Genomic DNA, 57,122 nt, shown 5'->3' on the forward strand with positions numbered 1-57,122 from the left:
TGCGCGGCCACCAGCGCCGCGCGCACCACCGGTCCTCCCTGGCGGCCCGCCTGCATTGCCATGCGGCGCCCATTGATGAGTCGAATACCCACCATGTTTGAAAAAATCCTAATCGCCAATCGTGGCGAAATCGCGCTGCGCATTCAGCGCGCGTGCCGCGAACTCGGCGTCAAGACGGTCGTCGTCTATTCGGAAGCCGACAAGGAAGCCAAGTACGTGAAGCTCGCCGATGAAGCCGTCTGTATCGGCCCGGCGCCTTCGAACCTGAGCTACCTGAACATGCCGGCGCTGATCAGCGCGGCGGAAGTGACGGACGCCGAGGCGATCCACCCCGGCTACGGCTTCCTGTCGGAAAACGCCGACTTCGCCGAGCGCGTCGAGCAATCGGGCTTCACCTTCATCGGTCCGCGTCCGGAAACCATCCGCATGATGGGCGACAAGGTCACGGCCAAGCAGACCATGATCAAGACCGGCGTGCCGTGCGTGCCGGGCTCGGAAGGCGCGCTGCCCGATGATCCGAAGGAAATCGTCAAGATCGCGCGCACGATCGGCTACCCGGTCATCATCAAGGCTTCGGGCGGCGGCGGCGGTCGCGGTATGCGCGTGGTGCACACGGAAGCGGCGCTCGTGAACGCGGTCAACATGACGCGTGAAGAAGCGGGCCGCGCCTTCGGCAACCCGCAGGTGTACATGGAGAAGTACCTGGAGAATCCGCGTCACATCGAGATTCAGGTGCTCTCCGATTCGTTCAAGAACGCCGTGTGGCTCGGCGAGCGTGACTGCTCGATGCAGCGCCGCCACCAGAAGGTGATCGAGGAAGCGCCGGCGCCGGGCATCGCGCGCCGCCTGCTCGACCGCATCGGCGACCGTTGCGCCGACGCCTGCAAGAAGATGGGCTATCTGGGCGCGGGCACGTTCGAATTCCTGTACGAAAACGGCGAGTTCTACTTCATCGAAATGAACACGCGCGTGCAGGTCGAGCACCCGGTCACCGAGCAGATCACCGGCATCGACATCGTGCAGGAACAGATCCGCATCGCCGCGGGCGAGAAGCTCGCGTTCCGCCAGCGCGATATCCAGCTGAAGGGCCACTCGATCGAGTGCCGTATCAACGCGGAAGATCCGTTCAAGTTCACGCCGTCGCCGGGCCGTCTGACCTCGTGGCACATGCCGGGCGGTCCTGGCGTGCGCGTCGACTCGCATGCCTACAATGGCTATTTCGTGCCGCCGAACTATGATTCGATGATCGGCAAGCTGATCACCTATGGCGCGACGCGCGAGCAGGCGATCCAGCGTATGCGCATCGCGCTGTCGGAAATGGTCGTGGAAGGCATTTCGACCAACATTCCGCTGCACCGCGAACTGATGCTCGATGCCAAGTTCGTCGAAGGCGGCACCAGCATTCACTACCTCGAAAGCCGTCTGGCCGAGCGTCAGGCTGTGAAGAAGGACGAAGCGTAATCCATGAGCTACCGGGAACTGATCGTCGAGCTTGAGCGCGACCGCGCGGAGGAACTCTCCGACGCGCTGCTTGAGCTTGGCGCCCTCTCGGTGTCGGTGGAAGACGCCGACGCCGACACGCCCGACGAGCAGCCGCTCTTCGGCGAGCCGGGCCTCACGCCCGAGCGCACCGCGTGGCAGCATTCGCGCGTGATCGCTCTGATCGGCGACGATCAGGATCCCGCCGTGCTGCTGGTGGCCGCGTGCAACGAGATGGGCCTGCCGGAAACGCCGAAGCACCAGCTTCGCGAAGTCGAGGAACAGGACTGGGTGCGTCTGACGCAGTCGCAGTTCGACCCGATTCCGATCGGCGAGCGCATCTGGGTCGTGCCCTCGTGGCATGACGCGCCGGACCCGAACGCGCTCGTGCTCGAACTCGATCCGGGCCTGGCCTTCGGCACGGGCAGCCATCCCACCACGCGTCTGTGCATGGAATGGCTGGAGCAGAACGTGCAGCCGGAAACGTCGCTGCTCGATTACGGCTGCGGCTCGGGCATCCTCGCGATTCTCGCGAAGAAGTGCGGCGCGAATCCGGTGATCGGCATCGACATCGACCCGCAGGCGGTCGAATCAGCGCGCCATAACAGCGAACGCAACCACGCGGACGTGACTTACGGCCTGCCGGACGATCTCCAGCCGGGCGAATTCGACATCGTCGTGGCCAACATTCTGTCGAATCCGCTCAAGCTGATGGCGTCGATGCTGTCGTCGCGCGTGAAGCCGGGTGGACGTATCGCGCTGTCGGGCATTCTGGCCCGTCAGGCCGACGAAGTGGCGCAGGTGTACGCGAAGTGGATCGATATCTCGGTCTGGCGCGAACACGAAGGCTGGGTCTGCCTGGCCGGTACGCGCCGCGCGTAACGCACCACGAAAGCCGCCCGCCCTACGGGGCGGCGGCTCAAGTCGTTAAGCGTCGTGGATTGCCATTAGAATGGCGGGTATCGCCAACCATCCGGGTCCACGGCACACATGCTCCTGGCCACGCGCTGCCCCTTCTGCGAAACCGTATTCCGAATCCAGCCGGCGCAGCTCGCCGCGCGCCGCGGCCTCGTGCGCTGCGGCCATTGCCAGGAAGCATTCGACGCAACGGGTAGCCTGTACGAGATGCCCGAAGGCGGCGATTTCGCGCTGGCTACGCCAGTTGCGGCCGATATCGCCGCAAGCCTGACGACGCCTGGCGCCGCTGCGGCGGCCACGCATGTAACGCACGCCGCACAGCCAATACACACCGAATCCGTTGTAGAGACGCTCAGCGAGACTGAGCCGGACGTGGCGCAGCAGCCGGATTCCGGGCCGACACCTGAGCAGGTGTCTGAGCACGAATCTGGGCACGCATCTGAGCCCGAACCCGGGCAGCAACCCGCCGCGCCCGGACACGCTTCGGAAGCCGCGCCGGAAAGCTTTGCGCAGATTCACGAAGCGGTTGTCGAGCCTGAATCTGCGCCTGAACCCGAGCCCGAGCCAGAACCGGCTCCCGCCCGCCCCGCTCCCCCGCCGAATTTCGCCGGAGCCGCCTGGGATCCGTGGGCTCCGTTGCCGGACAGCCACCTCGATCCGAGCCTGCAATACAACGCCGACCACCTGCCGCAGGCGAGCCTCGCTGCCGCCGCGACCAGCAAGCCGGCGCGCGACGCCGTCATGCGCGTGATTCACGACGACGAACCCACGTTCGCGTCCGAATCCGCCGTCGCGCAGGCCACGCCCGAAACACCCGCCGAACCCTTCCCGCCCGCCACGCGCTGGACGCGCGTCGAGCCCGAGCTGATCCCGCCCGAGCCGATCGCTCCGGGCAGCGCGCATCCGGGTCCCGCCGAGCCGACGCTTTCGTCGGGGGAAATCGCGCACAACGCGCCGCGCACACCCAGCGCCGATCCCGAACCGGCGCTGCGCCGTTCCACGGCCGTCACGGCGGCGCCGGCAGCCGGTGTGGCGGCAGTCGCCACACCGGCCACCACACCTGCCGCCACAGCGGCCCCCGCCTTCACCGCGCTCGACCCCAACGGCGGCGACGATCCCTTCGCGGTCACCCGTGAAACGCCCGCACGCGCGAAAGGCCATCCGGGCTGGCGCATTGTCGGCTCGCTGCTGGCGCTGGCGCTGGTCGTGCTGCTGGCATTGCAACTGGTCTGGTGGCAACGCGAAAGCGTGATGGTCTACTGGCCCGCTTCGCAGCCGATCTACCAGCAGGTCTGCGCGCAGCTTGGCTGCCACGTGAGCCCGCCGCGCGACATCGACGGCCTGCAGGTCCAGCCATCCGATCTGCGCCAGGTGGACGACCCGCATCATCTCGAACTGAAAGTGCCGCTGCGCAACCGCTTCCAGGTGGCGCTCGCCTACCCGGCGATCGAACTGACGCTGCTCGACCGCCAGAACAACGTGGTGCTGCGTCGCGTGCTCTGGCCGCAGGACTACGCGCCCCCCGGCACCCGCATCGACGCCGGTCTGCCCGCGCACACCACGCAGACGATGATCGTGCGCCTCGATACCGGCAACGTCATCGCATCGAATTTCCGCATCGAGATCTTCTATCCGTAGCGGCATTCGGTAACCGCGATCTGTAACCGCGCATCCCCGCGCGCGAGCGCGCCGCTCACACGATGCACGCTCGCGCGCCCCAGGCACCCGGCCACGCCGGGTGCGCCACTCACCACAACAGCTTTGAATCCGGAGAGCATCATGAGTCAAGTCACGCTAGGCGGTAACCCGATCGACGTCGCAGGCACCTTCCCGGCGCCGGGCCAGAAGGCCCCGTCGTTCTCGCTCGTCGGCAAGGATCTGAAGCCCGTCGCCCTCGCCGATTTCGCCGGCAAGCGCAAGGTCCTGAACATCGTGCCGAGCCTCGACACGCCGACCTGCGCCACCTCGACGCGCAAGTTCAACGAAGCCGCAGCGAACCTCGACAACACCGCTGTCGTCGTGATCTCGGGCGACCTGCCGTTCGCAGCCGGCCGCTTCTGCACGACCGAAGGCATCGAAAACGTCGTCACGGCGTCGACCTTCCGCGGCCATGAGTTCGCGCAAGCCTACGGCGTGGACATCACCAGCGGCCCGCTGACCGGCCTCACGGCGCGCGCCGTGGTCGTGATCGACGCTAACGACAACGTCGTGTACGCGGAACGCGTCGGCGAAATCAAGAACGAGCCGAACTACGACGCAGCACTCGCCGCGCTGAAGTAATCACGGACGGCGGCGCGCGCAGCGGCTTTGCAAAGACTCATCGAAACGACATCGCCCGCCGCGCCGCCCTCTTTCATCACACGCATCACAGGAATTCCCGCCTTGGCTACGCTCATTTGCGGCTCGCTCGCCTACGACAACATCATGACCTTCGAGGGTCGCTTCCGGGAGCACATCCTGCCCGAGCAGGTGCACATCCTGAACGTGAGCTTCCTCGTGCCGACGATGCGCCGCGAATTCGGCGGCTGCGCGGGCAATATCGGCTACTCGCTGCATCTGCTGGGCGGCGACGCGCGCATCATGGGCACGCTCGGCGCCAACGACGCGCAGCCCTACATGGACCGCTTCGCCTCGCTCGGCCTGAACACCGCGCACGTGGGCGTGCTGCCCGAAATGTGGTCGGCGCAGGCGATGATCACGACCGATCTCGAAAACAACCAGATCACCGCGTTCCACCCGGGCGCGATGATGCAATCGCACGTGAACAAGGCAGACGAAGCGCCCGGCATCAAGCTCGGCATCGTCGCGCCGGACGGCTTCGACGGCATGGTCCAGCACGTGGAGCAACTCGCAGCCGCAAAAATCCCGTTCGTCTTCGATCCGGGTCAAGGTTTGCCGCTGTTTGACGGTGCGTCGCTGCGTCGCGCGATTGAACTTGCGACCTATCTGACGGTCAACGATTACGAAGCCAATCTTGTCAGCCACCGCACCGGCTGGTCGATCGAAGAAATGGCCAGCAAGGTGGATGCGCTCATCATCACGCGCGGCGAGCAAGGCTCGCAGATCTACCACGACGGCCAGATCGAAGAGATTCCCGTTGTGCAGGCCGAACGCGTGCTCGACCCTACCGGTTGCGGCGACGCCTTCCGCGGCGGTCTGCTCTACGGCATCGAGAACAAGCTCGGCTGGGCAACCACCGGGCGTCTGGCCAGCCTGATGGGCGCGTTCAAGATCGAGCAACAAGGTCCGCAGAACTATGCGCCCACCAAGGCGCAGATCGAGGAACGATTCAAGGCGGCGTTCGGTTACGAACTGTCGCTCTAAACATGTAGCGCAGCGCCGCGGGAACGGCGTGCATTGAAGCGCATTGGAGTTACGGGAAATGAAAACAACAAATCGTCTGATTGTGGCCGTCATGATCGCGGGCTCGCTCGCCATGACGGGTTGTGCCTATAACAGCAGTTCCGCCGACGTGTATTCCGCCTCGCAGGCGCAGCGTGAAGCTACGGTGCGTATGGCCGTGGTCGAAAGCGTGCGTGCGGTGAAGATCAGCTCGAACAACGGCCAGCCTAGCGGTCTGGGCGCGGTCGGCGGCGGCGCGCTGGGCGCGGTGGCCGGCAGTGCGATCGGCGGCGGCCGCGGTTCGATCGTCACGGGCATCATCGGCGGCATTGCGGGCGCAGTGGCCGGCAATGCGGTCGAGAACGGCGTGGCGATGCACGACGGCCTCGAAATCACCGTGCGTCTGGATAACGGCGACTATCGCGCCATCACGCAGTCCGCCACTGGCGAAGTATTCCAGGCGGGCGACCGCGTGCGCCTGCTCTCGAGCGGCGGCGTGACGCGCGTGACGCACTAGGCTGTAGCTTGATTCACGCTGGCGTGTGCTCACCGCTCACGTCAGCAACCGATGACCGGTTTCCCCTGTACCGCAGCGCGGCGCTACGCGCCTAATCTGCGGAACCTCAGGCGCATGCTCTCCCCTGTGCATGCGCCTTTTTTCATGCCTGCGATTGGAGCCTGGCGCATGGGTCCATCGTTTGAGCAGCACGCGCCGATCAAAACACGCAGACGAAAAAAATCCCGTCGCGGATAACCCTGCGACGGGATTGCAGATCGAGCCTCGCGAGCAAGCCGCCAGGCCCGACCACCGAAGCACGCGTTGTTTAACTGACTCTCGCGTGCTTCGGCTTGTACTGCTTGTACAGCTCGAACGGCTTACGGGCGGCTGCCCGTCGGGAACGGCCATGCAGCAGCCGGGTTCAGAGCCGTCTTCACCGTTGCTGCGGGCGCAGCCGGTTGCGCAGCAGGAGCCGCAGGCGCAGCAGCGGCAGCCTTCTTCGCAGGCGCCTTGCGGGCAGCCTTCTTCGCAGCGGGCTTCTTGGCAGCAGGCGCGGCCTTCTTCGCAGGCGCAGCCTTCTTGGCAGCAGCCTTCTTCGCCGGTGCTGCCTTCTTGGCCGGTGCAGCCTTCTTCGCAGCAACCTTCTTCACTGCGACTTTCTTGGCTGCAACCTTCTTCACTGCGGCCTTCTTCGCCGGTGCTGCCTTCTTCGCGGCAACCTTCTTCACCGCGACTTTCTTGGCTGCAACCTTCTTCACTGCGGCCTTCTTCGCCGGTGCTGCCTTCTTCGCAGCAACCTTCTTCACGGCGACTTTCTTGGCTGCAACCTTCTTCGCTGCGACCTTCTTGGCCGGTGCTGCCTTCTTGGCCGGCGCTGCCTTCTTCGCAGCAACCTTCTTCGCCGGTGCTGCCTTCTTCGCAGCAACCTTCTTCACTGCTGCAACTTTCTTCACTGCGGCCTTCTTCGCCGGAGCAGCAGCAGCCTTCTTCACTGCAACCTTCTTCACTGCGGCTTTCTTGGCCGCCGGTTTCTTCTTGGCAAGTGCCATTTTTTTCTCCTTCAGGTTCAGATGAGAGTCAGTTCAAACTACACCCTTCGTCAAAACCCGCTTCCCGCAAACGCTTCTCAGGGCGCACGCTACAAAGCGGGCTATTCATCGGCGTACGCTGATCCCGCGCGCTTACGCTAATGAATGCGGTAAGGCGCGCCGTGTCCAATGACACGGCGCGCCAGGTCTTTCCGGCGTCGGCTACCGACACCGGGCAACGTTCGTTGAGGGCGCAAGCCACACGGCTCGCGCCTTTTTCCGGGGGGAAGTTTGCCCATCCCTCTGAAGGGTTCGCAAAGTGCCTTACACGTAGTTGAGCCGCCAGGGCTCCGGGCACGCTTTGCATCAGGCGTTCCTGCTCCTAATCGTCATGCCGGCGAAGGCGCTCGCGTAGCGCCTCGCGGCAACCCCAAATGACTGACTGCGCAGTGCGTCCGGGTCACTCCCAGGTCAGCGCACCGCCCGTCTGATACTCGATCACGCGCGTTTCGAAGAAGTTGCGTTCCTTCTTCAGGTCGATCATTTCGCTCATCCACGGGAACGGGTTTTCTTCGTTCGGGTACAGCGCGTCGAGGCCGATCTGCTGGCAGCGACGGTTGCAGATGAAGCGCAGATAGCTCTTGAACATCGACGCGTTCAGACCCAGCACGCCACGCGGCATGGTGTCTTCGGCGTAACGGTATTCGAGCTCGACCGCTTGCTTGAACAGTTCGGTGATTTCCGCGCGGAACGCCGGGGTCCACAGCTGCGGATTTTCGAGCTTGATCTGGTTGATCAGGTCGATGCCGAAATTGCAGTGCATCGACTCGTCGCGCAGGATGTACTGATACTGCTCAGCGGCGCCCGTCATCTTGTTCTGGCGGCCGAGTGCGAGGATCTGCGTGAAGCCCACATAGAAGAACAGGCCTTCCATGATGCAGGCGAACACGATCAGCGACTTGAGCAGCGTCTGGTCGGCTTCGAGCGTGCCGGTCTTGAACGAGGGGTCCGTGAGCGTCGTGATGAACGGGATCAGGAACTCGTCCTTGTCGCGGATCGACTTGACCTCGTGGTACGCGTTGAAGATCTCGCTTTCGTCCAGACCGAGCGATTCAACGATGTACTGGTACGCGTGCGTGTGGATCGCCTCTTCGAATGCCTGGCGCAGCAGGAACTGGCGGCATTCGGGCGCCGTGATGTGCCGGTAGGTACCGAGCACGATGTTATTGGCCGCGAGAGAGTCGGCGGTCACGAAGAAGCCGAGGTTGCGCTTCACGATGCGGCGCTCGTCCTCGGTCAGACCATTCGGGTCTTTCCACAGGGCGATGTCGCGCGACATGTTCACTTCCTGCGGCATCCAGTGATTCGCACAACCGGCCAGGTACTTTTCCCAGGCCCACTTGTACTTGAACGGGACCAACTGATTGACGTCGGTCTGACCGTTGATGATGCGCTTGTCGGCGACATTCACGCGGCCTTCGGTCGAGACCGGCGCCTGCGGCGGCGGAGCGACTGCGAAGTCGGCGGCGAAGATGTTTTGCGCCGAAGAGGACTGAGGAGCGGAGTGCATGCCCGGAGCAGAGACAGCCTGTCCCGCGAGGTTGCGCATTGCGTTTTGCTGCGCACCGCTCGACGGAGTTACGGCCGTGTTCTCGTCATCCCAGTTGAGCATAAATGTCACCATCAATTTAGAACGGTTTGTACCATCTTTTCGTGAGCGGTAAAAGGGTTCGCACACGAAAAAACCTGTTTTCGATTCGCGTTGCGACCTCGATACAACACTTTGTTATCGCATTGTCTCGATCGACTCGCGTGAACAGCGCGCAAGCTTCGCTTCTGCGTCGCTCGAGCGTCACTGTCATGACGCGTATCGTGGTCTTCGCGCAATCGTGAACGCAGATGAAAGAGGCTTCGTTTCGCGAGTGATTCACCTGGAGCTTCACTCACCGGCTGCGATCGTTTTACCGATCATGGCCTCGCTGTCTTTCGCTACGTTCGTCACGCGTCTGGCGTTGCTGCGAAATCCTGTCGATCGCGTTGTCTCGCTGCGCATTTCGCGTCGCATCTCGCATGTCCCGCGCGGCACATCCCGACTCTCATCACACACTGTAGTCACTCGCTCGCAAAAAACCCCAGGGATTCCTGAAGCCTCTTGTTCGCGGTGGTTCGCAATGCGCGTGCCGCGTCGCGTGTTGCACGTCGGCACTTCGTCGGGAGAGACAGGCGGCGCGCCTTGCGCGCACCGCCCTTCAAACGCTACGACTATCTACTATTGTTGACTACGGGTTACTGCTGTACTGCTCGCGGTCCTGCGTCATGCGCGCAGTGTTGCACTGCGCGCTGCCGCTTTGTGGCGAGCGGATCACCAGATTTACTGGCAAGCCTCGCACTCTTCGAAGCCGTCGTCGCCCGGACGCATCATGCACACCGGACCTTCCGCTTCCGGTGCGGCCTCGGCTGCCTGCTCGGGAGCCGAGTGCATCACCGTCGAACCACCGTTGCTCGCTGCGCCACCCGATGCGCCACCGAAAGCGCCACCTGCTGCGCCGCCGTTCGAGCCGCCCGTCGGCACCGCGTTGAGCGCGCCGTGAGCGACCGTCGATTTTTCGACGTGCGTTGCCGCCATCGTGCGCAGGTAGTACGTGGTCTTCAGGCCGCGCACCCATGCGAGCTTGTAGATCTCGTCGAGCTTCTTGCCCGATGCGCCCGCCATGAAGATGTTCAGCGACTGCGCCTGGTCGATCCACTTCTGACGGCGCGAGGCCGCTTCGACGAGCCACGTCGGATCGACTTCGAACGCCGTGGCGTACACCGCGCGCAGATCGGCCGGCACACGGTCGATGCGCGAGAGCATGCCGTCGAAGTACTTCAGGTCGGCGACCATGACTTCGTCCCACAGGCCGCGCGACTTCAGATCGCGAACGAGGTAGTCGTTCACCACCGTGAATTCGCCCGAGAGGTTCGACTTCACGTAGAGGTTCTGGAACGTCGGCTCGATACACGGCGACACGCCGATGATGTTCGAGATGGTCGCGGTCGGTGCGATCGCGATGCAGTTCGAGTTACGCATGCCGTGCGCGGCAATGCGCTCGCGCAGCGAGGTCCAGTCCATCGTCTCGCTCGTGTCGACTTCGACGTAACCGCCGCGAGCCTCTTCGAGCAGCTTGAGCGTGTCCTGCGGGAGGATGCCGCGATCCCACAGCGAGCCGCGGTAGGTCGAGTAACGGCCGCGCTCGGCTGCCAGTTCCGTCGACGCCCAGTAAGCGTAGTAGCAGACCGCTTCCATCGAACGATCGGCGAACTCAACCGCTTCTTGCGAAGCAAACGGCGTGCGCAGAACGTGCAGGCAGTCCTGGAAGCCCATGATGCCCATGCCGACCGGACGGTGCTTCAGGTTCGAGTTACGCGCCTTCGCCACTGCGTAGTAGTTGATGTCGATCACGTTGTCGAGCATGCGCATCGCCACGCCGATGGTGCGCTTGAGCTTCTCGTGGTCGAGTGCGAACGTGCCGTCGGCCTGTTCGATCATGTGCGCGACGAGGTTCACCGAACCCAGGTTACACACGGCGATTTCCGTGTCGCTGGTGTTCAGCGTGATTTCCGTGCACAGGTTCGACGAGTGGACGACGCCCACGTGCTGCTGCGGCGAGCGCACGTTGCACGGATCCTTGAACGTGATCCACGGGTGGCCCGTTTCGAACAGCATGCCCAGCATCTTGCGCCACAGTTGCGCGGCCGGCAGCTTCTTGAACAGCTTGATCTCGCCGCGCGCAGCCTTCTCTTCGTAAGCGACGTAAGCCTTTTCGAAATCGGCGCCGAACAGGTCGTGCAGATCCGGGCAGGTCGACGGCGAGAACAGCGTCCAGTCGCCGCCTTCCATCACGCGCTTCATGAACAGGTCGGGAATCCAGTTCGCCGTGTTCATGTCGTGCGTACGGCGACGGTCATCGCCCGTGTTCTTGCGCAGCTCGAGGAATTCTTCGATGTCCAGGTGCCACGTTTCCAGGTACGCGCAGACCGCGCCCTTGCGCTTGCCGCCCTGGTTGACCGCGACGGCCGTGTCGTTGACGACCTTCAGGAACGGCACCACGCCTTGCGACTTGCCGTTCGTGCCCTTGATGTGCGAACCGAGTGCACGCACGCGCGTCCAGTCGTTGCCCAGACCGCCAGCAAACTTCGACAGCAGTGCGTTGTCCTTCAGTGCTTCGTAGATGCCGTCGAGATCGTCGGCCACCGTCGTGAGGTAGCACGACGACAGCTGCGAGCGGTGCGTACCCGAGTTGAACAGCGTGGGCGTGGACGACATGAAGTCGAACGACGACAGCACGTTGTAGAACTCGATCGCGCGCGCTTCGCGGTCGATTTCGTTGAGCGACAGGCCCATCGCGACGCGCATGAAGAATGCCTGCGGCATTTCGATGCGCGTGCCGCCGACGTGCAGGAAGTAGCGGTCATACAGCGTCTGCAGGCCGAGGTAGCCAAACTGCAGGTCGCGGCCGGCGTCGAGCGCATTGCCCAGACGCTTGAGGTCGAACTGTTGCAGCTTGTCGTCGAGCAGGCCGGCTTCGACGCCGCGCTTGATGAACTGCGGGAAGTATTCAGCGTAGCGCCAGCCCATGTCGGCTTGCGTGACTTCTTCTTCCAGAATTTCGCGACGGATCGTGTGCAGCAGGATGCGCGACGTGACCTGGCTGTACGCCGGGTCCTTTTCGATCATCGTGCGTGCAGCCAGGATCGCCGAGTCATAGACCTGCGACATCGGCACGCCGTCGTACAGGTTCTTGACCGTTTCAGCGACGATCGGGTCGGCGCTCACGGCGTCGCCCAGACCTTCGGTTGCCGACACGATCAGCGCGTGCAGCGCGTTCATGTCGAGCGGGCGCGTGACGCCGTTGTCGGTCACGTTGATGCCAGGCGCTGCTGCCGCTTCGGGCGCATGCGTGCGTTCCTGGCTGCGCTTCTCGCGATACAGCACGTAGGCGCGCGCAACGTTGTGCTCGCCGCCGCGCATCAGCGCGAGTTCGACCTGATCCTGGATGTCTTCGATGTGGAACGTGCCGCCGTTCGGACGGCTGCGCACCAGTGCGCGCACGACGTTCTGCGTGAGTTGCTCGACGAGTTCGCGAACGCGCGCCGAAGCCGCACCCTGCCCGCCGTTGACGGCCAGGAATGCCTTGGTCATGGCGAGCGCGATCTTCGACGGCTCGAAGCCCACAACGCTGCCGTTACGGCGGATCACCTTATGGTCGGCGAACTGCGTCGCGCCGGTCTGGCCGTCCTGCGGCTGACCACCCAGCTGCGCGGCGGGCGCGCCTTCATACCGGGTCGAGACGTTATCGGTCGTTTGCATGTGCAAAGCTCCTGGTCCTGGAAATGTGCGAAGGGAATTCGCGAATTAATACGGATGCCGCGCCCCCGTGTGCGCGGACGATTGGGGGAGATGGGGGGTCAGCCTGGCGAGGCTGCCGGATGCGGCAAGGCAGATGAACCACGTAACGTTTCGGTTTGCATCGTGGATGCCGCGATCATGGCTGTACCCTTTTCTCTCGATATCAGCCGGTGCGCCGACCTTCTGGCCGACTGCACCGCACAATTTTTCCTATGCCGCTAATGCGCGCGGCGCCATGCTCGACCGAGCGGGGCGCCGCAGAACAACACAACATATGGTGTAAAGCCGTGCTTCGGGTACGAAGTATAGTGGAAGCGTCGAACAGTCAAAGAAGAAAATACGAAGAAAATTTAGGCCTGGAGTCTTGACAGGGCGTGAAGCCCAGACGGCGCGGGCATTTGCGCGCGATGCCCGTTTCCATGCGTCGAAAAAGCCCATACGCCCCGCTACGGTTAGTGCGGCAGAGGGCCTTCTGTTTAGTTGCGCTTCACTGCGTCAAGACGTCGCTGACGACGCTTCACGCACCATCGCGCGGATAAAGATAGGGAAAGAACACATCGCCCAATTGCGTCTCTTGCTGCAAACGCGCCCAGTCGAAGTGCGGCCCCGGATCGGTCTTGCGACCCGGCGCGATATCCGAGTGCCCCGCCAGCGAGTCGATCGGATAGTGCGCGCACAGCGCCCGCACGAGGGGCGCGAGTGTCGCATATTGCGCGGCTTCGAAGGGCTTCGTATCGCTGCCTTCGAGTTCGATGCCGATCGAAAAATCGTTGCAACGCTCGCGTCCGAAGAAGCTCGACAGCCCCGCGTGCCAGGCGCGCTCGTCGCAGGAGACGAACTGTTCGAGCGTACCGTCGCGGTGGATCACGAAATGCGCCGACACGCGCACGCCGCGCAGATGCGTATCGAAGTACGGATGCGCGTCGCAATCGAGGCGATTGAGGAACAGGTCGGCGATTTCCGGACCGCCGAAGGTATCGGGCGGCAAGCTGATGTTGTGCACGACGATGAGCGTCGGCACCGCGCCATCGGGACGTGCTTCGAAATTCGGTGACGGCAGACGCTGCGCGGGAGCAACCCACCCCTGCGCATCGACCGCGTACGCAGGCGTATCCGGTGCTACGGCATGACTCATCGCGCGGGACGATCCTGGGTGGTCTTGCGCGCATCGTAAGCGCGCGCGTGCGCGGCGCTACAGAAGTGCTGCGCGCCCACGCTCACCGATTCGCTGCGCGGCGCGTGCACTCCGCACTCGGCGCAACGCACCATCGGCTCGGCGAGTGCGTTGCCGCTCGTGCCAGCGTTCGCGTCATTCGCACCGCCATTCGCACCGCCATTCGCGCGCCACGCGCCCTGCCCCTGCTGACGCGGATCCGCGCCGGGACGCGCTTGCGGCTGCGCGCGGCGCAGCGTTTTGACGAACCACTGCCCGACGAAGAACAGCAGGATCAGGAGAAGAATCTGTCGCATGAGATTAAGCGGAAATCAGACGATGAAGGCGCGCATCAGACCACGGGACGATGCAGCAGCACTTCGAACACAAAGCGGCTGCCGACATACGCCAGCAGCAGCGCGACAAACGACGCGATCACCCAGCGCAGCGCCGAGCGGCCACGCCAGCCCGAAATCTTGCGCGCCGTGAGCAGCGTGCCGAACATCAGCCAAGAGAGGATCGCGAACACCGTCTTGTGATCGAGCGAAAGCGGACGATCGATCAACTGCTCGCTGAACACGATGCCCGTCACCAGCGTGGCGGTGAGCAGCACGAAGCCCGCGCCGATCAGACGGAACAGCAGCTTTTCCATCGTCAGCAGCGGTGGCAGCGTTTCGATCCAGTTCGACAGCCAGCCGCCGCCCTTGTTGCCGGCGTTGCGCTGGAAGCCCGCGCCCTTGAGCGCATGCAGACGGCGCTCGACGGCAAGCATCAGCACGGCGTGCAGCGCGGCGATGGCGAACAGACCATAGGCCACGTTGGCGATCACGAAGTGCAGCTTGAAGAGCGGCGCGGCCGCATACGGCAGCACGCGCACGCCGCCAAACACGAGCGGCAGAATCGACGCGATAGCCGCGAGCGGAAGCAGCAGCAGGCGCAGGCCGTCGAGCGAAAAGAAAAAGCTCTCGATCCAGTAGATCACCGCGCCAAGCCAGAACATCGCCGACAACGCGAAGGCGAAGCCGAAGATCATCTCGTTGGCGGGGAAGATCGTCATGTGCAGCAGCAGGCCGTGCGCCGCAAGCGCGACGAACAGCAGCGCACGCGAAAGCATGCCGAAGCTGCGCGCACGCGAGGCTTCGGCGCCCGCGCCAGCAGGGCCCGCGAGACCGACCGCCAGCGGCACCGGCGGCACGCTGCCAAAGAGCGGCTCGACGCTGGCGCGGCGCAATGCGCGCCAGTCGGCTGCGCACAGACCGCCGTACAAGAGTACGGTGAGGGCATACAGTACAATATCCATGTTCGAAGTTTACTATAGGCCCCCTGGCCGCGCGGGATCGCGACGAAACGCGCCGCTCTCCCGCTCCACGCACCGGGCCGCACTGCTCACCGCCTCCCCATGCTCGACAATCTCACTCAACGGATGGCGCGCGTCGTCAAGACGCTGCGCGGCGAAGCCCGGCTGACCGAAGCCAATACGCAGGAAATGCTGCGCGAGGTCCGTCTCGCGCTGCTCGAAGCGGACGTGGCGCTGCCCGTCGTGCGCGAATTCATCGCCAAGGTCAAGGAAAAGGCGCTGGGCGAAGAAGTCATCAGCAGCCTCTCGCCGGGCCAGGCGCTCGTCGGCGTGGTGCAACGCGAGCTGACCGCCGTGATCGGCGGCGACTACGAAGGCAAGGCCGTCGAGCTGAACCTCGCTGTCACGCCGCCCGCCGTCATCCTCATGGCCGGTCTGCAGGGCGCGGGTAAGACCACCACGGTCGGCAAGCTGGCCAAGCTCCTGCGCGAAAAGTACAAGAAGAAGGTCCTGACCGTTTCCTGTGACGTCTACCGCCCTGCCGCTATCGCGCAGTTGAAGACGGTGACGGAACAGGTCGGTGCCGACTTCTTCCCGTCGCAGCCCGACCAGAAGCCGGTCGATATCGCCGCCGCCGCCGTGGACTGGGCCAAGCGCCATTACCACGACGTGCTGCTCGTCGACACGGCCGGCCGCCTCGGTATCGACGAGGCGATGATGAACGAAATCACCGCGCTGCACGCCTCGCTCAAGCCGGCGGAAACGCTGTTCGTGGTCGACGCCATGCTCGGTCAGGACGCGGTCAACACGGCCAAGGCGTTCAACGACGCCCTGCCGCTCACCGGCGTCGTGCTCACCAAGCTCGACGGCGACTCCCGCGGCGGCGCGGCGCTCTCCGTGCGCCACATCACCGGCAAGCCGATCAAGTTCGTCGGCGTGGCGGAAAAGCTCGACGGTCTGGAAGTGTTCCACCCGGACCGCATGGCCAATCGTATTCTCGGCATGGGCGACATTCTCGCCCTCGTCGAAGAAGCGCAGCGCGGCGTGGACGTTCAAGCCGCCCAGAAGCTCGCCGACAAGGTCAAGAAAGGCGGCGACTTCGACCTCAACGATTTCCGCGCGCAGCTCACGCAGATGAAGAGCATGGGCGGCCTCTCGTCGCTCATGGACAAGCTGCCCGCGCAGTTCCAGCAGGCTGCCTCGGGCGCCAACATGGGCCAGGCCGAAAAGCAGATGCGCCGCATGGAAGGCATCATCAATTCGATGACCGCCCAGGAGCGCGCCAAGCCCGATCTCATCAAGGCCACGCGCAAGCGCCGCATTGCGGCGGGCGCGGGCGTGCAGGTGCAGGAAGTGAACCGTCTGCTCAACCAGTACGACCAGATGCGCACCATGATGAAGAAGCTCAAGGGCGGCAATCTGCAGAAGATGATGCGCGGCATGAAGGGCATGATGCCCGGCATGCGTTGATCGACGCTCTTATAGTTTGATGCGGGCCGCACAACGGCCCGAACCGACGCGGCGCGCGAGCTGGACCATGAAGCGCGGGTTTTTGCTGTAGCGCGCGCCGTCGTTATTTTCCACACTGAATAGCTACAGCCACCGCCCCGCCAGAGTCATGAATCGCGAAGAAGCCCTCCATATTTTCCGCCACTCCGAAGAAATCGTTTCGGTGAGCGAGGTCAATGCGTCGATCGGCCGGATGGCCGAAGCCATTCGCGCCGATATCAGCGAGGACTTCCCGCTCGTGCTGTCGGTGATGGGCGGCGCGGCCGTGTTCACCGGCATGCTGCTGCCACACCTCGATTTCCCGCTCGAATTCGACTACATCCACCTCACGCGCTATCGCAACGCCATCAAGGGCAGCGCGGAGATGCAATGGCGCGTCGCGCCGCGCGAGTCGGTGAAGGACCGCGTCGTGCTCGTGCTCGACGACATCCTCGATGAAGGCGAAACCATGGCCGCGATCCGCGACCGCATCATGGACATGGGCGCGAAGCGTTTCCTCTCGGCCGTGCTGTGCGAGAAGATCATCCCGAAAGCCAAGCCGCTGCATCCGGATTACTGCGGCTTTTCGGTGCCGGACCGTTATGTGTTCGGATGCGGCATGGACGCGAAGGGTTACTGGCGCAATCTGCCGACCATTCGCGCACTGACCGAGGGTGCGTAACTGGGCGGATAAGCCCGCCACATTGGCACGCCAATAAAAAAAGCCGCTTCAACCGAAGCGGCTTTTTTGTTGCCTGCGTGGCATCAGAGGTGATGCACGAACGCGGCGATCCCCGCGAGTATCATCTCCACCGAAATCGCCACCAGCACGAGCCCCATCAGGCGCTCGAACGCCGTCACCACCCGCTCGCCGAGCCACTGCTGGATACGCTCCGCCAGCACCAGCACGATCGCGCAGATCGCCATCGTCACGATCAGAGCGCCGATCCATTCGAACAGTTTGCCCGGCGCCTGCGACGTCAGCAGCATCACCGTGGCCAGCGCCGACGGCCCCGCCAGCGCAGGAATCGCCAGCGGCACGATGAGCGGCTCGCCGCCTTTATCGCCACCGCCGAACGGGCCGCCTGGATGCGGGAAGATCATGCGCAGCGCGATCAGAAACAGTACGATGCCGCCGCCGATGCGCAGCGACGTATCCGTGAGCCCCATCATGCGCAGAAAGCCGTTACCGGCCACCATGAAGATGAGCAGGATCACGAACGCAATCGCCACCTCGCGCAGGATCACGATCGCCCGACGCTCCCGCGCCACATGATGCAGGCAGCCGATGAAGAGCGGAATGTTGCCGAGCGGATCGGTGATGAGCAGCAGCAGGATCGTCGCGGACAGGAAGCTGTATTCCACGTTCGCAACGCTCCTTTAGCTGAGGTGAATGATGATGAAATGCATCAAGCCTGAAGCGCGGCCTTGACCTTCTGCGCGACCGTCGCTGCGGCTTCTTCGGCCGGCAGCAGCGTGGCTTCGGTGTCACGGCGGCCCTGGTACTCGATCTTGCCTTCCTTCAGGCCACGATCGCCGATCACCAGACGATGCGGCACGCCGATCAGTTCCCAGTCGGCGAACATCACGCCCGGGCGCTCGCCGCGATCGTCGAGGATCACGTCGATGCCGGCTTCGACCAGTTCGTTGTACACACGTTCGGCGTGCTCGCGCACGAGTTCGCTGCGGTCCAGACCCATCGGGCACACGACCACCTGGAACGGTGCGATCGACTCCGGCCAGATGATGCCCTTCTCGTCGAAGTTCTGCTCGATCGCCGCGCCCAGTATACGCGTGACGCCAATGCCGTAGCAGCCCATCTGCATCGGCGCGGGCTTGCCGTTTTCCGCGAGGAACGTCGCACCCATGGCTTCCGAGTACTTGGTGCCGAGCTGGAACACGTGGCCCACTTCGATGCCGCGGCAGATGTCGATCACACCCTTGCCGTCCGGCGAGGGATCGCCCTTCTTCACGTTGCGGATGTCGGCGACGACCGGTTCCGGCAGATCGCGGCCCCAGTTCACGCCCGTGGTGTGGAAGTCCACATCGTTCGAGCCGACCACGAAGTCGCTCATGTTCGCGACCGTACGGTCCGCGATCACCTTGACCGGCTTCTTCGTATTGAGCGGGCCGAGATAACCCGGCGGCGTGCCGAACCACTCGATGATTTCGGCTTCGGTTGCCATTCGGAAGCCCTTGAGGCCTTCGAGCTTGCCAGCCTTGATCTCGTTCAGATCGTGATCGCCGCGCAGCATCAGCAGCCAGATCGTCGGTTCGGCGCCTTCGTTGTCGGTTGCCAGAATGATCGACTTGATGGTCTTTTCGAGCGGAATGTCGAGCAGCTTCGCGACGGCTTCGCACTTCGCGGCACCCGGCGTCGAGGTCTTCGTGAGCGCTTCGGCGGGCGCTGCGCGTTCGGCGATCAGCGGCAGCGCTTCAGTCGCTTCGACGTTGGCGGCGAAATCCGAATCCGGGCAGTAAGCGATGTCGTCCTCGCCCGTTTCGGCGATGACGTGGAATTCGTGCGAGCCGCTGCCGCCGATCGAGCCGTTATCGGCCACGACTGCGCGGAAGTTCAGGCCCAGGCGCGTGAAGATGCGCACGTAGGCGTCGTACATCTTCTCGTACGACAGCTTCAGACCGTCGACGTCCTTATCGAACGAGTACGCGTCCTTCATGATGAATTCGCGGCCACGCATCACGCCAAAACGGGGACGGATTTCGTCGCGGAACTTCGTCTGCACCTGGTAGAAGTTCACCGGCATCTGACGGTAGCTCTTGATCTGGTTGCGCGCGATGTCGGTGACGACTTCCTCATGCGTCGGACCCATCACGAAATCGGTCTGCTTGCGATCCTTGAAGCGCAGCAGTTCCGGCCCGTATTGCTCCCAGCGACCCGATTCCTGCCAGAGTTCGGCCGGCTGCACCGCCGGCATCAGCAGTTCGATGGCGCCCGCGCGGTTCATTTCCTCGCGCACGATCTGCTCGACCTTGCGGATCGAACGCAGGCCAACCGGCAGATAGTTGTAAATGCCGCCCGCAACGCGACGGATCATGCCGGCGCGGATCATCAACTTGTGGCTGACGATTTCGGCGTCAGCCGGCGCTTCCTTGAGGGTGCCGATAAAGAAACGGGAGGCTTTCATTCAGAGTTTTTTCCAAAAGCGGCGGCAACGGGAGGCCGCGCGAAAGAGTCCAACGGTGGAGATCACAGACCCGACATTATGACAACGCCCCGGGCGCCGCGCAGGTGCAGCCCGCGGGCGGCGCTGCGAACGGTTTTTGCGCCTTCGTGACAAAACGCTCCAAACTTCTGGCCGTCGGGTGCGTGAGGACCGTTATCTGTTTATAATCAAAGCAATTTTAAAGGATTCGAAGGTGGTTGTATGCTGGATCGTGAGGGGTTTCGCCCGAACGTCGGCATCATCCTCTTGAACGCGCGAAACGAGGTGTTTTGGGGCAAACGGGTTCGCGAACATTCCTGGCAGTTTCCGCAAGGGGGCATCAAATATGGTGAGACCCCCATGCAGGCAATGTATCGGGAGTTGCACGAAGAAACCGGTCTGCATCCGGAGCACGTCAAGATCGTCGGTCGCACGCGCGACTGGCTGCGTTATGAGGTGCCGGACAAGTTCATCAAGCGCGAAGTGCGCGGCCATTATCGCGGTCAGAAACAGATCTGGTTTCTGCTGCGCATGGTCGGGCGCGATTGCGATATCTGCCTGAGGGCAACGGAGCATCCCGAGTTCGATGCGTGGCGCTGGAACGAATACTGGGTGCCGCTCGAAGCGGTCATCGAGTTCAAGCGTGACGTCTATCAGTTGGCGCTGACCGAGCTGTCGCGATTTTTGCGACGCCCGGCGATGCCTCGTGTCGAACGCGTCCATGTGCATAGCGCGCATGGTCCGCACGGTCATGAAGTGCGCTACCCGCGCCTGATCGCGACCGCGCACGCCGAGGCGGTGGAATTCGAGCCCACGCTCATCGATGCCACCGATCACTCCCCACTGGATCGCGACTGCGACCCCGCGGGGAGTATGATCGAGCCTGCGCCGGACGAGCACGGGTAATCCAGCTTTCTGGGTTCTGCGCCCGCAGGCTCGCCACGTCGCACCCAACGCCCGGACCGGCCAGGCGGGCGCTGCGCAGTTGTCTGCGTGGCGCACGGCGGTCCGCATTCGCGGCGCCGCGCATTCGTGCGCGCAGCGCCGGTGCATCGAAGGAATATCACTTGAAACGATTGGCTCTTGCTGCGGTGTGCGCCGCGGCCGCTAGTAGCGTCCTGCTGTCCGCTTGCGGCAGTTCCGGCCCCACCAACAAGGACGACAGCGCGTTCACCTATCTGCTCGACCGTAAGGGCGAGTGGACGGAAAACAAGCTCGAAAGCCTGCCGGCGCTGCCCGGCCCGAACAGCACGCTGTATGGCTTCGACGTCTCGAACAACACGCCGCTGAAGTTCTCCGTCGACCCCGCTTCGCTGACGGTCGGCACCGACGGTGTGGTGCGCTACGTCATCGTCATCACGAGCCCGAACGGCGCGCGCAACATCAACTACGAAGGCATTCGCTGCGATACGTACGAGTGGCGCCTCTACGCGAGCCTGAACGCCGACCACAACGGCTGGGATCAGACCGTGGCGAACAACTGGTCGCGCATCGAGAACGGCGATCTCAACGCGTATCAGTCGCGTCTGTATCAAGACTACTTCTGCGCGAACAAGATGCCGATCGGCAAGGCGCCGGTGATCAGCGAGAACATCCGCTTCGGTCGCACGCAATCGACGCTGGTGCGCTGAGTTCGACGCGAGCCGCATACAAAAAAGCCGCAGCAGTCATCGACTGTTGCGGCTTTTTTTCGCCCTGACGCTAACTCGCCTCAGACCAGCACGAGATTGTCGCGGTGGATCAGTTCCGGCTCCAGCATATAGCCGAGCACGCCTTCGATCTCGCCGCTCGGATGACGCTGGATCAGCTTGGTTTCCGCGCTGCTGTAGTTCGTGAGGCCGCGCGCGACTTCCTGGCCTGACGGATTCAGGCAGGCGATCACTTCGCCGCGCGCGAACGCGCCCTGCACGCCCACCACACCAATCGGCAGAAGACTCTTGCCGTCAGCCGTGAGCTTCTGCACCGCGCCATCGTCAATCACGACATGGCCGCGCACCTGCAGGTGATCGGCCATCCATTGCTTGCGCGCCGCCATGCGCGCCGTGCGCGCGATCAATTGCGTGCCGATTGCCTCGCCTTGCGCGAGACGCACCAGCACCGCTTCTTCGCGACCGCTGGCGATCACGGTATTCGCGCCGCTATGCGCCGCGCGCTTGGCCGCGAGAATCTTGGTGAGCATGCCGCCGCGGCCGATGCTCGACCCCGCGCCGCCCGCCATCGCTTCCAGCTCCGGCTTGCCGGCGTCCGCTTCCTGCACGAGCGTCGCGGCCGGGTCTTTGCGCGGATCGGCGGTATAGAGACCGCTTTGATCGGTGAGGATGACGAGCGCGTCGCCTTCGATCAGATTGGCCACCAGCGCGCCGAGCGTGTCGTTGTCGCCGAACTTGATTTCGTCGGTGACGACGGTGTCGTTCTCGTTGATGATCGGCACCACGCCCAGACGCAGCAGCGTGAGCAGCGTCGAGCGCGCGTTCAGATAGCGCTCGCGATCGGCGAGGTCAGCGTGCGTCAGCAGGATCTGCGCGGTGCGGATGTTGTGTTCCGCGAAACGGCTTTCGTAGACCTGCGCGAGTCCCATCTGGCCGACGGCCGCAGCAGCCTGCAGTTCGTCGATTTCGCGTGGGCGCTTCGTCCAACCCAGACGTTGCATGCCTTCGGCGATCGCACCCGAACTCACGAGCACGACCTCCTTGCCCTGCGCACGCAGCGCCGCGATCTGCGCGGCCCATCGGCCGATGGCCTCATGATCGAGCCCACGACCATCGTTCGTGACGAGGCTCGAACCGACTTTCACTACCAGACGCCGGGAATCGGCGATGACGGAACGCATGCTGCGCGGTCTCCCCAAATGACTGATGACGCGAGAAGGTGCCGGCGCGGCTCCGTGGCCCGCTTTCCGGCACGAACGATGACTTACTCTTGCGGCTCCTGCGCGACGCCGCTGCCGCTGCTGTTGCCACCTTGTCCCGCCACGCCTTCGCGGAAGCGCACGTCGGAGGCGAGATCTTCCGCCTCTTCTGCGCGACGCGCGTCCGAATGTTCGGAAACGTAATCGTAGATCGCGTAGCAGAGATTCTCACAGCCCTGCCCCGTGAGCGCCGAGATCTCGAAGACCGGGCCGTCCCACTCAAAACGCTTCACGAAGTCGGCGATGCGTTCCGCGCGCTCTTCTTCCGGCACCATGTCGAGCTTGTTCAGCACGAGCCAGCGCGGCTTCTCATAGAGCGTTTCGTCGTACTTGCGCAGTTCGCCGACGATGGCCTTCGCGTCCGCAACCGGATCGACGGAATCATCGAACGGCGCGAGATCGACGAGGTGCAGCAGCACGTTGGTGCGCTGCAGATGTCGCAGGAACTGGTGACCGAGGCCCGCGCCTTCCGCTGCGCCTTCGATCAGGCCCGGAATGTCGGCGATCACGAAGCTCTTGCTCGGACCTACGCGCACCACGCCCAGGTTCGGCGCGAGCGTCGTGAAGGGGTAATCGGCGATCTTCGGCTTGGCGTTGGACACCGAGGAAATAAAGGTGGACTTGCCCGCGTTGGGCATGCCCAGCAGACCGACGTCGGCCAGCACCTTCAGTTCGAGGCGCAGCATGCGGCGCTCGCCCGCCTTGCCGTCGGTCTTCTGACGCGGCGCGCGGTTGGTGGACGACTTGAAGTGCAGGTTGCCGAGGCCGCCCGCACCGCCTTCCGCCACGATCACGCGCTGGTCGTGCTCGGTCAGGTCGGCGATGAATTCGCCGGTTTCCATGTCGGTGATGGTCGTGCCCACCGGCATGCGCAGCGTGATGTCGTCGCCGCCCTTGCCATAGCAGTCCGAGCCGCGGCCGTTTTCGCCGTTGCGCGCCAGATGCTTCTTGGTATAGCGGTAGTCGATCAGCGTGTTGATGTTGCGGTCGGCGATCACGTAGACGCTGCCGCCCCGTCCGCCGTCGCCGCCGTCCGGCCCGCCGAACGGGACGAACTTCTCGCGTCGCATCGACGCGCTGCCATCGCCCCCATCGCCGGCGATGACTTCGATCTTCGCTTCGTCAATGAACTTCATGCGTTACTCCGTCCCGTAATCGGTGAATCGTCGTTAATTCGTTATTGTGCCCACGTATTGTGCTCGCCGGGGCCATGCTTGCGCACCTGGCCGAACGGCTAGCGACACTGCGCGACCGCGTGAGCCGGGGCGCAGATAAAGAAAAAGCCCCGCAAACTTCGCGGGGCCTTCCTTGCGTCGATTGCTAGCAGCTAGAACTTAAGCTGCAACCGGTACGACGTTGACCATGTGCTTGTTGGCTGCGCCCTTGATCGCGAACGAGACGTGGCCGTCGACCAGCGCGTAAAGCGTGTGGTCCTTGCCAATGCCAACGTTCAGACCCGGGTGCATACGCGTACCGCGCTGGCGAACGATGATGCCGCCTGCGAGGATAGCCTGGCCGCCGAACACCTTCACGCCAAGTCGTTTCGACTCTGAGTCGCGGCCGTTACGTGACGACCCGCCTGCCTTTTTGTGTGCCATTTATTTGCTCCTTAACCGTCGTGCGCTTACGCGTTGATCGCGTCGATGCGCAGTTCGGTGTAGTTCTGGCGGTGGCCGCCATGCTTCTGGTAGTGCTTACGGCGACGCATCTTGAAGATGGTCACTTTTGCGTGACGACCTTGCGACACGACGGTGGCCTTGACGACAGCCCCACTGACCAGCGGCGTACCGAACTTAATCGATTCGCCTTCGCCCACTGCGAGAACCTGGTCGAGCGTGATTTCTGCGTCAATGTCAGCCGGTATCTGTTCTACTTTGAGTTTTTCGCCAACGGCAACTTTGTACTGCTTGCCGCCGGTTTTTATGACCGCGTACATTGAGAACCTCACTCTAAAATATCTTTTCAGACGCACTGCGCGCCCGAAACCTTAGATTATACATAGAGTTAGCTGCGTGGTCAAAAGGTATTGACAAGCCCGCATCCTGTGTTCCAGCACCATACGCAGCAAGGGTTTCCGACCGGTGCAAAAGCCCCACACACTATGAGCAAAATAGAGGGAACCATCGGCCAGTCGGCTAGGCTGAGTCCGGCCCGCGGCCGATTCGCCTTATAATCCGCGGCACTACCTATATTTGCCATCATGTCGTCCACCGCCACCCCTACCCCCAGCGCAGCGACCCTGCTTGCGCCCATCGCCAGCGACATGGAGCAGGTGAATCGTGTCATCCGGCAAAGTCTGGCGTCCGAGGTGATGCTGATCAACCAGATCTCCGAGTACATCATCAGTGCGGGCGGCAAGCGGCTGCGCCCGGCGCTGCTGTTACTCGTGGCGGGCGCGCTCGGCGACCGCAGCACGCATCGGCACACGCTCGCGGCTGTTGTCGAGTTCATCCATACCGCCACGCTGCTGCACGACGATGTCGTCGACGAATCCGATCTGCGGCGCGGCCGTCAGACGGCCAACGCACTGTTCGGCAATGCCGCCAGCGTGCTGGTGGGCGACTATCTGTATTCGCGCTCGTTCGAGATGATGGTCGGCGTGGGCAAGATGCGCGTGATGGAAATCCTCTCGCAGGCCACCACGATCATTTCCGAAGGGGAAGTGCTGCAACTCCTGAACATGCATGATGCGGACGTCGACACCGAACGCTACATGCAGGTCATCCGTTACAAGACGGCCAAACTGTTCGAGGCGGCGGCGCAACTGGGCGCGGTGCTGTCGGGGGCAGATGCCCGCACCGAAGAAGCCGCGGCGGAATATGGCCGCCGCATGGGCACGGCGTTCCAGATCATGGACGACTGGCTCGACTACACCGGCACGGCCGAATCGATGGGCAAGAACGCCGGCGACGATCTGCGCGAAGGCAAGCCCACGCTGCCGCTGATCTGGCTGATCGAGCACGGCACGGCGGAAGAAGCGGCGCTCGCACGCGAGGCGATCGAGCAAGGCGGCACCACGCGCTTCGACGAAATCTTCGCGGCCATCACGCGTTCGGGCGCGCTCGATCACACGCTCCAATGCGCGAAGGCAGAGGCTCAAGCAGCCGCCGATGCAATTTCTTCATTTCCCTCTTCCCAATACAAAGAGAGCCTGCTAGAATTATGTTCTTACTCGACGACGCGCCAGTCTTGAAGAAGGCGAAGCAAGTCGGAAGAGTGCAGCAGTAAAATTCGGGGTGTAGCTTAGCCTGGTAGAGCGCTACGTTCGGGACGTAGAGGCCGGAGGTTCGAATCCTCTCACCCCGACCAGAATTCTGAAAAAAACCGCACACGTGTTGTGCGGTTTTTTTTCGTCTGTCGTTCCCGTACGCAGCAACTCAGGGGCCACGCCTGGCCGAACGGCCAATGCGCTTCCCGCCCCGGCGGTCCTGCCGCACCCCTCTGTTATAGTTTCCCCACCCGTTCCCCTCACTTTCTCCAAGCGTGGACCACCTTCCCGTATGGGCGCAGATTGGCGCCGTGTTCGTCCTGCTCATCTGCTCCAGCTTCTTCTCCATCTCCGAAACGGCGATGATGGCGCTCAACCGCCATCGGCTGAAATACCTCGCGACCCATAACGCGCTCGGCGCGAAGACCACGCAGAAGCTGCTCGCGCGCACCGACCTGCTGCTCTCCGTCATCCTGATCGGCAACAATCTGTTCAACACGATCATTCCGGTGCTCACCACCTCGATCGCGCTGCACACTTTCGGACATAACAACGTCGTCCTGTCGATCGCGACCGGTATCGTCGCCTTCCTCATCATCGTGTTCGCGGAAATCACGCCGAAGATCGTCGGCGCAACTTTCCCGGAAAAAATCGCGCTGCCCGCCAGCCTGCTGATCGCACCGCTCATGCGCGTGACGAAGCCCATCATCTGGTTCGTCAACATGTTTGCGAACACGATCCTGCGCGTGCTGCACATCAACACGAGCAAGGCGCGCGACCAGCGTCTCTCGACCGAGGAACTGCGCACCATCGTGCTGGAGTCCGGCAGCTTCATGCCGACCAAGCACCGCAGCATCCTGCTGAACCTGTTCGATCTCGAAAACATCACCGTCGATGATGTGATGATTCCGCGCCGCCGCATCGAAGCACTCGATTACGACGCGCCGCTCGAAGACATCCTGCATCAGCTCGAGACCTGCTATCACAACAAGCTGATCGTGTATCAGGGCGATATCGATCGCGTGCTTGGCGTACTGCATGTACGCAAGACGCTGGCCGCCCTGCACAACCAGGAATTCGAGCGCGAGACGCTGCGCGAACTGCTCGCGGAACCCTATTTCGTGCCCACCGGCACGCCCGTGTTCCAGCAACTTCAGTACTTCCAGGAAAGCCGCCATCGCATCGCGCTGGTGGTGAACGAGTATGGCGAGATGGAAGGCCTCGTCACACCGGAAGACATCATCGAAGAACTGATCGGTGAATTCACCACGACCATGCCGCGCAGCGGCACCGGGCGCGGCGGCTGGAACGATCAGGGCGAATGCATCGTGCCGGGCAGCATGCCTTTGCGCGAGCTCAATCGCTGGCTGCATCTCACGCTGCCAACCGACGGGCCGAAGACGCTCAACGGCCTGATTCTCGAAGTGCTCGAAGAGATTCCCGAAGGCGACGTGTGTGTGCAGATCGGCGACGTGAAACTCGAAGTCATGCGCGCCGACGATCAGGCCGTGCGCACCGTGAAGCTTTTCAAACCGGGCACGACGCCGGGCATTTCCGCGCGCGCACTGCAGAAGGCGAAGAAGCTGCTGCCGGGTCATTGATTCCGGGCGTTCGCCCGCAGCGTTAGCCATTTGGCTGAATGGCGCGCACAGCCGCGTCAGCCGATCATGAAGCCGTCACTCGCACACGGCGGCTTCGGGCCGGCAATCGATGTTTTCCATTCCTGATCGTTCTGGCGCCCACGGCGTTCGTCGCTTACCCGCCATCGCCGCTCGCGCAGCGGATGGTGCGGCAAACGGCGGCTTTGCCTCAGCCACTGCGCCCTCGCCTGTCTCAGACGACGCACCGTCAGTGCGCCTGCTCGCCGATACGCTGCGCGAAGCCGCACGGCGCAACGCCTCCGATCTCCACGTCGAGCCGCTCGAACAGGGCTGGCGCGTGCGCCTGCGCATCGACGGCGTGCTGCATGAAATCGCGCGACCGGCCGCTCATCTGCGCGACGCGTTTATCACACGCATCAAGGTGCTCGCGCGCATGGACATCGCCGAGCGCCGCATTCCGCAGGATGGGCGACTGCGCCTGTCGCCGCGTGGCGAGGCCCAGCCGCAAGAGGACTATCGCGTGAATTCGCTGCCGACGATCCACGGCGAAAAGCTCGTATTGCGGCGACTCGAAGCGTTGCCCGACGATCTTTCGCTGACTGCGCTGGGTCTCGACGCCGTGCAGCGCGAGGCACTGAGCGCGGCAATCGGCGCACCTCATGGTCTCGTGCTGGTCACCGGTCCAACCGGCAGCGGCAAAACGCTCTCGCTCTACTCCTTTCTGCAAAAGCTCAACGACACCTCGCGCAATCTCTGCTCGGTCGAAGATCCCGCTGAAATCCAGCTCGCCGGCATCAATCAGGTCAACGTGCGCGAGAAGGCCGGCCTGACTTTCGCGCTCGCGCTGCGTGCGCTGCTGCGCCAGGATCCGGACGTGATCATGATCGGCGAAATCCGCGACGAGGAAACCGCCAGCGTCGCGGTGAAGGCTGCGCAGACCGGCCATCTGGTGCTCTCCACGCTGCACACCAACGATGCGCCCGCGGCGGTTGCACGCCTCATCGACATCGGCGTCGAACCGTATAACCTCGCGGCCGCGCTGCGGCTCGTCACAGCGCAGCGACTCGTGCGGCGGCTCTGCACGCAGTGCCGCCAGCCCTCGGACGAATCGGCGGCCAGCTTGCGCGCGGCGGGACTGGCCGATGCACAGCCGTTCATTGCCAGGGGCTGCGAAGCCTGTCACGGCATCGGCTATCGAGGGCGTGTGGGCATTCACGAAGTGATGCCCGTGAGCGCCGCGATGCGCGACATGATCGTTGCGCGGCGCAGTGCGCAGGACATCGCACGCCAGGCGCGCCTGGAAAGCGTGGCCACGTTGCGCGACGCCGCATTGGCCCGCGTGCGCGACGGCACCACGAGTCTCGCCGAAGCACTCGCCGCAACGGACGCGTCATGACCAAACCCGAAAGCGCCGCGCCTGATTCGCGCTTCGCATGGCGCGGCCTCGACGCGGCAGGCGTCGCGCGTCGCGGCACGCTGATCGCCTTCGACGCCTCGGCGGCACGTCTCGCGCTCAAGCGCGATCGCATCACCGCCACGCTGCTCGAACGACGCGGCCCGGCTGCGCCACCGCGCGCCAGACCGGCCGACGTCACGCGCTTCACGCGTCAGCTCGCGAGCCTCTTGCGCGCCGGACTGCCGCTTGCCGGTGCGCTCGATCTGCTGGCCCAGGCGCCGGGGCCAAACGGGCTTCCGCGCATTGCCGCCTCGCTTGCGCGCGAGATCACGGCGGGCAAGCGTTTTGCCGAAGCACTCGCGCAGCATCCAGCGCGCTTCGGCTTGCTCTTCTGTCAGCTTGTGGCGGTGGGCGAAGCATCGGGCGCGCTCGCCAACGTCCTCGCGCGTATCGCCGATGATCGTGAGCGCGCCGCCGCGCAACGCGCCAAGGTGCGCGCAGCGCTCACCTATCCCGTCGCGGTGCTACTGCTCGCGCTGGCGATCACGACCGCGCTGCTGGTCTGGGTAGTGCCCACCTTCAAGCAGATTTTCGATGGCTTCGGCGCCGCGCTACCCGCGCCCACGCAGTTCGTATTGATGCTGTCGGCGGGCGCGGCGCGCTGGAGCGTGCCCGTTGCAGTGACGTGTACGGGCGGCGTGTTCGCGCTGCATACGCTGCTGCGGCGTTCGGTGGCGGCACGGATCTCGTTTGGCCGTATCACGCTGGCGCTTCCGCTGGTCGGCGCGCTGCTCACGACGCTATGCGCCGCGCGCTGGAGTCGTGCGCTCGGTACGTTGCTGGGTGCAGGCACGCCGCTCGCCGATGCCTTCGATTCACTCACGCACGCAAGCGGCAACGCCTTCTTCGATCATGCGAGCGCGAGCATCAGCGCACGCCTGCGCCACGGCGAACGGCTCGCATCGGCGATGCGCAAGGCCGCCTGCTTTCCCGACGACGTGATCCAGCCCGTGGCAGTCGCGGAGGAGTCAGGCGCGCTCGATGCGATGTTGCTCGACGTCGCCGCACTCGCCGACCGTCAGGTGGACGAAAAGATCGCGCTGGTTGCGAGTCTGTGCGAGCCGCTCATCATCGTCGTGCTGGGCGCGCTGGTCGGCGGCCTCGTGGTCGCGATGTATCTTCCCATCATTCAACTGGGCAACGTGGTGTAGCATCGCTGCCAGATTACGGTTCCCGCACATGTCCGTCCTTTTATCGTCCGCTGCCGCGTCCACCGCCGTGTCCACATCGGTGTCCACCCCGTTCGCCTCGTCATTCAACGGCGCGCCGCTCTCGCCAATCGATGCGCCCTCATCGTTATCGCTCGCGCTCGCGGCATTGCCGCCCGGCGTGCTGATGGGATTCGCGATCGTGATCGGCCTCGTGATCGGCAGCTTTCTCAACGTGGTCGTGCATCGTTTGCCGATCATGCTGGAGCGCGCATGGCGTGCCGACGCCGCCGAACTCTTCAGCGACGCGCCCGCCAGCGGCGATCTCTTCAACGACGGCCTGCCCGCACGCTACAACCTCTGGCTGCCGCGTAGCGCCTGTCCGCATTGCGGCCACGTGCTACGCGCCTGGGAAAACATTCCGCTCGTGAGCTGGCTGTTGCTGCGCGGGCGCTGCTCGCAGTGCGGCACGCGCGTGAGCCTGCGCTATCCGGCGGTCGAGATCGCGAGCGCACTCTGCGCGGCCGGCGCACTGCTCGCATTCGGCCCCTCTGGCAAGGCGCTCGCCGCATTTGCATTGAGCGCTGCGCTGATCGCCGCGAGCATGATCGATCTCGAACATCACCTGCTGCCCGATGCAATCACGCTGCCGCTCGTCTGGGCAGGTCTACTCGTCAATCTCGCCGATACCTTCACCGATCTGCAAAGCGCCGTGATCGGCGCGGTTGCGGGCTATCTCGTACTCTGGAGTGTGTACTGGATCTTCCGCCTGCTGCGTGGCGTCGAAGGCATGGGTCATGGCGACTTCAAGCTGCTCGCCGCACTTGGCGCGTGGCTTGGCTGGGCCGCGCTGCCGCAGATCGTCGTGATCAGCGCGGTGGCGGGCGCGGTGGTCGGCATTGCGGCGACGCTGAGCGGACGCATGCGTTTCGAAGAGCCGCTGCCGTTCGGCCCTTATCTGGCTGCGGGCGCGTTTATCACGCTGTTTGCTGGCACGCCGTTGTATCGCTTTTTTGCGTGAGGAAATGAATCGATGTTTGCAGTCGGATTGACTGGAGGTATCGGCAGCGGCAAATCCACGGTCGCGGATCTGTTTGCGGCGCGTGGCGTGCCGCTCGTCGATACGGATGTGATTGCGCATCGCGTCACTGCACCGCATGGCATCGCCATGCCGCAAATCGCCGCGCAATTCGGCCCTGAATTTGTCGCCGCCGACGGCTCGATGGACCGCGCGCGCATGCGTGCGCTCGTGTTCGGCGACGAGGCTGCGCGCAAGCGGCTCGAAGCGATCACGCATCCGCTGATCCGCGCCGAAACCGAACGCGAAACGCGCGAGGCAAATGGAGCGTACGTGATGCTGGTCGTGCCGCTGCTGGTCGAATCGGGTGCGTGGAAAACACGCGTGAATCGCGTATTGACCGTCGATTGCAGCGTCGAAACGCAGATCGCGCGCGTGATGTCGCGCAACGGCTTCACGCGTGAACAGGTACTCGCGATCATCGCGCGCCAGGCCACGCGCGAAGCACGTCTGAGCGCCGCTGACAATGTGATCGTCAACGATGGCGTCACGCTCGAAGCGCTCGCACAGGACGTCGAAATACTGCATCAACGTTACCTCGCGCTTGCACGCGGGTAACTTTCCCGCGTGTTTTTGCAGCGCGCCTCACGCTCATCGCGTGGAAAATTGCAGGAATCTGCTGGAAAACACTGATGTAACGACCTTGCGCCGGTGTGTGCGATTGCGACCGTAGTCCCACGGCATTAGAATGTCCTGCAATCCTTCACCGACCACGCCCGAGGCGAGCGCGCTTGATTCTTTACGAGTATCCCTTCAACGAGCGAATCCGGACGCTGCTGCGCCTCGAAGACCTGTTCGAGCGCTTCACGTTTTTCCTGACCCAGGAGGATCCGAGGGAACATCACGTTGCGCTCACGACGCTCTTCGAAATCGCGGAAGTTGCAGGCCGCGCCGACCTCAAGTCGGACCTCATGAAGGAACTCGAAAGACAGCGTCAGACGCTCGCGCCGTTCCGCGGCAATCCCGGCATAGAGCAGAATGCGCTGGAAAGCGTGCTCGGCGAAATCGAGCAGACGCTCGCGGGTCTCACGCAGATGCAAGGCAAAACCGGCCAGCATCTTGCGGACAACGAATGGCTCACCAGCATCCGCAGCCGCGCGATCATTCCGGGCGGCACCTGCAAGTTCGATCTGCCTTCGTATTACGCATGGCAGCAATTGCACGCGGATCAACGCCGTCAGGACATCGCCAAATGGGTCACGCCGCTGCTGCCGCTGCGCGACGCCGCCAGCATCGTGCTGCGTCTCGCGCGCGAATCCGGCCAGGCGTCGAAGGTCATGGCCATGCAGGGCAGCTATCAGCAGATGCTCTCTGGCCGCACCTACCAGCTTATGCAGGTCCGCGTGGCACCGGATTTGCGCGTGATCCCCGAAGCGAGCGCCAACAAGTACATGCTGTGGGTCCGCTTCACCGTTCAGGATGGCGATCTGCGCCCGCGCGCCGTCGACCAGGACGTGCCGTTCCAGCTCACGCTCTGCAGTCTGTAATTTTGCCAACCGCGGCGCCGTTTCAACGGCGCCGCCCAGCTATTGATCAGTCGACCGAATGACCACCGTCGTCAAATGTCCGACCTGCGGCAAGGATGTCCGCTGGGTTCCGGAAAACCGTTTCCGCCCATTCTGCTCGGAACGCTGCAAGCAGATGGATCTGGGCGCCTGGGCCGCTGAAAAGTACCGGATCGGCGGCAACGAGGAAGACACGCCGCCCGATGACGAAGCGCCGCCCACGGATACGCGCCAATAAGCATCGCCATGAATAAAGCCGCTGCACGTCGAACGTGCAGCGGCTTTTGTGTTTCTGGCTTCAGCGCAAGCGCAGCTTATTCCGCCGCCAGCCACTCCAGCACCGGAATCGTCGCGGGCAGCAGCGGCTCGACGCTCGCGGGGAGCGCCTGCCAGGCCAGCGCCTGACCTTCGCGGCCATGCGGCTCGCCGGTCCAGTCGGTGACCTTGCAGAAGTAGAGCCGCACATAGGCGTGCGGGTAATCGTGCTCAAGCGTATGCCAGCGATGGCACGCCTTCACGTCGATACCCAGTTCCTCGTGCAGTTCGCGCGCGAGCGCAGCCTCGACCGACTCGCCCTTTTCCAGCTTGCCGCCGGGAAATTCCCAGTAGCCCGCGTAGGGTTTGCCTTCGGGGCGCTGCGCCAGCAGATAGCGGCCGTCGGGCTGCACCAGCACGCCGACTGCCACTTCCGTCACCGGGCGCGACTGTACCGTTTCCGTGACTTGCTCGCTCATGCCTCTTGCGCCTTCTTGCCCGACCAGTCGCGTGCGAACTGCCACGCGACCCGGCCCGAACGCGAACCACGCTCCAGCGCCCAGACCAGCGCGTCGCCGCGTGCGGACTCGACTTCGGCGTCGGTGCAGTCGAAGTGACGCAGCCAATGTCCGACGATCGTCAGATAGTCGTCCTGCTTGAACGGATAGAAGCTCACCCACAGACCGAAGCGTTCCGACAGCGAGATCTTCTCCTCCACCACTTCGCCCGGATGAATCTCACCGTCGGGCATGTGTTTGTAGGATTCGTTGTCGCTCATGTACTCGGGCAGCAGATGGCGGCGGTTCGAGGTCGCGTAGATCAGCACGTTGTCCGACTGCGCGGCCACCGAGCCGTCGAGCGCCACCTTGAGCGCCTTGTAGCCCGATTCGCCGTCCTCAAACGAAAGATCGTCGCAGAACACGATGAAGCGCTCCGGACGCGTCGAGATCAGATCGACGATATCGCCCAGATCATGCAGATCGTCCTTGTCGACTTCGATCAGGCGCAGGCCGTCCTGCGCGTACGCGTTCAGGCAGGCCTTGATCAACGACGACTTGCCAGTGCCGCGCGCGCCCGTCAGCAGCACGTTGTTCGCGGGCTTCTTCTGCACGAACTGACGCGTGTTGCGGTCGATCAGGTTCTTCTGGCGATCGATGTTCTGCAGATCGTCGAGCGAAATCAGCGAAACCCCCGGGACCGGTTGCAGGTAGCCGCGGCCCTGGCGCGTGCGCCAGCGGAACGCGACTGCCGAGTTCCAGTCGACATCGGGCGCAGCCGGCGGCAGCACGGCTTCGAGGCGGCCGAGCAGCGCTTCGGCGCGGGTCAGAAACTGTTCGAGCTTGTCCATTGCGTCTTGCGTAGAAAGATCAGGGACCGAATTAAGAACGGTAGTCGGCGTTGATGCTCACGTAGTCGTGCGAGAGGTCGCAGGTCCAGACCGTGGCTTCGGCGTTGCCGCGGCCGAGCACCACACGGATCAGGATCTCGCTCTTCTTCATCACGCGCTGACCGTCTTCTTCCTTGTACTCCGGATTGCGGCCGCCAGCCTTGGCGACGAGCACGTCGTCCAGATACAGGTCGATCTTGCCCACGTCCAGATCCGTCACGCCCGCATAGCCAATCGCCGCCAGAATGCGGCCCAGATTGGGGTCCGATGCGTAGAACGCCGTCTTCACGAGCGGCGAATGGCCGATTGCGTAAGCGATCTGGCGCGCTTCGGCGACGTCCTTGCCGCCTTCCACCTGGATCGTCATGAACTTGGTTGCGCCTTCGCCATCGCGCACGATCAGCTGCGAGAGCGTCTGCGCCACTTCCGTCACGGCGTCGCGCAGGGCGACGTAGGCCGGCGAATCGGTCGAGGTGATCGCGGGCAGGCTGGACTTGCCCGAGGCGATCAGGATGAACGAGTCGTTGGTCGAGGTGTCGCCATCGATCGTGATGCAGTTGAACGAGCGGTCGGCCACGTACTTGACCAGCTCGTCGAGCACCGGTTGCGCGACGTTCGCGTCGAAGGCGAGGAAGCCCAGCATGGTCGCCATGTTCGGCTTGATCATGCCGGCGCCCTTGCTGATGCCGGTGAACGTGATGGTGTGACCGTCGATGGCGATCTGGCGCGACACGGCCTTCGGCAGCGTGTCCGTCGTCATGATCGCCTGGGCGGCGTCGTACCAGTTCGCTTCCTTGCGGTTTGCGAGCGCGGCGGGCAGACCGGCCTTCAGGCGGTCGATCGGCAGCGGTTCGAGAATCACGCCCGTCGAAAACGGCAGCACCTGCGAGGGCTCGATGCCCGCAAGGCGCGCGAGTTCGTCGCAGGTTTCGAGCGCGTTCTTCATGCCCGGCTCGCCCGTGCCCGCGTTCGCGTTACCCGTGTTGATGACGAGCGCGCGGATACCCTTGCCTCCCGCACGCACCTTCGCGAGATGCTCGCGGCAGACCGTGACCGGCGCGGCGCAGAAGCGGTTGAGCGTGAACACGCCCGCGACGCTCGCGCTTTCCTCGACGGAAATCACCAGCACGTCCTTGCGGTTGGGCTTGCGGATATGGGCTTCCGCCCAGCCGAGCGTCACGCCGGCGACCGGATGAAGTTGTGCGGGATCGATCGAGGGGAAATTGACAGCCATGGTGGCGACCTGTCGAAAAGGCAATGCCGGCCGCGACGTCTGTCAGCCTGGCCGGCATTGGGGAGTCAAAACGCAAGGCCCGCCATGGAGAGCGGGCCACCGGAATCAACGCGCAAGCGCATCACGAAGCGAGCGGCGCGGGCATCGGACCGGGTTGGTCGATACCGGCGCACCGCCGCGCCCCATCACGCGATCTTGCCGTGGCACTGCTTGTACTTCTTGCCGCTGCCGCACGGGCACGGGTCGTTGCGGCCGACCTTCGGCACGCCGTCGGCGCCCAGCGCTTCATGGCTCATCGCTGCGCCCACCATCGCGGCGGCTGCGTCGGCCACCGGTGCGGCGGCGCCAACGGGCGCGGATTCCGCCCCCGTTTCCGCGAATTCGGCGTGGCGGAATTCGACGTTTTCCAGATGACCGCCCTGCTCTTCCATCTGCTCGGCGGCTTCTTCGAGCTGTTGCGGCGACTGGATCTGCACGTTCATGACAATGCGCGTGACTTCCTGCTTCACGGCGTCGAGCATGGCGGCGAACAGTTCGAACGCCTCGCGCTTGTATTCCTGCTTCGGGTTCTTCTGCGCATAGCCGCGCAGATGGATGCCCTGACGCAGGTGATCGAGCGCGGCAAGGTGTTCGCGCCAGCTACGGTCGAGCGTCTGCAGCATGACCGAGCGCTCGAACGCGCTGAACGATTCGCGGCCCACGAGCGCCACCTTCTGCTCGTAGGCTTCGTCGGCGGCGGCCAGCACGGCTTCGAGAATCTCATCCGCGTCGATCGACGACGACTCGTTGATCATTTCCTGGATCGCGAGGTCGAGCTGCCATTCGTTGCGCAGGATTTCTTCCAGCTCAGGCACGTCCCACTGCTCTTCGATGCTGCCGTGCGGCACATATTGACGCACGATATCCGTGACCACACCGTGACGCATCGCGCCGATGGTTTCGGTGATGTCATGCGCTTCGAGCAGTTCATTGCGCTGCTGGTAAATGACCTTGCGCTGGTCGTTCGACACGTCGTCGTATTCGAGCAGCTGCTTGCGGATGTCGAAGTTGCGCGCTTCGACCTTGCGCTGCGCCGACTCGATCGAACGCGTGACGATGCCCGCTTCGATCGCCTCGCCTTCCGGCATCTTCAGGCGGTCCATGATGGCGCGCACGCGGTCGCCCGCGAAAATGCGCAGCAGCGGATCTTCGAGCGACAGATAGAAACGCGACGAACCCGGATCGCCCTGACGGCCCGCACGGCCGCGCAGCTGGTTGTCGATACGGCGCGATTCGTGGCGTTCCGTGCCGATGATGTGCAGACCGCCCGCGGCCTTCACCTGATCGTGCAGCGTCTGCCATTCGTCGTGCAGTTGCTGGATGCGGCGCGCCTTTTCGTCGGCGGGAATCGCTTCGTCGGCTTCGATGAAAGCCGCCTGCTTTTCCGCATTGCCGCCCAGCACGATGTCGGTACCGCGACCGGCCATGTTGGTGGCGATGGTGATGCGCTTCGGACGACCGGCTTCAGCGACGATCGCGGCTTCGCGGCCGTGCTGCTTGGCGTTGAGCACGTCGTGCGGCAGACCGGCCTGCGTGAGCAGATGCGAGAGCACTTCCGAGTTTTCGATCGACGTGGTGCCGACCAGCACCGGCTGACCGCGCTCGTGGCATTCGCGGATGTCGCGGATCACCGCGTCATAGCGTTCCTTCGCGGTCTTGTAGATCTGGTCCTGCTTGTCGATACGCTTGGGAATGCGGTTGGTCGGGATCACGACCGTTTCGAGACCGTAGATCTCGTTGAATTCGTACGCTTCCGTGTCCGCCGTACCCGTCATGCCCGAGAGCTTGGCGTACATGCGGAAGTAGTTCTGGAACGTGATCGACGCGAGCGTCTGGTTCTCGCTCTGGATCTTGACGTGTTCCTTCGCTTCCACGGCCTGGTGCAGACCATCCGACCAGCGGCGGCCTGCCATCAGACGGCCCGTGAATTCGTCGACGATCACGACTTCGCCGTTCTGCACCACGTAGTGCTGATCCTTGAAGAACAGCGTGTGCGCGCGCAGGGCGGCGTACACGTGGTGCATCAGCGTGATGTTTTGCGGTGCGTAGAGGCTTTCGCCCTGGCCGATCAGGCCCCACTCGGCGAGCATGCGCTCGGCCTTTTCGTGGCCCGCTTCCGTCAGGAACACCTGACGCGCCTTTTCGTCGAGCGTGTAGTCGCCCGGCTTTTCCACGCCCGTGCCGTCGGCCTTCTCTTCGCCGATCTGGCGTTCGAGCAGCGGCGGCAGCGCATTCATGCGCACGTAGAGTTCGGTGTGATCTTCGGCCTGCCCCGAGATGATGAGCGGCGTACGCGCTTCGTCGATCAGGATCGAGTCCACTTCGTCGACCACGGCGAAGTTCAGCGCACGCTGCACGCGCGCTTCGGTCTCGTAGACCATGTTGTCGCGCAGGTAGTCGAAGCCGAACTCGTTGTTCGTACCGTAGGTGATGTCCGCGCCGTAGGCTTCCTGCTTCATGCCGTGGTCCATCTGCGACAGATTGATGCCGACGGACAGACCGAGGAAGTTGTACAGACGCGCCATCCATTCGGCGTCGCGCTGGGCGAGGTAGTCGTTCACCGTGACCACGTGCACGCCGCGGCCCGAAAGCGCGTTCAGGTACACCGGCAGCGTGGCGACGAGCGTCTTGCCTTCGCCGGTGCGCATTTCGGCGATCTTGCCGTAATGCAGCACCATGCCGCCGATCAGCTGTACGTCAAAATGACGCATCTTCAGCACGCGCTTGCTGGCCTCGCGGCAAACGGCAAACGCTTCGGGCAGCAGTTCGTCGAGCGACGTGCCATTGGCGACGCGCTCGCGGAACTCAGCCGTCTTCGCGGTGAGTTGCTGATCGGTGTATTGCTCGATGGTCGGTTCGAGCGCGTTGATCGCCGCGACCGTCTTCTGATATTGCTTGATCAGGCGCTGATTGCGGCTGCCAAAGATTTTCTGTAAGAAACCGGTGGTCATCGGATCGGTGTCTGCGTCGCGGCTTCAGCCGGGAGTGCTGCACGGCGCGTTGCAAACAGACTGGTTTGCATACGTTTTGCGCCACGCACCCGGATCGGAAGGACCTCGGCGGCTTAAGCCCAAATTGGTGGATTCGAATCGGGCATTTTAGCACGCACCCTGGGCACCGCCCGTGTCAACGCCGTGTTGGGTCCAGTGCGGGGTGCAGCGCGAAAAGCCCACGCCGACGCGCCTCGCAAGCCGTTCTCGCCAACCCTTGGTGCGGCCCGTTTTCGGCCTGCGTCACCAAGGTCTGACAATACGGCAAGGCGCGTGGAGGCAAAACGCGCAGGCTACAATGACGGCATCGCCACAATTCGGCCACACAACCGCTGCGCAGCCCGCGCGCGCTCCTCTACACGCCACATGAGCCGTTTTTCGCCGTTTTCAAGGCCGGGCGCTGCCGCCGCGCCGCGTGCGCAGCGCAATTCGCGCACGCCAGGCAAGCCGCGCGCGCCCCAGCCGATCGCCGAAGTCCTCAGCCGCACCGACGCGTTCGCGCCGCTGCGCGCCGGCGTCGAGCAGATCGCGGCGATCCAGCGCGACCTCAACGCACTGCTGCCCGACTACCTGGCCGCGAGCGTGGAACCCGGTTTTATCAAGGACGGCACACTGGCGCTGTTCGCCGCACACAACGCGCTGGCCGCGCGGTTACGTCATCTGGAACCCCGGCTCGTAACCGAATTGCAGGCGCGCGGCTGGGCGTTGAATAGCGTGCGCATCCGCGTGCGCCCGCAAGCCGTGAAGGAACCGCCGCAACCGAAGCAGGCCCGCATGACGCCCGCCGGCGCGGCGGCGCTGGCAACGCTCAGCGAAAGCCTGCCGCCTTCGCCGCTTCAGGAAGCGCTCGCGAAAATGGCGGCGCGGCATCTGAAGCGCCGCTGAAATCGGCGCTAGATCGGCGGAAACAAAAAAGGGTGGCATAAGCCACCCTTTTTCATTGGATCCCGCGTTTGATGCGAATCAGGCGAATGCCGTCTGCGCCTCGTAAGCGAAGCCGCGCGGTGCTTTCTGCGTGTCGTCAAACGTGACGATTTCATACGCATCTTCGTGCGCCAGCAATTCGCGCAGCAGCGCGTTATTCAGGCCGTGGCCCGACTTGTAGGCGTCGTACGAAGCCAGCAGCGGATGACCGACCACATACAGGTCGCCGATCGCGTCCAGCATCTTGTGCTTCACGAACTCGTCGTCGTAGCGCAGGCCGTCGTTGTTCAGGATGCGGTACTCGTCGAGCACGATGGCGTTGTCCATGCTGCCGCCGCGAGCGAGACCCAGCTCACGCATCATTTCGACTTCATGCGCGAAGCCGAAGGTGCGCGCACGCGCGATTTCGCGCACATACGAGGTATTCGCGAAGTCCACTTCCAGCGCCTGGCCCGTCTTGTCGACAGCCGGATGACGGAAATCGATGGTGAACTTGAGCTTGAAGCCGAAGAACGGGTCGAGGCGCGCGAATTTGTCGCCATCGCGCACTTCCACGGTCTTCTTCACCTTGATGAACTTCTTCGCTGCGTTCTGCTCTTCAATGCCCGCCGACTGGATCAGGAACACGAACGACGATGCGCTGCCGTCCATGATCGGAATCTCTTCCGCGGTCACGTCGATATACAGGTTGTCGATGCCCAGACCCGCGCATGCCGACATCAGATGCTCGATGGTCGAGACGCGCGCGCCGTCTTTCTGCAGCACCGAGGCGAGGCGCGTATCGCCAATCGCCATCGCCGACGCGGGGATGTCCACCGGGTTCGGCAAATCCACGCGCGAAAACACGATGCCCGTGTCCGGCGCCGCCGGGCGGAGCGTCAGATTGACTTTGCGGCCCGAATGCAGGCCGATGCCAACCGTCTTCACGATCGATTTGATGGTTCGCTGCTTCAACATAGTGTTCTACTCATTGAAAATCCCAATCGGGACTTTTTAACTCATAGGACGAATTATACTCCAAGTATCGCAAGTCCGTCGTCGTCCCGGGCGTGACAATTCGTTTCCTCACGTTACCTCGCTGGAATGGACGACGGGCCGACGGCCGGAACGGAGGCGTTCCCGGCCATCGGCCCGCACGGCTGGACGTAATAGCCCGTCACATTTACCCTGCCGGCCCGTTGCATTGCGGCAACGCAAGCGCGGCATGAGCGCTCATGTCGGGCTCAACGTGGCGAGCACGCTCGCCGCATCGCTGACTTCGAATTTGCCCGGCGCCTCGACGTTCAGCGTCTTGACCACGCCGCCGTCGATCACCATGGCGTAGCGCTGGGACCGGATGCCCATGCCACGCGCCGACAAATCCTGCTCCAGACCGAGTGCACGGGTGAACGCCGCACTGCCGTCGGCCATCATGCGTACCTTGCCCGAGGTCCGCTGATCTCGCCCCCACGCGCCCATCACGAACGCATCGTTGACGGACACGCACCAGATTTCGTCGACGCCCGCCGCGCGGAACGCTTCGTACTGCTCGATAAAACCTGGAACGTGTTTCGCGGAGCACGTGGGCGTGAACGCGCCCGGCAATCCGAAGATCACCACGCGTTTGCCCGCCGTTTGCTCGCGCACGCTGAAGCTGTTCGGCCCCAGCGTGCAGCCCGCGCGCTCGTCTTCGACAAATTCGAAGAGCGTGGCGTCGGGCAGCGTATCACCCTGTTTGATCATCACTCGTCCTTCACATCGATGCGCAAAGCGTGTTCGTTCGCCATTACGGGCGACATTGCCTGCATGACCGCGCGCATACGCCGTGCCCCACCTCAAAATGCAGCGGGCAAGCGTCCGAAGCCTGGCATCCTTGCGAATGCGGCCTTGCGGGTCTTGTTAGCAATCATCGCAACGTCATGTCGAACCGTCCGTCTGCGGACGGGCACACCACCGCCGTGCCCGGCACCGCAGCCAGAACTCGCTCGTCGCGCTGGCCTTAGTCGGCCTGCTTGCGCAGGAACGCCGGGATGTCGTACGTATCGACGCCCTTTTCCTGCAGCGCCTGCACATGCGAAGCCGCGGTGTCGCGCGACGTGCGCCACACGGCCGGCGTGTCGAGCGCGCCGTAGTCGGCAGCTTGTGCGTGTTGCGGTGCGTAGGAATGCTGAGCAGCCGCAACCGGATGGTTGTCCGTACCCGTGCGCAGCAGCGTCATCGGCGCAGCCTGTTGGCGCGTTGCTGCCGCGCGGCCCAGACCCGTTGCCACCACCGTCACGCGCAGTGCGTCGCCCATCGCGTCGTCGTACACGGCACCGAAGATCACCGTGGCGTCTTCCGCCGCGTAGCTCTTGATGGTGTTCATGACTTCACGCGTTTCCGACAGACGCAGCGAACGGCTCGACGTGATGTTGACCAGCACGCCGCGCGCGCCCGACAGATCGACGCCTTCGAGCAGCGGGCTTGCGACCGCCTGCTCAGCAGCCAGACGTGCGCGATCGACGCCGGCAACCGTCGCCGTGCCCATCATCGCCTTGCCCTGCTCGCCCATCACCGTCTTCACGTCTTCAAAGTCGACGTTCACCAGACCGTCGACATTGATGATTTCGGCGATGCCTGCAACTGCGTTGTTCAGAACGTCGTCCGCGCACTGGAAGCACTTGTCCATCTCGGCGTCATCGCCCATCACGTCGAACAGCTTGTCGTTCAGGACGACGATCAGCGAGTCGACGTGATCCTCCAGTTGCTGCGAGCCGGCTTCCGCCACGCGCATGCGCTTGCCACCTTCGAATTCGAACGGCTTGCTCACCACACCCACGGTGAGAATGCCCATTTCCTTGGCGATCTGCGCGACCACGGGCGCTGCGCCCGTACCCGTGCCGCCGCCCATACCGGCGGTGATGAACACCATGTGCGCGCCGCGCAGCGAGTCGGCGATGCGCTCGCGTGCTTCTTCAGCGGCCGCGCGGCCCATTTCGGGCTTGGCGCCAGCGCCCAGACCCGTGTTGCCGAGCTGGATCACGGCCGGTGCGCGCGAACGCGACAGCGCCTGCGCATCCGTGTTCATCACGATGAAGTCGACGCCTTGCACGCCGCGATTGATCATGTGCTGCACGGCATTGCCGCCAGCGCCACCTACGCCCACCACCTTGATGATGGTGCCGTTGGTTTCCGTTTCCAGCATCTGGAATTCCATGTTGCCTCCGTCAAGAAAAAGATTTCCGCTCCTCGGCGTTATTCAGGAATGAGTCGGGCAACCCTTTCCTGCGCGCCAGCCGCCGTCACCAGCGCTTCTTCGGTCCCTGCGTTTTTCCTTCGCGCGTCGATCTGTCGATAACGCGTTTTATTCCCGTCAGAAGTTGCCGAGGAACCAGTCCTTCATCCGCGTGAAGACCTGACCCATCGACCCCGACTGCACCGCGACCTTGCGACCGCGCATACGCTGCGCGCGGCCTTCCACGAGCAGACCCATCGCCGTCGAATAGCGCGGATTGCGCACGACGTCGGCGAGACCGCCCGCGTATTCCGGCACGCCAATGCGCACCGGCTTGAGGAAGATGTCTTCGCCAAGCTCCACCATGCCCGGCATCATCGCGGCGCCGCCCGTCAGCACGACGCCCGAACTGAGCAATTCCTCATAGCCCGACTCGCGCACCACCTGCTGCACGAGCGAGAACAACTCTTCCACGCGCGGCTCGATCACCGCAGCGAGCGCCTGGCGTGACAGCGTGCGCGGACCGCGCTCGCCAAGGCCGGGCACTTCGATCATTTCGTCCGGATCGGCGAGCGCCTGCTTCGCGATGCCGTAGCTCACCTTGATGTCTTCCGCGTCCGGCGTCGGCGTGCGCAGCGCCATGGCGATGTCGCTCGTCACCTGGTCGCCGGCGATCGGAATCACCGCCGTGTGACGGATCGCGCCTTCGCTGAAGATCGCGATGTCAGTCGTGCCGCCGCCCACATCCACCAGCACCACGCCGAGTTCTTTCTCGTCGTCGGTGAGCACCGCCAGCGACGACGCCAACGGCTGCAAAATCAGATCGTTCACTTCGAGGCCGCAGCGGCGCACGCACTTCACGATGTTCTGCGCCGCGCTCACCGCGCCGGTGACGATATGCACCTTCACTTCCAGACGGATGCCGCTCATGCCGATCGGCTCGCGCACATCTTCCTGACCGTCGATGATGAATTCCTGCGTGAGGATATGCAGCACCTGTTGATCGGTCGGGATGTTGATCGCCTTGGCCGTTTCGATCACGCGCGCAACGTCCGTCTGCGTGACTTCCTTCTCCTTGATGGCGACCATGCCGCTCGAGTTGAAGCTGCGGATATGGCTGCCTGCGATGCCGGTGAACACATTAGTGATCTTGCAGTCAGCCATGAGTTCCGCTTCTTCGAGCGCACGCTGGATAGACTGCACCGTGGCCTCGATGTTCACCACCACGCCCTTCTTGAGACCTTTCGATTCGGCCTGGCCGAGGCCGATCACCTCGTAGTGGCCATCGCTCTTCATTTCGGCGACGACGGCCACCACCTTCGACGTCCCGATGTCGAGGCTGACCAGCAGATCCTTATAGTCTTTACTCATATCGTGCTCGTTGCGTGTGATGTGCTGTTACTTCTTGCCCGGGCCGGGCGTATCGCTAATGAAGCGCATGCCCGCCGCCCGAATCGCAAAACCGTTCGGATAGCGCAGATCCGCATATTCGATGTCTTTCCCCCAACGTTGCGTGAGCGCCGACCACGCGGCGGTGAGGCGATGCGTGCGTTCCGCGAGCGTGTCCGCGTTACGCTCGCGACCGAGTTCCACCTGCATGCCGTTCGAGAGCTTCACCGTCCACGCGTAGCGCGGCGTGAGCGTTACTTCGTCCGGCTCCAGACCGAGCGGCGCAAACCACTTCACGAAGTCGCGATAACGCGCGACGACTTCGGGCGCGGTGCCGTCCGGGCCATCGAACGCGGGCAGATCTTCATCCAGTTCGCCCTGGTTCGCCGTGAACAGTTCGCCGTCCGTACTGACCAGCTGATCGCTGCCCCAGGTGCCGAGCGGCTTGTACTCTTCGAGCGACACCGCCAGCGCATTCGGCCAGACGCGGCGCACGCTCGCGTGGCGCACCCACGGCATCTGCTCGAACGCGGCGCGCGCGGTGTCGAGATCGACGGTGAAGAAGTTGCCCTTCAAACGGCCGACCACGCTAGCGCGCACCGTAGGCGCGTTGATGTGCTCGGTGTCGCCTTCGATGCGGATTTCGCGCAGCGTGAAATTCGGCCGCTGCACCAGCCAGTAGCAGCCGGCCACCAGAAGCGCGAGCACGAGCAGCGCGTGCAACGCGTTGGCGGCGAGGTTGAGCTGGCGTACGTTATTCCACATGTCGGCGTTGGTTCAATGCGGTCGAGTCGATCTTTACGGCGAGTTCAGTCGTTCGGGTTCAGTCTTTCAGCGTCAGCGCCAGCACGCGCACCACGAGATCGCGGTACTCGATGCCCACCGAGCGCGCGGCCTTCGGCGGCAGCGAGTGATCGGTCATGCCAGGCGCCGTGTTCACTTCGAGGAAATACGGGTTGCCTGCTGCGTCCATCATGAAATCGGCGCGGCCCCAGTCGGTGCAGCCGAGCACGTCGAACGCGCGGCGCGCGAGCTTCTTCAGTTCCGCTTCTTTCTCGGGCGCGACGCCGCAGGGAATCAGATACTGCGTCGTGTCGAGGATGTACTTGGCGTCGTAGTCGTAGAACTCGCCCGCCGGCACGATCTTGATGATCGGCAGATCGAGATCGCCCGCGACGCAAGCCGTGAATTCGCCGCCGCCTTCGATGCTCTTTTCCACCAGCACGATCTTGTCGTGCTTCGCGGCTTCAACAATCGCCGGCACGAGATCGGCTTCGGTCTTCACCTTGATGACCGCCACGCTCGAACCTTCGCTCGCGGGCTTAACAAACAGCGGCAGGCCGAGCTTCGCGACGATGCCGGGCGCGGCGGCAGCATAGTCGTCGCCGCGCAGCACCGCGACGAACGGCGGCGTTGGAATACCCAGTTGCTGCCACACCAGCTTGCTGCGGAACTTGTCCAGACCGAGCGCCGAGCCGAGCACGCCCGTGCCCGTATAACGGATGCCGTAAAAGTCGAGCGCGCCCTGGATCTGGCCGTTTTCGCCATAGCCGCCATGCAGCGCGTTGAACGCGCGCACGAAGCCTTCGTCCTTGAGCGCCGACAGCGGACGCTCGGACGGATCGAACGCATGCGCGTCGATGCCCGCGCTTTGCAGCGCCTGAAGCACCAGCGAGCCGGACTTGAGCGACACTTCGCGCTCGGCGGACACGCCGCCCAGCAGGACCGCCACCTTGCCAAACTGCTTCGGATCGAATTTCGGATCGATGCTGCTCATGTCACTTACGCCTTTTGTTCCTGTTGCGCGATCCGACCCGGCACACCGCCGATCGAACCCGCGCCCATCGTAATCACCACGTCGCCGTCGCGCACCACTGCGGCCAGCGCGTCCGGCATCTCGTCCACTGTCTCGATAAACACCGGCTCGACCTTGCCCGCCACGCGAATCGCACGCGCCAGCGCCCGGCCGTCCGCCGCGACGATCGGCGCTTCGCCTGCCGAGTACACGTCGGTCAGCACCAGCGCATCGGTCGTCGACAGCACGCGCACGAAATCTTCGAAGCAGTCGCGCGTGCGCGTGTAGCGGTGCGGCTGGAACGCGAGCACGAGACGACGGTCCGGGAACGCGCCGCGCGCGGCCGCAATGGTCGCCGCCATTTCCACCGGATGGTGACCATAGTCGTCGATCAACGTGTAAGTGCCGCCGCCGTTGACCGGAACTTCGCCATAACGCTGGAATCGACGGCCCACGCCGTTGAATTCGGCCAGCGCGCGCTGGATGTCTTCATCCTTCACTTCGAGCTCGGTCGCAATCGCAATCGCCGCGAGCGCGTTCTGCACGTTGTGATCGCCCGGCAGGTTCAGCACGATATCGAGCGGTGCTGCATCTTCGCGCATCACCGTGAAATACATTTTTCCGTCGCGCGCGACCGCGTTGACGGCGCGCACCTGCGCGTCAGGCGCGAAGCCGTAACGGATGATCGGCTTCGACACGAACGGCAGGATTTCCTTCACGTTCGGATCGTCGACGCACAGCACGGCGATGCCGTAGAACGGCAGACGGTGCGTGAATTCGATGAACGCCTGCTTCAGGCGCGCGAAGTCGTGCCCGTAGGTGTCCATGTGATCGGCGTCGATGTTCGTGATGACTTCGATCACCGGGAAGAGATTCAGGAACGAGGCATCCGATTCGTCGGCTTCCGCGACGATGAAGTCGCCCGTGCCCAGACGCGCATTCGCGCCCGCGCTGATCAGACGCCCGCCGATCACGAACGTCGGATCGAGTCCGCCCGCCGCCAGTACGCTCGCCACCAGCGACGTAGTGGTGGTCTTGCCGTGCGTGCCCGCGATGGCGATGCCTTGCTTCAGGCGCATGAGTTCCGCGAGCATCACGGCGCGCGGCACGATGGGAATGCGGCGATGGCGCGCGGCCAGCACTTCGGGGTTGTCGCTGCGCACGGCCGTGGACACGACCACGGCGTTCGCGCCTTCGATGTTCTCTTCGGCGTGGCCGATCGCGATGCGCGCGCCGAGCGCCGCCAGGCGGTCGGTGACCGCGCTCTTCGCGAGGTCCGAGCCGCTCACGTGATAACCGAGATTGACGAGCACTTCGGCGATGCCGCTCATGCCCGCGCCGCCGATGCCGACGAAATGGATGTGTTTGACGATGTGTTTCATTGCTTTCCTCCCGCTACTACGCCCGCCGCGGCCGCGCAGATGCGCGCGACCTGTTCGGCGGCGTCGGGTTTTGCGAGCGCGCGGGCGCGCTCTGCCATTTCTGCCAGCGATTGCCGGGTTTGCTGCTTGAGCCAGTCTGCGAGCGCGTCTGCCGACAACTCGCGTTGCTGCACCACGCGCGCCGCGCCCTCTTGTGCGAGGAACGCCGCGTTGGTGGTCTGGTGATCATCCACCGCATAGGGGAACGGCACGAACAGCGCCGCCACGCCCACCGCCGCGATTTCCGCCACCGTCATCGCGCCCGAGCGGCAGATCACCAGATCTGCGTTTTCGTAGGCGCTCGCCATATCGTCGATGAAGGGCACGAGTTGCGCCGCCTCTCCACCCTCACCATCTTCGATACCGGCTTCACGATAGTTCTGACGCAAGGCGTCGATATGCTTCGCGCCCGCCTGATGCACGACCAGCGGACGTTCTGCCGGCGCGAGCTTCGCCAGCGCGCGCGGCACGACTTCATTGAGCGCTGCCGCGCCGAGGCTGCCGCCCACCACCAGCACGCGCAACGGGCCGCTGCGCTGCGCGTAGCGATCCTTCGGTTGCACGACGTGTTCGAGTTCGGCGCGGATCGGGTTGCCGGTCCACTCGCCGTTGGGCAGTGCGCCAGGAAACGCCACCAGCACGCGCTTCGCGAGCTTCGCCAGCACCTTGTTGGCGAGACCCGCGATCGAATTCTGTTCGTGCAGCACCAGCGGACGGCCCGACAGCGCGCTCATCACGCCCGCCGGGAACGTGATGTAGCCGCCCATGCCGAGCACCACATCGGGCTTCACGCGACGCAGCGCCGAAAGGCTCTGCGTACACGCTCGCAGGAGGTTAACGGGCAACATCAGCTTGGTCTTGAGGCCTTTGCCGCGAACGCCGCCAAAACGCACGTATTCCATCGCGATGCCGTGCTTCGGCACCAGCGTCGCTTCCATGCCTGCCGGGTTGCCGAGCCACACCACGCGCCAGCCCCACTCCTGCATGCGATGCGCGACGGCGAGGCCCGGGAACACATGTCCCCCGGTGCCGCCGGCCATCACCATCAGGGTGCGCGTCTGCGGAGCGGTCATGCCTTGCCCCCGCGCATCAACACGCGATTTTCATAGTCCACACGAAGCAACAGCGCCACCGCAATACAGTTCAGCAAAATGCCCGATCCGCCGTAGCTCACCAGCGGCAGCGTCAGGCCCTTGGTCGGCAGCAGGCCGAGGTTCACGCCCATGTTGATGAAGGCCTGCGCGCCAAACCACACGCCCAGACCCTTGGCGACCAGACCCGCGAAGGTGCGGTCGAGCGCCAGCGCCTGACGGCCGATTTCGAACGAGCGGCGCACGATCCAGTAGAACAGCAGGATCACGATCATCACGCCAACAAAACCCAGTTCCTCGCCGATCACGGCCAGGATGAAGTCGGTATGCGCTTCGGGCAGATAGTTGAGCTTTTCGACGCTGCCGCCCAGACCCACGCCGAACCATTCGCCGCGCCCAAACGCGATCAGCGAGTGAGTCAGCTGATAAGCCTTGCCCTGCGCGTAGCGGTCGTCCCACGGATCGAGGTAAGCGAAGATCCGCTCGCGACGCCACGGCGAGAGCCACACCAGCATCGTGAAGGTGCCCACTGCGGTGAGCACAAGGCCGCCGAACAGCTTGCCGTTCACGCCGCCGAGGAACAGCACGCCCATCGCAATCGCGGCGATCACCATGAACGCGCCCATGTCGGGTTCGAGCAGTAGCAGCGCGCCCACCACGCCGACGGCAAACGCCATCGGCAGGAAGCCCTTCGCGAAGCTGTGCATGTATTCCTGCTTGCGCACCGTGTAGTTCGCCGCGTAGATCGTCACGGCGAGCTTCATGATTTCCGACGGCTGCATATTGGTGATGCCGAGCGGAATCCAGCGCCGCGCGCCGTTCACGCCCTTGCCGATGTGCGGAATCAGCACCACGACGAGCATCGCCAGCGCGATCAGAAAGAGCTTGGGCGCGTAGCGCTCCCACACCGAAACCGGAATGCGGAACGCCACCACGGCGGCAACCGCGGCGACCACGAGCGACACCAGGTGGCGCGCGAGAAACGCCCAGTCGCGGTACGAAGCGTACTTGGGCGAATCGGGCATCGCGATCGACGCCGAATAGACCATGACCACGCCGAGTCCCAGCAGCGCGATCACCGCCCACAGCAGCGAGTAGTCGTAATCGAGCATGCGCGAGCGCCCAGGGCGCGCGCCGTTGACCGCGCTCGAAATCCCGCCCACGCGCGCGCTGGACGAGCCTAGCGAGGTGCTGTGATGATCAGAGGCTCCGCCGCTCGCTTCGCGAGACAGGCGCGCGCCGAATCGTTCGGACCAGCTCATATCGTCGTCCCCCGTTCTGCGGCGATGGCCTCGACCGTGTCGTGGAACACGGCGGCGCGATGCGCATAGCCCTTGAACATGTCGAAGCTCGCGCACGCGGGCGACAGCAGCACGACGTCGCCGGGTTCGGCGAGCGCGGTGGCCGCGTGCGTGGCGTCTTCGAGCGTGGCGTGATCGGTGAGCGCGATGCCGGTGCCTTCAAGCGCGGCGCGAATCTTCGGCGCATCGCGGCCGATCAGCATGACCGCGCGGCACCAGCGCGCCACGGGCGCGGCGAGCGGATCGAAATCCTGGCCCTTGCCGTCACCGCCTGCGATCAGCACCGCGCGCTGCGCGAGGCCGTCGAGCGCTGCGACCGTCGCGCCTACGTTGGTGCCCTTGCTGTCGTCGACAAAATCGATGCCGTCGATCGAGGCGATCAGTTCGACGCGATGCGGCTCGCCGCGATAGTCGCGCAGGCCGTGCAGCAGCGCGGCGGGCGACAGGTCGATGGCACGCGCGAGCGCGAAAGCCGCGAGCGCATTGGCCGCGTTGTGCAGGCCGCGAATGCGCAGCGCGTCGACGGGCATCAGGCGCTTCATGCCGAGATTGACCGGCGCGGCGTCCAGCTGTTTGCGGCGGCGCGCCGAAACCGGTTCGTCGATGGCGTCGCGGTCGTGCGCCTGCACGAGCCACTGCATGCCGTTGTCGCGCGAGAGACCGAAGTCGCCGTCGCGCTGCGGTTCATTGACGCCGAACGTCACCACGCGCGCGTCACCGCTGTTCTTCACGCGCGCAAGCGACATCACGCGCGCGTCGTCGCGGTTGAGCACGCGCACGGTCTGCGCGCCGAAGATGCGGCCCTTGGCGGCGGCGTAGGCGTCGAGACCGCCGTGCCAGTCAAGGTGATCCTGGGTGATGTTGAGCACCGTCGCCGCGTCGGGTTCGAACGAATGCGCCGTCTCAAGCTGGAAGCTGGAGAGTTCGAGCACCCAGACGTCGGGCAGTGCGGTGTTGTCGATGGCTTCAGCGAGCTTGTCGAGCATGGCCGGGCTGATGTTGCCCGCCACCGCCACGGTCTTGCCCGCGCGCTCGCAGAGCATGCCGGTGAGGCTCGTGGTGGTGGTTTTGCCGTTCGTGCCGGTAATCGCCAGCACCTTCGGCGCGTAGCCGCTTTCGCCCAGATGACGCAGCGCCTGCGCGAACAGTTCGAGTTCGCCCCAGACTTCGATGCCCTGCTCGCGCGCAGCGGCGATCAGCGGCACGAGGTCGTCCGCCAGCGGCGACAGACCAGGACTGATCGCGACGATCTCCACGCCTTCGAGCAGCGCCGTCGAAAATGCACCGCCGACGAAGTTCGCGGCATCGATGCCATGTTTGGCGAGTTCGGCCAGACCGGGCGGCGTCTCGCGCGTGTCGGCAATGCGCAGGCGGCAACCTTGCCGCGCGCACCAACGCGCCATCGCGAGACCCGATTCGCCGAGTCCCAGCACGAGCACCATCGGCTTTTGCCGATCCCGAAACTTCTCGCCAAACATTGCTTGCTTTCCTAAAGAGGCAAAGTGAATTACGTCGTGTCGATCAACGCAATTTCAGCGTCGACAGACCGATCAGGCACAGCATCAGCGTGATGACCCAGAAGCGCACGACCACCTGCGTTTCCTTCCAGCCGGACAGTTCGAAATGGTGATGTAGCGGCGCCATCTTGAAGATGCGTCGTCCTTCGCCATAACGCTTTTTCGTGTACTTGAACCAGGTGACCTGCAGCATCACGGACAGCGTTTCCGCCACGAAAATGCCGCCCATGATGAAGAGCACGATTTCCTGACGCACGATCACGGCGATGGTGCCAAGCGCGCCGCCGAGCGCCAGCGCGCCCACGTCGCCCATGAACACCTGCGCGGGATACGTGTTGAACCAGAGAAACGCCAGCCCCGCCCCGCCCATCGCCGAGCAGAAGATCAGCAGTTCGCCCGCGCCTGGAATGTGCGGGAACAGCAGGTATTTCGAATAGACCGAGCTGCCCATCACGTAGGCGAACACGCCCAGCGACGCGCCCACCAGCACGACCGGCATGATGACGAGACCGTCGAGGCCATCGGTGAGGTTGACCGCGTTGCTCGCGCCAACGATCACGAAGTACGTGAGCGCGATAAAGCCCCACACGCCCAGCGGATACGTCATCGACTTGAGGAACGGCAGCAAGAGGTCGGCGCGCGCGGGCAGACCCATCGACAGACCGCTGCGCACCCAGGCCATGAAGAGGTCGAACACGCGCACGTTGTTCGCTTCAGACACGCTGAATGCGAGATACACCGCCGCGAACAAACCGATCACCGACTGCCAGAAATACTTTTCGCGCGACGACATCCCGCGCGGATCCTTGTAGACCACCTTGCGATAGTCGTCGACCCAGCCGATCGCGCCGAAGCCGAACGTCACCAGCATCACGATCCAGATGAAGCGGTTCGAGAGATCGCCCCACAGCAGCGTGGCCACGGCGATGCCGAGCAGAATCAGCACGCCGCCCATGGTGGGCGTGCCGGATTTCACGAGGTGAGTCTGCGGGCCGTCCGTACGCACGGCCTGACCAACCTTCATTTCGGTGAGCTTGCGAATGACCCAGGGCCCGAGAAACAGACCAATAGCCATCGCGGTGATGGTGGCCATCACCGCACGAAACGTCAGATAACTGAACACGCGCAAGAAGCTTGCGTCATTCTGCAGCCATTGCGCCAGCGCCAGTAGCATGCCTTGATTCCTTGGAAATTCAGTGCGCGCCGGACGCTGCGTCCGGTGCGGTGGGTTGCGGGTTCGTGAGAGCGGCTACGACTCGCTCCATCTGCATGAAGCGCGAGCCTTTCACGAGAATCGTGGCGCCGGAGCCGTAGCCGGCGCCGGCGAGCGCGCGAACCAGCTCGCTGACATCGGCGGCATGCAGCGCTTTCGCGCCGAATGCTGCCGAGATGTCGCGTGCTGCCGCGCCAAGCGTGTACAGCGCGTCGATGCCGCGCTCCTGCGCATAAGCGCCCACCTCGCGGTGAAACGCCGGGCCGTTGTCGCCGACTTCGCCCATATCGCCGAGCACCAGCACGCGCGGCGAGTCATGCGAAGCGAGCACGTCGATAGCCGCGCGCACGGAATCGGGGTTCGCGTTGTAGGTGTCATCGATCACCGTAGCGCCCGCAAGTTCCGCAAGCGCCGCGCGTTTTACCTGCAAACGGCCTTTTACCGGCTCGAACGCTTCGAGACCGCGGCGGATCGCTTCGAGCGACACGCCGGACGCCAGCGCCGCTGCCGTCGCCGCGAGTGCGTTGTGGGCGTTGTGCGCGCCGAGCACCTTGAGTTCGATTTCGAGGTGGCCTTCGGGCGTGGCGACCGCGAGACGCGAGCCGATGAGCTTGCCCGTCACCGCCGCATCGACCGCGCGTTCATCGGTATGCAGCGCGAAATCGAGAATCTGCGAGCCGGTTGCGGCCACGCGCCAGATGCCCGCGTACGCGTCGTCGGCGGGGAAAACGGCCGTGCCTTCGGGCTTGAGCGCGTGAATCACGCTCGCGTGTTCGAGCGCGACGGCTTCCACCGTCGCCATGAATTCCTGGTGTTCGCGCTGGGCGTTGTTCACCACGGCAACCGTCGGCTCCGCGAACTTCGCGAGCAGCTCCGTTTCGCCAGGATGATTCATGCCGAGTTCGACTACGGCCAGCTGATGCGCCGCGCTCAGACGCAGCAGCGTCAGCGGCACGCCGATGTCGTTGTTCAGGTTGCCCGCCGTCGCCAGGCGCGCGTCCTCGCCCACCGCAGCGGCGAAGATCGACGCGATCATTTCCTTGACCGTGGTCTTGCCGTTGCTGCCCGTGACGGCCACCAGCGGCATCGAGAAACGACGACGCCAGCCGAGCGCGAGCGCGCCCAGCGCCGTGCGCGTGTCGTCCACGCGCAGCGCGGGAATGCGCCAGTCGCCAGGGCTGCGCGAGACGAGCGCGGCGCTCACGTGACGGCCCGCCACTTCGGGCAGGAAGTCGTGCGCGTCGAAACGGTCGCCCTTGAGCGCGACGAACAGATCGCCGGGGCCGGTCGTGCGGCTGTCGGTGGAGATGCGCTCGAAGGTCGCGTTCTCGTCGCCGAGAACGCTTGCGCCGGGAATCAGCGCTGCCGCTTCGCGCAGGGAAAGCATTGTCATTCACCGCCTCCGCGCCCATGCCGATCGGACGTCGGACGGGCTGCGAGGGCAAGGCGCGCGTGATCCTGATCGGAGAACGCGCGTTTCTTGCCCATGATTTCCTGGGTTGCCTCGTGCCCCTTGCCGGCCAGCACGATGACGTCTTCTTTGGCCGCGCCGCGCACGGCCTGCAGGATCGCGCTCGCGCGGTCCTCGATGCGGCGCGCCTTTTCCGGCTCGCGCATGCCGCCGACGATCTGGTCGATGATCGTGGCCGGCGTTTCGCTGCGCGGGTTGTCGCTCGTCACGACGGTTTGATCTGCCAGACGCTCGGCGATCGCGCCCATCAGCGGGCGCTTGGTGGCGTCGCGGTCGCCGCCGCAGCCGAACATGCAGATCAGCCGGCCGCCACGCGCCGCCGCGATCGGGCGCAGCGCGTCGAGCGTCTTTTCGAGCGCATCGGGCGTGTGCGCGTAATCGATCACGACGAGCGGCTCGTCCTGATCGACGCGGCCGCCCAGACGTTCCATGCGGCCGTTGACCGGCTGCAGCTTGCCGATTTCGTTGAGCGCGGCGAGCAGCGGCACATTGGCCGCCAGCAGCGCGCCCAGCACGCCGAGCAGATTGCTGACGTTGAAGAGGCCGAGCGTCTGCACTTCGATATTCGCTTCGCCCCAGTCCGACGTTTCCAGATGGAACGCGGTGCCGGTTGCGGTCGCGCGCACGTCCTTCGCGCGCAGCCAGGCGTCGGCGACGGGTGCATCGGCGGCGGGCGTTTCCACGCCGTAGGCAATCGTGCGCGCCGTGCCGCGCGTCGCGGCGATCAGGCGACGGCCCGCGGCATCGTCGGCGTTGATGACGGCGGCGCGCAGGCCCGGCCACGCGAACAGACGCGCCTTCGCAGCCTCATAGGCTTCGAAGGTGCGGTGATAGTCGAGGTGGTCCTGCGTGAGATTCGTGAAGACCGCGATGTCGAACGACGTGCCGTTGACGCGGCCCTGATGCAGCGCGTGCGACGACACTTCCATCGCCACCGCCTGCGCGCCCTGCTGTCGCAGTTGCGCGAGCGAACGCTGCAGTTGCGGCGCATCGGGCGTGGTGAAACCGGTGTGCACGAGCTGGCCGACAAAGCCGCTGCCCAGTGTGCCGACGATCGCGCACTTCTGGCCAATGGCCGTGAGCGCCGATGCGATCCACTGGCTGCACGAGGTCTTGCCGTTGGTGCCGGTCACGCCGACCACGAGCATCGCGTCGCTGGCGTCGCCGTACCAGCCGCTGGCGATTTCGCCTGCGAGCACGTCGAGTTGCGGCACGGCCAGCGCGTTCTGCGCCTGGCTGAAATCGAACGAACCGGCATAGCCTTCCGGCTGATACAGCACGGCCGCCGCGCCGCGCGCAAGCGCGGTTTCGATATGCGAGCGGTTGTCCGCGCCTTCGACGGCGTAGGCGAGAAATACATCGCCCGGCTGGAGCGAACGGGTATCGGCGTGCAGATTGGCTGCGGGCGTGGTCGGCGCAACGCGCGCGCGCAGCCACGCGAGGGCGTCCGCGATCTGCCGGTGCGCGGGATGCTGGGTGCGCGTGGCGCTCATCGGACGACTCCGGGTCGGGTTTTGGCGTTATCGGCCACGGTCATGTGGTGCGCGGCGGACGGGCTCTTGACGGCGCCGGCGTTGGCGACGCGCTTCGCGGGCGCGGCTTTCGGCGCATTCGAAGGCGTATTCGACGTCGACGGCGCATTGGCGACCGCCGTGGACGAAGCGCTGTCGTCGGACACGACGAGCTGCTTGACCGGCATATCGGGCGGCACGTTGAGCGAGCGCAGCGTATCGCCGACGATGCCCGAGAACACCGGACCCGACACCGCGCCACCAAAGTGGCTGCCTGCGGTCGGTTCATCCACCGTTACGGCGACGACGATGCGCGGGTTGGGCATCGGCGCCATGCCGACGAACGACGCGCGATACTTCGAGCGGTCGTAGCCGTGCGGGCCGTGCTTGTACGCCGTACCGGACTTGCCGCCCACGCGGTAGCCGGGCACGGCCGCATCCGGCGAAGTACCCTGCTTCGACACCACGCTTTCGAGCATCGTGCGCACTTCGCGCGCGGTCGTAGGCGCGAACACCTGGGTGCCGACCACCGGTTGGTCGTCGCCCGGATGGCGGAAGATCGACACCGGCAGGATCTGGCCGTCATGCGCGATGGCCGTGTAGGCGCGCGCCAGCTGGAACAGCGACACCGACAGACCGTAGCCGTACGACATGGTCGCCTGCTCGATGCGACGCCAGCTTTTCCACGGACGCAGACGCCCAGGCGCCGCGCCGGGGAACCCGACCTTCGGCGCTTGCCCGAGACCGATGCTGGTGTACATGTTCCACATTTCTTCGGGCCGGAGCGTCATCGCGATCTTGGTCGCGCCAATGTTCGACGACTTCTGGATCACGCCGCCCACCGTCAGCACGCCGAAACCGGCGTCGTCGGTAATGGTCGCGCCGTCGAGGGTGAAGTGGCCCGCGCCCGTATCCACCAGTGTAGTCGGCGAGACGCGGTGCAAATCGAGGGCCAGCGACACCGTGAACGGCTTCATGATCGAGCCCGGCTCGAACACGTCCGTCAGGATGCGGTTGCGCAACTGCTCGCCGGTCAGGTGCGAGCGATCGTTCGGGTTGTACGTGGGATAGTTGACGAGCGCGAGCACTTCGCCCGTGCGCACGTCCACCACCATCGCGGCGCCCGCCTTGGCCTTGAACTTCTCGACCGCGGCCTTCAGGTTCGAATACGCGATGTATTGAATCTTGCTGTCGATCGACAGTTCGACGTCCTTGCCATCGTGCGGCACGACGGTTTCATCCACATCTTCGATGATGTGGCCCATGCGGTCCTTGATGACGTGGCGAATGCCCGGCACGCCCGCCAGAATCTTCTGGTCGGACAGTTCCACGCCTTCCTGGCCCTCGTCTTCCACGTTGGTGAAGCCGATCAAGTGGGCCGTGACGTCGCCTTCCGGATAGAAACGTTTGTATTCGTTGCGCTGATAGATGCCCGGAATGTCGAGCGCCGTGATCTGCTGCGCGACGTCGAGCGGCACCTGACGCTTCACATAGACAAAGGTTTTGTCTTCCGAGAGCTTCGCGCGCAGGTCTTTGCTCGACATGTCGAGCAGCTTGCCGAGCTGGTTCAGCTTGTCAGCGCCGAGGTCGTCGGGCACGGCTTCTGGGATCGCCCAGATGGCGCGCACGGGCAGGCTCGTCGCGAGCACGAGGCCGTTACGGTCGAGAATCTTGCCGCGCGTGGCGGGCAGTTCGATGGTGCGCTGATAGCGGCTTTCGCCCTGCTTCTG

At 64.1% G+C, this 57,122-nt stretch carries 49 protein-coding genes, 1 tRNA gene and 1 pseudogene (1 of these 51 running past the window's edge); 20 read left to right on the plus strand and 31 right to left on the minus strand.

Annotation, left to right across the window (positions count from 1 at the left end; genetic code table 11):
• Positions 1–93 precede the first annotated feature (93 nt).
• The 6 genes from accC (at position 94) to F3J17_RS32495 (ending at position 6,256) form a co-directional block, all read left to right on the plus strand.
• A complete protein-coding gene (gene accC, locus F3J17_RS32470; protein WP_167069384.1) occupies positions 94–1,461 on the plus strand; it encodes an acetyl-CoA carboxylase biotin carboxylase subunit in 1,368 nt (455 codons plus the stop codon).
• Between the two features lie 3 nt (positions 1,462–1,464).
• On the plus strand, positions 1,465–2,361 hold the full coding sequence (prmA, locus tag F3J17_RS32475; RefSeq protein ID WP_167069386.1) for a 50S ribosomal protein L11 methyltransferase: 897 nt from the start codon (positions 1,465–1,467) through the stop codon (positions 2,359–2,361).
• A gap of 108 nt (positions 2,362–2,469) precedes the next feature.
• Positions 2,470–4,035 carry a zinc-ribbon and DUF3426 domain-containing protein gene (locus F3J17_RS32480; protein WP_167069388.1) on the plus strand — a complete coding sequence of 522 codons (1,566 nt, stop codon included), beginning with the start codon at positions 2,470–2,472 and terminating at the stop codon, positions 4,033–4,035.
• Positions 4,036–4,176: 141 nt separating this feature from the next.
• A complete protein-coding gene (gene tpx, locus F3J17_RS32485; RefSeq protein ID WP_103707258.1) occupies positions 4,177–4,677 on the plus strand; it encodes a thiol peroxidase in 501 nt (166 codons plus the stop codon).
• Between the two features lie 102 nt (positions 4,678–4,779).
• The gene (locus F3J17_RS32490) at positions 4,780–5,721 is read left to right on the plus strand and encodes a carbohydrate kinase family protein (RefSeq protein ID WP_167069390.1); all 942 of its coding nucleotides are present in this window, start codon (positions 4,780–4,782) and stop codon (positions 5,719–5,721) included.
• A 58-nt stretch (positions 5,722–5,779) separates the two neighbouring features.
• Positions 5,780–6,256 carry a glycine zipper 2TM domain-containing protein gene (locus tag F3J17_RS32495; protein ID WP_167069392.1) on the plus strand — a complete coding sequence of 159 codons (477 nt, stop codon included), beginning with the start codon at positions 5,780–5,782 and terminating at the stop codon, positions 6,254–6,256.
• A gap of 359 nt (positions 6,257–6,615) precedes the next feature.
• Here F3J17_RS32495 and F3J17_RS32500 read toward each other — a convergent pair whose 3' ends face one another.
• From F3J17_RS32500 to ccsA, 7 genes are all read right to left on the minus strand, one after another.
• Positions 6,616–7,287 (minus strand): histone H1-like DNA-binding protein, encoded by a 672-nt coding sequence (locus F3J17_RS32500; protein WP_167069394.1) that lies wholly within the window; start codon positions 7,285–7,287, stop codon positions 6,616–6,618.
• Positions 7,288–7,315: 28 nt separating this feature from the next.
• Positions 7,316–7,633, minus strand: a complete 318-nt coding sequence (locus F3J17_RS36380; protein WP_167069396.1) for a hypothetical protein — start codon at positions 7,631–7,633, stop codon at positions 7,316–7,318.
• Between the two features lie 93 nt (positions 7,634–7,726).
• A complete protein-coding gene (locus tag F3J17_RS32510; protein ID WP_167069398.1) occupies positions 7,727–8,938 on the minus strand; it encodes a ribonucleotide-diphosphate reductase subunit beta in 1,212 nt (403 codons plus the stop codon).
• Between the two features lie 699 nt (positions 8,939–9,637).
• The gene (locus tag F3J17_RS32515; protein WP_167069400.1) at positions 9,638–12,616 is read right to left on the minus strand and encodes a ribonucleoside-diphosphate reductase subunit alpha; all 2,979 of its coding nucleotides are present in this window, start codon (positions 12,614–12,616) and stop codon (positions 9,638–9,640) included.
• A gap of 556 nt (positions 12,617–13,172) precedes the next feature.
• A complete protein-coding gene (ampD, locus tag F3J17_RS32520; protein ID WP_167069402.1) occupies positions 13,173–13,790 on the minus strand; it encodes a 1,6-anhydro-N-acetylmuramyl-L-alanine amidase AmpD in 618 nt (205 codons plus the stop codon).
• Complete coding sequence (locus F3J17_RS32525) at positions 13,787–14,125, minus strand: PP0621 family protein (RefSeq protein WP_167069404.1); 339 nt, start codon at positions 14,123–14,125, stop codon at positions 13,787–13,789. The genes ampD and F3J17_RS32525 overlap by 4 nt, the downstream gene beginning before the upstream one ends.
• Positions 14,126–14,160: 35 nt before the next feature.
• The gene (gene ccsA / locus F3J17_RS32530; protein ID WP_167069405.1) at positions 14,161–15,108 is read right to left on the minus strand and encodes a cytochrome c biogenesis protein CcsA; all 948 of its coding nucleotides are present in this window, start codon (positions 15,106–15,108) and stop codon (positions 14,161–14,163) included.
• 99 nt (positions 15,109–15,207) lie between these two features.
• Here ccsA and ffh point away from each other — a divergent pair, with 99 nt between their 5' ends.
• Together ffh and F3J17_RS32540 are read left to right on the plus strand one after the other, a co-directional pair.
• Positions 15,208–16,575 (plus strand): signal recognition particle protein, encoded by a 1,368-nt coding sequence (gene ffh, locus F3J17_RS32535; protein ID WP_027817969.1) that lies wholly within the window; start codon positions 15,208–15,210, stop codon positions 16,573–16,575.
• Positions 16,576–16,723: 148 nt separating this feature from the next.
• Positions 16,724–17,275, plus strand: a complete 552-nt coding sequence (locus F3J17_RS32540) for a hypoxanthine-guanine phosphoribosyltransferase (protein ID WP_027817970.1) — start codon at positions 16,724–16,726, stop codon at positions 17,273–17,275.
• An 83-nt stretch (positions 17,276–17,358) separates the two neighbouring features.
• Here F3J17_RS32540 and F3J17_RS32545 read toward each other — a convergent pair whose 3' ends face one another.
• Positions 17,359–17,958: a MarC family protein gene (locus tag F3J17_RS32545; protein WP_027817971.1), complete on the minus strand. Its 600-nt coding sequence runs from the start codon at positions 17,956–17,958 to the stop codon at positions 17,359–17,361.
• A 44-nt stretch (positions 17,959–18,002) separates the two neighbouring features.
• Positions 18,003–19,739 carry a proline--tRNA ligase gene (locus F3J17_RS32550; protein WP_167069407.1) on the minus strand — a complete coding sequence of 579 codons (1,737 nt, stop codon included), beginning with the start codon at positions 19,737–19,739 and terminating at the stop codon, positions 18,003–18,005.
• Positions 19,740–19,979: 240 nt separating this feature from the next.
• On the opposite strand from F3J17_RS32550, the gene F3J17_RS32555 reads away from it, so the two are divergent.
• Both F3J17_RS32555 and F3J17_RS32560 read left to right on the plus strand, forming a co-directional pair.
• Positions 19,980–20,663, plus strand: a complete 684-nt coding sequence (locus F3J17_RS32555; protein WP_167069409.1) for an RNA pyrophosphohydrolase — start codon at positions 19,980–19,982, stop codon at positions 20,661–20,663.
• A 161-nt stretch (positions 20,664–20,824) separates the two neighbouring features.
• The gene (locus tag F3J17_RS32560) at positions 20,825–21,388 is read left to right on the plus strand and encodes a CNP1-like family protein (protein ID WP_167069411.1); all 564 of its coding nucleotides are present in this window, start codon (positions 20,825–20,827) and stop codon (positions 21,386–21,388) included.
• Positions 21,389–21,468: 80 nt separating this feature from the next.
• On the opposite strand, the gene proB is transcribed toward F3J17_RS32560, so the two are convergent.
• The 4 genes from proB to rplU all read right to left on the minus strand — a co-directional run bounded on the left by proB (position 21,469) and on the right by rplU (position 24,601).
• The gene (gene proB, locus F3J17_RS32565) at positions 21,469–22,587 is read right to left on the minus strand and encodes a glutamate 5-kinase (RefSeq protein WP_167069413.1); all 1,119 of its coding nucleotides are present in this window, start codon (positions 22,585–22,587) and stop codon (positions 21,469–21,471) included.
• 83 nt (positions 22,588–22,670) lie between these two features.
• A complete protein-coding gene (gene cgtA, locus F3J17_RS32570) occupies positions 22,671–23,801 on the minus strand; it encodes an Obg family GTPase CgtA (RefSeq protein WP_167069417.1) in 1,131 nt (376 codons plus the stop codon).
• Between the two features lie 198 nt (positions 23,802–23,999).
• On the minus strand, positions 24,000–24,263 hold the full coding sequence (rpmA, locus tag F3J17_RS32575) for a 50S ribosomal protein L27 (protein ID WP_167069419.1): 264 nt from the start codon (positions 24,261–24,263) through the stop codon (positions 24,000–24,002).
• Positions 24,264–24,289: 26 nt separating this feature from the next.
• On the minus strand, positions 24,290–24,601 hold the full coding sequence (gene rplU / locus F3J17_RS32580) for a 50S ribosomal protein L21 (RefSeq protein ID WP_065060411.1): 312 nt from the start codon (positions 24,599–24,601) through the stop codon (positions 24,290–24,292).
• Positions 24,602–24,865: 264 nt separating this feature from the next.
• Between rplU and F3J17_RS32585 the strand changes: the two genes are divergently transcribed.
• From F3J17_RS32585 to F3J17_RS32625, 9 genes and pseudogenes are all read left to right on the plus strand, one after another.
• Complete coding sequence (locus F3J17_RS32585) at positions 24,866–25,858, plus strand: polyprenyl synthetase family protein (protein WP_167069421.1); 993 nt, start codon at positions 24,866–24,868, stop codon at positions 25,856–25,858.
• Between the two features lie 39 nt (positions 25,859–25,897).
• Positions 25,898–25,974 (plus strand) — tRNA-Pro (locus tag F3J17_RS32590).
• Positions 25,975–26,148: 174 nt separating this feature from the next.
• Complete coding sequence (locus F3J17_RS32595) at positions 26,149–27,474, plus strand: HlyC/CorC family transporter (protein ID WP_167069423.1); 1,326 nt, start codon at positions 26,149–26,151, stop codon at positions 27,472–27,474.
• Between the two features lie 182 nt (positions 27,475–27,656).
• Positions 27,657–28,870, plus strand: a pseudogene (locus F3J17_RS32600) (ATPase, T2SS/T4P/T4SS family).
• Positions 28,867–30,081 carry a type II secretion system F family protein gene (locus F3J17_RS32605; RefSeq protein ID WP_167069427.1) on the plus strand — a complete coding sequence of 405 codons (1,215 nt, stop codon included), beginning with the start codon at positions 28,867–28,869 and terminating at the stop codon, positions 30,079–30,081. The pseudogene F3J17_RS32600 and the gene F3J17_RS32605 overlap by 4 nt, the downstream one beginning before the upstream one ends.
• A gap of 28 nt (positions 30,082–30,109) precedes the next feature.
• A complete protein-coding gene (locus F3J17_RS32610) occupies positions 30,110–31,099 on the plus strand; it encodes an A24 family peptidase (protein ID WP_167069429.1) in 990 nt (329 codons plus the stop codon).
• A gap of 12 nt (positions 31,100–31,111) precedes the next feature.
• Positions 31,112–31,714 (plus strand): dephospho-CoA kinase, encoded by a 603-nt coding sequence (gene coaE / locus F3J17_RS32615; protein ID WP_167069431.1) that lies wholly within the window; start codon positions 31,112–31,114, stop codon positions 31,712–31,714.
• A 173-nt stretch (positions 31,715–31,887) separates the two neighbouring features.
• On the plus strand, positions 31,888–32,643 hold the full coding sequence (gene zapD, locus F3J17_RS32620; protein WP_027817983.1) for a cell division protein ZapD: 756 nt from the start codon (positions 31,888–31,890) through the stop codon (positions 32,641–32,643).
• Between the two features lie 58 nt (positions 32,644–32,701).
• Positions 32,702–32,899, plus strand: coding sequence for a DNA gyrase inhibitor YacG (locus F3J17_RS32625; RefSeq protein WP_027817984.1), 198 nt, complete (start codon positions 32,702–32,704; stop codon positions 32,897–32,899).
• Between the two features lie 76 nt (positions 32,900–32,975).
• Here the strand turns inward: F3J17_RS32625 and F3J17_RS32630 are convergent, their stop codons facing one another.
• From F3J17_RS32630 to secA, 4 genes are all read right to left on the minus strand, one after another.
• Positions 32,976–33,395 (minus strand): NUDIX domain-containing protein, encoded by a 420-nt coding sequence (locus tag F3J17_RS32630; protein ID WP_167069433.1) that lies wholly within the window; start codon positions 33,393–33,395, stop codon positions 32,976–32,978.
• The gene (locus tag F3J17_RS32635) at positions 33,392–34,264 is read right to left on the minus strand and encodes an ATP-binding protein (RefSeq protein ID WP_167069435.1); all 873 of its coding nucleotides are present in this window, start codon (positions 34,262–34,264) and stop codon (positions 33,392–33,394) included. The genes F3J17_RS32630 and F3J17_RS32635 overlap by 4 nt, the downstream gene beginning before the upstream one ends.
• Positions 34,265–34,295: 31 nt before the next feature.
• Positions 34,296–35,537 carry a bifunctional glutamate N-acetyltransferase/amino-acid acetyltransferase ArgJ gene (argJ, locus tag F3J17_RS32640; protein ID WP_167069437.1) on the minus strand — a complete coding sequence of 414 codons (1,242 nt, stop codon included), beginning with the start codon at positions 35,535–35,537 and terminating at the stop codon, positions 34,296–34,298.
• 185 nt (positions 35,538–35,722) lie between these two features.
• Positions 35,723–38,527, minus strand: coding sequence for a preprotein translocase subunit SecA (gene secA / locus F3J17_RS32645; protein ID WP_167069439.1), 2,805 nt, complete (start codon positions 38,525–38,527; stop codon positions 35,723–35,725).
• 405 nt (positions 38,528–38,932) lie between these two features.
• Here secA and F3J17_RS32650 point away from each other — a divergent pair, with 405 nt between their 5' ends.
• Positions 38,933–39,451: a DUF721 domain-containing protein gene (locus F3J17_RS32650; RefSeq protein WP_167069441.1), complete on the plus strand. Its 519-nt coding sequence runs from the start codon at positions 38,933–38,935 to the stop codon at positions 39,449–39,451.
• 78 nt (positions 39,452–39,529) lie between these two features.
• Here F3J17_RS32650 and lpxC read toward each other — a convergent pair whose 3' ends face one another.
• The 14 genes from lpxC to F3J17_RS32720 all read right to left on the minus strand — a co-directional run.
• Positions 39,530–40,447 (minus strand): UDP-3-O-acyl-N-acetylglucosamine deacetylase, encoded by a 918-nt coding sequence (gene lpxC / locus F3J17_RS32655; protein ID WP_167069443.1) that lies wholly within the window; start codon positions 40,445–40,447, stop codon positions 39,530–39,532.
• A gap of 255 nt (positions 40,448–40,702) precedes the next feature.
• Positions 40,703–41,212, minus strand: coding sequence for a peroxiredoxin (locus F3J17_RS32660; RefSeq protein WP_167069445.1), 510 nt, complete (start codon positions 41,210–41,212; stop codon positions 40,703–40,705).
• A 256-nt stretch (positions 41,213–41,468) separates the two neighbouring features.
• The gene (gene ftsZ / locus F3J17_RS32665; RefSeq protein WP_103707223.1) at positions 41,469–42,665 is read right to left on the minus strand and encodes a cell division protein FtsZ; all 1,197 of its coding nucleotides are present in this window, start codon (positions 42,663–42,665) and stop codon (positions 41,469–41,471) included.
• 156 nt (positions 42,666–42,821) lie between these two features.
• The gene (ftsA, locus tag F3J17_RS32670; protein ID WP_027817993.1) at positions 42,822–44,054 is read right to left on the minus strand and encodes a cell division protein FtsA; all 1,233 of its coding nucleotides are present in this window, start codon (positions 44,052–44,054) and stop codon (positions 42,822–42,824) included.
• Positions 44,055–44,081: 27 nt separating this feature from the next.
• Entirely contained in the window at positions 44,082–44,837 is a 756-nt protein-coding gene (locus F3J17_RS32675; RefSeq protein WP_167069447.1) for a cell division protein FtsQ/DivIB, read from the minus strand.
• Positions 44,838–44,895: 58 nt separating this feature from the next.
• Positions 44,896–45,849, minus strand: a complete 954-nt coding sequence (locus F3J17_RS32680) for a D-alanine--D-alanine ligase (protein WP_167069449.1) — start codon at positions 45,847–45,849, stop codon at positions 44,896–44,898.
• A 5-nt stretch (positions 45,850–45,854) separates the two neighbouring features.
• Entirely contained in the window at positions 45,855–47,249 is a 1,395-nt protein-coding gene (murC, locus tag F3J17_RS32685) for a UDP-N-acetylmuramate--L-alanine ligase (protein ID WP_167069451.1), read from the minus strand.
• On the minus strand, positions 47,246–48,361 hold the full coding sequence (gene murG, locus F3J17_RS32690) for an undecaprenyldiphospho-muramoylpentapeptide beta-N-acetylglucosaminyltransferase (protein WP_167069453.1): 1,116 nt from the start codon (positions 48,359–48,361) through the stop codon (positions 47,246–47,248). Before murG ends, murC begins: the two co-directional genes overlap by 4 nt.
• The gene (gene ftsW, locus F3J17_RS32695) at positions 48,358–49,641 is read right to left on the minus strand and encodes a putative lipid II flippase FtsW (RefSeq protein WP_167069455.1); all 1,284 of its coding nucleotides are present in this window, start codon (positions 49,639–49,641) and stop codon (positions 48,358–48,360) included. The genes murG and ftsW overlap by 4 nt, the downstream gene beginning before the upstream one ends.
• The gene (gene murD, locus F3J17_RS32700) at positions 49,638–51,158 is read right to left on the minus strand and encodes a UDP-N-acetylmuramoyl-L-alanine--D-glutamate ligase (protein ID WP_167069457.1); all 1,521 of its coding nucleotides are present in this window, start codon (positions 51,156–51,158) and stop codon (positions 49,638–49,640) included. The genes ftsW and murD overlap by 4 nt, the downstream gene beginning before the upstream one ends.
• Before the next feature lie 43 nt (positions 51,159–51,201).
• On the minus strand, positions 51,202–52,371 hold the full coding sequence (mraY, locus tag F3J17_RS32705; protein WP_103707214.1) for a phospho-N-acetylmuramoyl-pentapeptide-transferase: 1,170 nt from the start codon (positions 52,369–52,371) through the stop codon (positions 51,202–51,204).
• A 19-nt stretch (positions 52,372–52,390) separates the two neighbouring features.
• On the minus strand, positions 52,391–53,803 hold the full coding sequence (gene murF / locus F3J17_RS32710) for a UDP-N-acetylmuramoyl-tripeptide--D-alanyl-D-alanine ligase (protein ID WP_167069459.1): 1,413 nt from the start codon (positions 53,801–53,803) through the stop codon (positions 52,391–52,393).
• Positions 53,800–55,374, minus strand: a complete 1,575-nt coding sequence (locus F3J17_RS32715) for a UDP-N-acetylmuramoyl-L-alanyl-D-glutamate--2,6-diaminopimelate ligase (protein ID WP_167069461.1) — start codon at positions 55,372–55,374, stop codon at positions 53,800–53,802. Before F3J17_RS32715 ends, murF begins: the two co-directional genes overlap by 4 nt.
• Positions 55,371–57,122 carry the 3' portion of a penicillin-binding protein 2 gene (locus tag F3J17_RS32720; protein ID WP_167069463.1) on the minus strand. Its footprint extends 168 nt past the window's final position, so only the last 1,752 of its 1,920 coding nucleotides appear in the window; its start codon lies beyond the right edge, outside the window; it ends in the stop codon at positions 55,371–55,373. Before F3J17_RS32720 ends, F3J17_RS32715 begins: the two co-directional genes overlap by 4 nt.

This window comes from Burkholderia sp. Ax-1719, assembly GCF_011753055.1.
GTDB lineage: Bacteria > Pseudomonadota > Gammaproteobacteria > Burkholderiales > Burkholderiaceae > Paraburkholderia.

Excerpts from the sequence above, each read along its gene's own strand:
- F3J17_RS32675 (WP_167069447.1), bottom strand. The coding sequence starts at position 44,837 with ATGTGGAATAACGTACGCCAGCTCAACCTCGCCGCCAACGCGTTGCAC.
- F3J17_RS32540 (WP_027817970.1), top strand. The coding sequence starts at position 16,724 with ATGAATCGCGAAGAAGCCCTCCATATTTTCCGCCACTCCGAAGAAATC.
- F3J17_RS32515 (WP_167069400.1), bottom strand. The coding sequence starts at position 12,616 with ATGCAAACGACCGATAACGTCTCGACCCGGTATGAAGGCGCGCCCGCC.
- F3J17_RS32715 (WP_167069461.1), bottom strand. The coding sequence starts at position 55,374 with ATGAGCGCCACGCGCACCCAGCATCCCGCGCACCGGCAGATCGCGGAC.
- F3J17_RS32680 (WP_167069449.1), bottom strand. The coding sequence starts at position 45,849 with ATGAGCAGCATCGATCCGAAATTCGATCCGAAGCAGTTTGGCAAGGTG.
- ftsZ (WP_103707223.1), bottom strand. The coding sequence starts at position 42,665 with ATGGAATTCCAGATGCTGGAAACGGAAACCAACGGCACCATCATCAAG.
- murC (WP_167069451.1), bottom strand. The coding sequence starts at position 47,249 with ATGAAACACATCGTCAAACACATCCATTTCGTCGGCATCGGCGGCGCG.
- F3J17_RS32555 (WP_167069409.1), top strand. The coding sequence starts at position 19,980 with ATGCTGGATCGTGAGGGGTTTCGCCCGAACGTCGGCATCATCCTCTTG.
- tpx (WP_103707258.1), top strand. The coding sequence starts at position 4,177 with ATGAGTCAAGTCACGCTAGGCGGTAACCCGATCGACGTCGCAGGCACC.
- cgtA (WP_167069417.1), bottom strand. The coding sequence starts at position 23,801 with ATGAAGTTCATTGACGAAGCGAAGATCGAAGTCATCGCCGGCGATGGG.
- secA (WP_167069439.1), bottom strand. The coding sequence starts at position 38,527 with ATGACCACCGGTTTCTTACAGAAAATCTTTGGCAGCCGCAATCAGCGC.
- F3J17_RS32635 (WP_167069435.1), bottom strand. The coding sequence starts at position 34,264 with ATGGACAAGCTCGAACAGTTTCTGACCCGCGCCGAAGCGCTGCTCGGC.
- accC (WP_167069384.1), top strand. The coding sequence starts at position 94 with ATGTTTGAAAAAATCCTAATCGCCAATCGTGGCGAAATCGCGCTGCGC.
- proB (WP_167069413.1), bottom strand. The coding sequence starts at position 22,587 with ATGCGTTCCGTCATCGCCGATTCCCGGCGTCTGGTAGTGAAAGTCGGT.
- murF (WP_167069459.1), bottom strand. The coding sequence starts at position 53,803 with ATGACAATGCTTTCCCTGCGCGAAGCGGCAGCGCTGATTCCCGGCGCA.
- F3J17_RS32660 (WP_167069445.1), bottom strand. The coding sequence starts at position 41,212 with ATGATCAAACAGGGTGATACGCTGCCCGACGCCACGCTCTTCGAATTT.
- F3J17_RS32630 (WP_167069433.1), bottom strand. The coding sequence starts at position 33,395 with ATGAGCGAGCAAGTCACGGAAACGGTACAGTCGCGCCCGGTGACGGAA.
- F3J17_RS36380 (WP_167069396.1), bottom strand. The coding sequence starts at position 7,633 with ATGCAAAGCGTGCCCGGAGCCCTGGCGGCTCAACTACGTGTAAGGCAC.
- ftsW (WP_167069455.1), bottom strand. The coding sequence starts at position 49,641 with ATGAGCTGGTCCGAACGATTCGGCGCGCGCCTGTCTCGCGAAGCGAGC.
- F3J17_RS32625 (WP_027817984.1), top strand. The coding sequence starts at position 32,702 with ATGACCACCGTCGTCAAATGTCCGACCTGCGGCAAGGATGTCCGCTGG.
- F3J17_RS32585 (WP_167069421.1), top strand. The coding sequence starts at position 24,866 with ATGTCGTCCACCGCCACCCCTACCCCCAGCGCAGCGACCCTGCTTGCG.
- argJ (WP_167069437.1), bottom strand. The coding sequence starts at position 35,537 with ATGGCTGTCAATTTCCCCTCGATCGATCCCGCACAACTTCATCCGGTC.
- ftsA (WP_027817993.1), bottom strand. The coding sequence starts at position 44,054 with ATGAGTAAAGACTATAAGGATCTGCTGGTCAGCCTCGACATCGGGACG.
- ampD (WP_167069402.1), bottom strand. The coding sequence starts at position 13,790 with ATGAGTCATGCCGTAGCACCGGATACGCCTGCGTACGCGGTCGATGCG.
- F3J17_RS32525 (WP_167069404.1), bottom strand. The coding sequence starts at position 14,125 with ATGCGACAGATTCTTCTCCTGATCCTGCTGTTCTTCGTCGGGCAGTGG.
- ffh (WP_027817969.1), top strand. The coding sequence starts at position 15,208 with ATGCTCGACAATCTCACTCAACGGATGGCGCGCGTCGTCAAGACGCTG.
- murD (WP_167069457.1), bottom strand. The coding sequence starts at position 51,158 with ATGTTTGGCGAGAAGTTTCGGGATCGGCAAAAGCCGATGGTGCTCGTG.
- F3J17_RS32480 (WP_167069388.1), top strand. The coding sequence starts at position 2,470 with ATGCTCCTGGCCACGCGCTGCCCCTTCTGCGAAACCGTATTCCGAATC.
- F3J17_RS32610 (WP_167069429.1), top strand. The coding sequence starts at position 30,110 with ATGTCCGTCCTTTTATCGTCCGCTGCCGCGTCCACCGCCGTGTCCACA.
- F3J17_RS32495 (WP_167069392.1), top strand. The coding sequence starts at position 5,780 with ATGAAAACAACAAATCGTCTGATTGTGGCCGTCATGATCGCGGGCTCG.
- F3J17_RS32550 (WP_167069407.1), bottom strand. The coding sequence starts at position 19,739 with ATGAAAGCCTCCCGTTTCTTTATCGGCACCCTCAAGGAAGCGCCGGCT.
- murG (WP_167069453.1), bottom strand. The coding sequence starts at position 48,361 with ATGACCGCTCCGCAGACGCGCACCCTGATGGTGATGGCCGGCGGCACC.
- F3J17_RS32605 (WP_167069427.1), top strand. The coding sequence starts at position 28,867 with ATGACCAAACCCGAAAGCGCCGCGCCTGATTCGCGCTTCGCATGGCGC.
- coaE (WP_167069431.1), top strand. The coding sequence starts at position 31,112 with ATGTTTGCAGTCGGATTGACTGGAGGTATCGGCAGCGGCAAATCCACG.
- F3J17_RS32500 (WP_167069394.1), bottom strand. The coding sequence starts at position 7,287 with ATGGCACTTGCCAAGAAGAAACCGGCGGCCAAGAAAGCCGCAGTGAAG.
- rplU (WP_065060411.1), bottom strand. The coding sequence starts at position 24,601 with ATGTACGCGGTCATAAAAACCGGCGGCAAGCAGTACAAAGTTGCCGTT.
- prmA (WP_167069386.1), top strand. The coding sequence starts at position 1,465 with ATGAGCTACCGGGAACTGATCGTCGAGCTTGAGCGCGACCGCGCGGAG.
- F3J17_RS32510 (WP_167069398.1), bottom strand. The coding sequence starts at position 8,938 with ATGCTCAACTGGGATGACGAGAACACGGCCGTAACTCCGTCGAGCGGT.
- mraY (WP_103707214.1), bottom strand. The coding sequence starts at position 52,371 with ATGCTACTGGCGCTGGCGCAATGGCTGCAGAATGACGCAAGCTTCTTG.
- lpxC (WP_167069443.1), bottom strand. The coding sequence starts at position 40,447 with ATGTTGAAGCAGCGAACCATCAAATCGATCGTGAAGACGGTTGGCATC.
- rpmA (WP_167069419.1), bottom strand. The coding sequence starts at position 24,263 with ATGGCACACAAAAAGGCAGGCGGGTCGTCACGTAACGGCCGCGACTCA.
- F3J17_RS32650 (WP_167069441.1), top strand. The coding sequence starts at position 38,933 with ATGAGCCGTTTTTCGCCGTTTTCAAGGCCGGGCGCTGCCGCCGCGCCG.
- ccsA (WP_167069405.1), bottom strand. The coding sequence starts at position 15,108 with ATGGATATTGTACTGTATGCCCTCACCGTACTCTTGTACGGCGGTCTG.